Annotated in this window: 53 protein-coding genes (1 of these 53 only partly in view); 22 read left to right on the forward strand and 31 right to left on the reverse strand. The window is 61.0% G+C overall.

Annotated elements, in window-relative coordinates; translation table 11 throughout:
• Window positions 1-771 precede the first annotated feature (771 nt).
• The 13 genes from B5F27_RS01535 to B5F27_RS01595 form a co-directional block, all read right to left on the reverse strand.
• Entirely contained in the window at window positions 772-2133 is a 1362-nt protein-coding gene (locus B5F27_RS01535) for an MATE family efflux transporter (protein WP_087364181.1), read from the reverse strand.
• A complete protein-coding gene (locus B5F27_RS01540) occupies window positions 2126-2575 on the reverse strand; it encodes a MarR family transcriptional regulator (RefSeq protein WP_087247132.1) in 450 nt (149 codons plus the stop codon). The genes B5F27_RS01535 and B5F27_RS01540 overlap by 8 nt, the downstream gene beginning before the upstream one ends.
• A gap of 483 nt (window positions 2576-3058) precedes the next feature.
• The gene (locus B5F27_RS01545; protein WP_158098176.1) at window positions 3059-4561 is read right to left on the reverse strand and encodes a carboxypeptidase M32; all 1503 of its coding nucleotides are present in this window, start codon (window positions 4559-4561) and stop codon (window positions 3059-3061) included.
• A gap of 175 nt (window positions 4562-4736) precedes the next feature.
• On the reverse strand, window positions 4737-6125 hold the full coding sequence (yqeC, locus tag B5F27_RS01550; RefSeq protein WP_087364185.1) for a selenium cofactor biosynthesis protein YqeC: 1389 nt from the start codon (window positions 6123-6125) through the stop codon (window positions 4737-4739).
• On the reverse strand, window positions 6122-6937 hold the full coding sequence (gene yqeB / locus B5F27_RS01555) for a selenium-dependent molybdenum cofactor biosynthesis protein YqeB (protein ID WP_087364187.1): 816 nt from the start codon (window positions 6935-6937) through the stop codon (window positions 6122-6124). The genes yqeC and yqeB overlap by 4 nt, the downstream gene beginning before the upstream one ends.
• 3 nt (window positions 6938-6940) lie before the next feature.
• Window positions 6941-7978 carry a selenide, water dikinase SelD gene (gene selD, locus B5F27_RS01560; RefSeq protein ID WP_087364189.1) on the reverse strand — a complete coding sequence of 346 codons (1038 nt, stop codon included), beginning with the start codon at window positions 7976-7978 and terminating at the stop codon, window positions 6941-6943.
• 28 nt (window positions 7979-8006) lie between these two features.
• Window positions 8007-8180 (reverse strand): hypothetical protein, encoded by a 174-nt coding sequence (locus B5F27_RS01565; RefSeq protein ID WP_242956743.1) that lies wholly within the window; start codon window positions 8178-8180, stop codon window positions 8007-8009.
• Between the two features lie 37 nt (window positions 8181-8217).
• Window positions 8218-8829 (reverse strand): sulfurtransferase-like selenium metabolism protein YedF, encoded by a 612-nt coding sequence (yedF, locus tag B5F27_RS01570; RefSeq protein ID WP_206422980.1) that lies wholly within the window; start codon window positions 8827-8829, stop codon window positions 8218-8220.
• 3 nt (window positions 8830-8832) lie between these two features.
• On the reverse strand, window positions 8833-9972 hold the full coding sequence (locus tag B5F27_RS01575) for an aminotransferase class V-fold PLP-dependent enzyme (RefSeq protein ID WP_087364193.1): 1140 nt from the start codon (window positions 9970-9972) through the stop codon (window positions 8833-8835).
• A gap of 12 nt (window positions 9973-9984) precedes the next feature.
• Complete coding sequence (locus tag B5F27_RS01580; protein WP_087364195.1) at window positions 9985-10221, reverse strand: DUF3343 domain-containing protein; 237 nt, start codon at window positions 10219-10221, stop codon at window positions 9985-9987.
• Between the two features lie 221 nt (window positions 10222-10442).
• Entirely contained in the window at window positions 10443-11771 is a 1329-nt protein-coding gene (locus B5F27_RS01585; protein WP_087364197.1) for a C1 family peptidase, read from the reverse strand.
• A 231-nt stretch (window positions 11772-12002) separates the two neighbouring features.
• Entirely contained in the window at window positions 12003-12596 is a 594-nt protein-coding gene (locus tag B5F27_RS01590) for a hypothetical protein (protein WP_144066467.1), read from the reverse strand.
• 332 nt (window positions 12597-12928) lie between these two features.
• A complete protein-coding gene (locus B5F27_RS01595) occupies window positions 12929-13171 on the reverse strand; it encodes a helix-turn-helix transcriptional regulator (RefSeq protein WP_087247154.1) in 243 nt (80 codons plus the stop codon).
• 308 nt (window positions 13172-13479) lie between these two features.
• On the opposite strand from B5F27_RS01595, the gene B5F27_RS01600 reads away from it, so the two are divergent.
• The 4 genes from B5F27_RS01600 (at window position 13480) to B5F27_RS16740 (ending at window position 16367) form a co-directional block, all read left to right on the forward strand.
• Complete coding sequence (locus B5F27_RS01600) at window positions 13480-14196, forward strand: LytTR family DNA-binding domain-containing protein (protein ID WP_087364201.1); 717 nt, start codon at window positions 13480-13482, stop codon at window positions 14194-14196.
• Window positions 14193-15506 (forward strand): GHKL domain-containing protein, encoded by a 1314-nt coding sequence (locus B5F27_RS01605; RefSeq protein ID WP_087364203.1) that lies wholly within the window; start codon window positions 14193-14195, stop codon window positions 15504-15506. The genes B5F27_RS01600 and B5F27_RS01605 overlap by 4 nt, the downstream gene beginning before the upstream one ends.
• Before the next feature lie 110 nt (window positions 15507-15616).
• Entirely contained in the window at window positions 15617-16201 is a 585-nt protein-coding gene (locus tag B5F27_RS01610; protein WP_087364205.1) for an accessory gene regulator B family protein, read from the forward strand.
• A gap of 4 nt (window positions 16202-16205) precedes the next feature.
• Window positions 16206-16367 (forward strand): hypothetical protein, encoded by a 162-nt coding sequence (locus tag B5F27_RS16740; RefSeq protein WP_158098177.1) that lies wholly within the window; start codon window positions 16206-16208, stop codon window positions 16365-16367.
• A gap of 204 nt (window positions 16368-16571) precedes the next feature.
• Here B5F27_RS16740 and B5F27_RS01615 read toward each other — a convergent pair whose 3' ends face one another.
• Complete coding sequence (locus B5F27_RS01615; protein WP_087364207.1) at window positions 16572-16916, reverse strand: cupin domain-containing protein; 345 nt, start codon at window positions 16914-16916, stop codon at window positions 16572-16574.
• Window positions 16917-16932: 16 nt separating this feature from the next.
• The gene (locus B5F27_RS01620; RefSeq protein WP_087364209.1) at window positions 16933-17490 is read right to left on the reverse strand and encodes a hypothetical protein; all 558 of its coding nucleotides are present in this window, start codon (window positions 17488-17490) and stop codon (window positions 16933-16935) included.
• 143 nt (window positions 17491-17633) lie between these two features.
• On the opposite strand from B5F27_RS01620, the gene B5F27_RS01625 reads away from it, so the two are divergent.
• The 6 genes from B5F27_RS01625 to B5F27_RS01650 all read left to right on the forward strand — a co-directional run bounded on the left by B5F27_RS01625 (window position 17634) and on the right by B5F27_RS01650 (window position 24303).
• Window positions 17634-19154: a histidine kinase gene (locus B5F27_RS01625; RefSeq protein WP_087364211.1), complete on the forward strand. Its 1521-nt coding sequence runs from the start codon at window positions 17634-17636 to the stop codon at window positions 19152-19154.
• A complete protein-coding gene (locus tag B5F27_RS01630; RefSeq protein ID WP_087364213.1) occupies window positions 19147-19947 on the forward strand; it encodes a helix-turn-helix domain-containing protein in 801 nt (266 codons plus the stop codon). The genes B5F27_RS01625 and B5F27_RS01630 overlap by 8 nt, the downstream gene beginning before the upstream one ends.
• Window positions 19944-20969, forward strand: coding sequence for a TRAP transporter substrate-binding protein (locus tag B5F27_RS01635; protein WP_242962025.1), 1026 nt, complete (start codon window positions 19944-19946; stop codon window positions 20967-20969). Before B5F27_RS01630 ends, B5F27_RS01635 begins: the two co-directional genes overlap by 4 nt.
• A 306-nt stretch (window positions 20970-21275) precedes the next feature.
• On the forward strand, window positions 21276-22376 hold the full coding sequence (dctP, locus tag B5F27_RS01640) for a TRAP transporter substrate-binding protein DctP (RefSeq protein WP_087247170.1): 1101 nt from the start codon (window positions 21276-21278) through the stop codon (window positions 22374-22376).
• A gap of 81 nt (window positions 22377-22457) precedes the next feature.
• Complete coding sequence (locus tag B5F27_RS01645; RefSeq protein WP_087247172.1) at window positions 22458-22979, forward strand: TRAP transporter small permease; 522 nt, start codon at window positions 22458-22460, stop codon at window positions 22977-22979.
• Window position 22980: 1 nt separating this feature from the next.
• Window positions 22981-24303: a TRAP transporter large permease gene (locus B5F27_RS01650; protein WP_087247174.1), complete on the forward strand. Its 1323-nt coding sequence runs from the start codon at window positions 22981-22983 to the stop codon at window positions 24301-24303.
• Between the two features lie 159 nt (window positions 24304-24462).
• Here B5F27_RS01650 and B5F27_RS01655 read toward each other — a convergent pair whose 3' ends face one another.
• Window positions 24463-25167 (reverse strand): gamma-glutamyl-gamma-aminobutyrate hydrolase family protein, encoded by a 705-nt coding sequence (locus B5F27_RS01655; RefSeq protein WP_087364216.1) that lies wholly within the window; start codon window positions 25165-25167, stop codon window positions 24463-24465.
• Between the two features lie 454 nt (window positions 25168-25621).
• Here B5F27_RS01655 and B5F27_RS01660 point away from each other — a divergent pair, with 454 nt between their 5' ends.
• The 10 genes from B5F27_RS01660 to B5F27_RS01705 all read left to right on the forward strand — a co-directional run bounded on the left by B5F27_RS01660 (window position 25622) and on the right by B5F27_RS01705 (window position 36647).
• Window positions 25622-26638: a LacI family DNA-binding transcriptional regulator gene (locus tag B5F27_RS01660; RefSeq protein WP_164488767.1), complete on the forward strand. Its 1017-nt coding sequence runs from the start codon at window positions 25622-25624 to the stop codon at window positions 26636-26638.
• A gap of 76 nt (window positions 26639-26714) precedes the next feature.
• The gene (locus tag B5F27_RS01665) at window positions 26715-28052 is read left to right on the forward strand and encodes an ABC transporter substrate-binding protein (RefSeq protein ID WP_087364219.1); all 1338 of its coding nucleotides are present in this window, start codon (window positions 26715-26717) and stop codon (window positions 28050-28052) included.
• A 117-nt stretch (window positions 28053-28169) separates the two neighbouring features.
• A complete protein-coding gene (locus B5F27_RS01670; RefSeq protein WP_087364222.1) occupies window positions 28170-29021 on the forward strand; it encodes a sugar ABC transporter permease in 852 nt (283 codons plus the stop codon).
• A complete protein-coding gene (locus B5F27_RS01675) occupies window positions 29021-29863 on the forward strand; it encodes a carbohydrate ABC transporter permease (RefSeq protein ID WP_087364224.1) in 843 nt (280 codons plus the stop codon). Before B5F27_RS01670 ends, B5F27_RS01675 begins: the two co-directional genes overlap by 1 nt.
• 12 nt (window positions 29864-29875) lie before the next feature.
• Window positions 29876-31351 carry a 4-alpha-glucanotransferase gene (gene malQ / locus B5F27_RS01680; RefSeq protein ID WP_087364226.1) on the forward strand — a complete coding sequence of 492 codons (1476 nt, stop codon included), beginning with the start codon at window positions 29876-29878 and terminating at the stop codon, window positions 31349-31351.
• Between the two features lie 383 nt (window positions 31352-31734).
• Window positions 31735-32181: a hypothetical protein gene (locus B5F27_RS01685; RefSeq protein ID WP_143405375.1), complete on the forward strand. Its 447-nt coding sequence runs from the start codon at window positions 31735-31737 to the stop codon at window positions 32179-32181.
• 71 nt (window positions 32182-32252) lie between these two features.
• Window positions 32253-32513 carry a hypothetical protein gene (locus B5F27_RS01690; protein WP_087247191.1) on the forward strand — a complete coding sequence of 87 codons (261 nt, stop codon included), beginning with the start codon at window positions 32253-32255 and terminating at the stop codon, window positions 32511-32513.
• A gap of 504 nt (window positions 32514-33017) precedes the next feature.
• Window positions 33018-34301 carry a galactokinase family protein gene (locus B5F27_RS01695; RefSeq protein WP_087364228.1) on the forward strand — a complete coding sequence of 428 codons (1284 nt, stop codon included), beginning with the start codon at window positions 33018-33020 and terminating at the stop codon, window positions 34299-34301.
• The gene (gene galT, locus B5F27_RS01700; RefSeq protein WP_087364231.1) at window positions 34298-35797 is read left to right on the forward strand and encodes a UDP-glucose--hexose-1-phosphate uridylyltransferase; all 1500 of its coding nucleotides are present in this window, start codon (window positions 34298-34300) and stop codon (window positions 35795-35797) included. Before B5F27_RS01695 ends, galT begins: the two co-directional genes overlap by 4 nt.
• Before the next feature lie 85 nt (window positions 35798-35882).
• The gene (locus tag B5F27_RS01705) at window positions 35883-36647 is read left to right on the forward strand and encodes a copper homeostasis protein CutC (RefSeq protein WP_087364233.1); all 765 of its coding nucleotides are present in this window, start codon (window positions 35883-35885) and stop codon (window positions 36645-36647) included.
• Window positions 36648-36744: 97 nt separating this feature from the next.
• Here the strand turns inward: B5F27_RS01705 and B5F27_RS01710 are convergent, their stop codons facing one another.
• From B5F27_RS01710 to B5F27_RS01770, 13 genes are all read right to left on the reverse strand, one after another.
• Window positions 36745-37974: a U32 family peptidase gene (locus B5F27_RS01710; protein ID WP_087364235.1), complete on the reverse strand. Its 1230-nt coding sequence runs from the start codon at window positions 37972-37974 to the stop codon at window positions 36745-36747.
• A 29-nt stretch (window positions 37975-38003) separates the two neighbouring features.
• Complete coding sequence (mltG, locus tag B5F27_RS01715) at window positions 38004-39146, reverse strand: endolytic transglycosylase MltG (RefSeq protein ID WP_087364237.1); 1143 nt, start codon at window positions 39144-39146, stop codon at window positions 38004-38006.
• Window positions 39147-39208: 62 nt separating this feature from the next.
• A complete protein-coding gene (locus B5F27_RS01720; protein ID WP_087247203.1) occupies window positions 39209-40024 on the reverse strand; it encodes a hypothetical protein in 816 nt (271 codons plus the stop codon).
• 53 nt (window positions 40025-40077) lie between these two features.
• Entirely contained in the window at window positions 40078-40761 is a 684-nt protein-coding gene (locus B5F27_RS01725) for a deoxynucleoside kinase (protein ID WP_087364239.1), read from the reverse strand.
• Window positions 40758-41540, reverse strand: a complete 783-nt coding sequence (gene thyX, locus B5F27_RS01730; RefSeq protein ID WP_087247207.1) for an FAD-dependent thymidylate synthase — start codon at window positions 41538-41540, stop codon at window positions 40758-40760. Before thyX ends, B5F27_RS01725 begins: the two co-directional genes overlap by 4 nt.
• A gap of 6 nt (window positions 41541-41546) precedes the next feature.
• Window positions 41547-44063 (reverse strand): UvrD-helicase domain-containing protein, encoded by a 2517-nt coding sequence (locus tag B5F27_RS01735; protein WP_087247209.1) that lies wholly within the window; start codon window positions 44061-44063, stop codon window positions 41547-41549.
• A 141-nt stretch (window positions 44064-44204) separates the two neighbouring features.
• Window positions 44205-44519: a hypothetical protein gene (locus tag B5F27_RS01740; RefSeq protein ID WP_087364241.1), complete on the reverse strand. Its 315-nt coding sequence runs from the start codon at window positions 44517-44519 to the stop codon at window positions 44205-44207.
• A gap of 59 nt (window positions 44520-44578) precedes the next feature.
• Window positions 44579-45604 carry a rod shape-determining protein gene (locus B5F27_RS01745; protein WP_087247213.1) on the reverse strand — a complete coding sequence of 342 codons (1026 nt, stop codon included), beginning with the start codon at window positions 45602-45604 and terminating at the stop codon, window positions 44579-44581.
• Window positions 45605-45736: 132 nt separating this feature from the next.
• Window positions 45737-47980, reverse strand: coding sequence for an ATP-dependent RecD-like DNA helicase (locus B5F27_RS01750; RefSeq protein WP_087247215.1), 2244 nt, complete (start codon window positions 47978-47980; stop codon window positions 45737-45739).
• Window positions 47981-48111: 131 nt separating this feature from the next.
• Window positions 48112-49506 (reverse strand): MATE family efflux transporter, encoded by a 1395-nt coding sequence (locus B5F27_RS01755; RefSeq protein ID WP_087364243.1) that lies wholly within the window; start codon window positions 49504-49506, stop codon window positions 48112-48114.
• A 493-nt stretch (window positions 49507-49999) separates the two neighbouring features.
• Window positions 50000-51031 (reverse strand): hypothetical protein, encoded by a 1032-nt coding sequence (locus tag B5F27_RS01760; RefSeq protein ID WP_087364245.1) that lies wholly within the window; start codon window positions 51029-51031, stop codon window positions 50000-50002.
• A gap of 140 nt (window positions 51032-51171) precedes the next feature.
• Window positions 51172-52698, reverse strand: a complete 1527-nt coding sequence (cls, locus tag B5F27_RS01765; RefSeq protein ID WP_087364247.1) for a cardiolipin synthase — start codon at window positions 52696-52698, stop codon at window positions 51172-51174.
• Window positions 52699-52891: 193 nt separating this feature from the next.
• Window positions 52892-53740, reverse strand: coding sequence for a DegV family protein (locus tag B5F27_RS01770; protein ID WP_087364249.1), 849 nt, complete (start codon window positions 53738-53740; stop codon window positions 52892-52894).
• Window positions 53741-53939: 199 nt separating this feature from the next.
• On the opposite strand from B5F27_RS01770, the gene B5F27_RS01775 reads away from it, so the two are divergent.
• Entirely contained in the window at window positions 53940-54488 is a 549-nt protein-coding gene (locus B5F27_RS01775; protein WP_087247224.1) for a DUF1836 domain-containing protein, read from the forward strand.
• Between the two features lie 79 nt (window positions 54489-54567).
• Window positions 54568-54945, forward strand: a complete 378-nt coding sequence (locus B5F27_RS01780) for an SdpI family protein (protein ID WP_087364251.1) — start codon at window positions 54568-54570, stop codon at window positions 54943-54945.
• A gap of 197 nt (window positions 54946-55142) precedes the next feature.
• On the opposite strand, the gene B5F27_RS01785 is transcribed toward B5F27_RS01780, so the two are convergent.
• Entirely contained in the window at window positions 55143-56327 is a 1185-nt protein-coding gene (locus B5F27_RS01785) for an MBL fold metallo-hydrolase (RefSeq protein WP_087364253.1), read from the reverse strand.
• 169 nt (window positions 56328-56496) lie between these two features.
• A protein-coding gene (rmuC, locus tag B5F27_RS01790; protein ID WP_087247230.1) for a DNA recombination protein RmuC crosses the window boundary here: on the reverse strand, window positions 56497-57279 show its 3' portion. The gene runs 588 nt beyond the window's last position; 783 of the gene's 1371 nt are visible here — the last part of the coding sequence; the start codon falls outside the window, past its right edge; its stop codon occupies window positions 56497-56499.

Raw genomic sequence — 57279 nt, forward strand, 5'->3', positions numbered from 1 at the left:
TCCTGAATGTGGCTGTATTTTCTGGGCATAGCAAAGACCTCCTGTAGTAGTTTTATTCTACCACAGGAGGCCTTCTTTTTTCACTGTCTACTTTTACTGGAGCGGTTCAAAAACACCTGACTCTTTTTTAAACAGGTCCGTAAAAAGCAGACAATAGACAAAAACCTCCCCGTGTAGGATAATAGAACTACACGAGGAGGTTTTGTTATGTCCAGAAAATATATATTAAGATTTTTCATTGCATTATCGTATTTATCACATCTCCCAAGCATCGGTTTTGGGGGTGCGCACACGTACCGCTCGGGAGAGCGCTTGAATGGCATTCAAGAGGTCAGCGATTCGATCCCGCTTATCTCCACCAAACGCGGAAAGCCTTGAAAACACTACGTTTTCAAGGCTTTTCTTTTTTCACAGGCGGCGCAAAGCAACGGGCATTTTTTATCTGCGCCCGAGCCAGCTATATCCCCTTTCGATACTGATTTTGGCCAAAAGACCTGTGTTTTCGACTTGTTTTTACAAAATGTGAGCCCGCTTTGTGTATGCCATTCAGCCGCCTGTATTCGCACCCAAGATACCCCAACACCATAAAACACCCCATTCGCAGCACAAGTACTTTGACTTGTTTGTTGCCAATGGGGTGCCTCTTTATATTATTCCAAGTTCTTACGATTTGTTGCAATCATTTCCATAGCACGGACCAGCTTTACACCGTGGTTGGTTTGACCAGGATGCGGCTGGCGCAGGTGGCCATACGGTTTCGGTCCTTCCCTGTTATTCCAGTTTGGTTGCGTATTTGCCGCTGTTTTGTTCACGGACAAAATAAATGAAAAAGCCCACGTTCAAAAGGATTCCAACTGCGGTGGAGATCGGGGCGGAAAGGCCGATCCGGGTCAGGCTTGCGTTGGGCTGAATGCTCATGAAATACGCCATGGGAAGTCGAACAAGAAGGGTTTGAACCAATCCCTGAATCATGACCCAAAGCGTTCTCTGGTTTCCATTGAAGTAGCCCACCATACTAAACAGGATCGCGGTGGCGATGGTTTCCGGGGCAAATCCCTTTAAGTATTCAAAGCCCTTTTGGACGACCACTGCATCGGAGGAGAAGATGCCAGCCAGCACATCGCCCTTTAGCATGACCAGGGCAAAAACCACACAGCCAAAACCAAGTCCCACACCAATTCCGGTAAACATGGCTTGTTTTGCGCGCTTCGGGTTGCCTGCACCCACATTCTGCGACACAAAGGATGCCATCGACTGCATGACCGCACTGGGAACCAGCATGGCAAAGTTGACGATCTTGCTGGCTACGCCATACCCGGAAGAAGCCTCCAGGCCCAGGCGATTCACAAAAGCGCACAGCGCCAGGAAGGACAGCTGCGTCAAGCATTCCTGCAAAGCCAGAGGCAATCCAATGGCCAGGAATTTGCGGCACTGCAGATTCAGCCGGATTTCTTTCGGACTGAAAGAGAACGGAAGCTCCTTTTTGATCAGCAATATCACCGCACAGACCACACTGACCGCCTGTGCAAATACTGTAGCGAGAGCCGCTCCGGCGGCATCCATCTGGAGACCCGCCACCAGCAGCAGATCTCCCAGGATGTTGACCACGCAGGCCACCAGAACAAACAAAAGCGGAGAACGGCTGTCTCCCATTCCACGAAAGATGGCGGAGAGCACATTATAGGCAACGATAAAGAAAATACCGCTTCCGCAGATGCGCACATAGCTTACGGTCAGATCCAGAGACTCTGCCGGCGCCTGCATCAGCACAGAGATGGGTCTGGCAAAACCCACCAATACAACACACAATCCCACCGAGATCAGCGCAAAAACAAGAATTGCTCCTCCCAGGACGGACCCAACCTGCTGCGGCTTTTTTTCGCCCAGATACCGTGCGATCAAGACCGTGATGCCCATGGCAAGCTGCGTCACAACAAATGTGACCAGATTCAGGATTTGGCTTCCCGTGGAGACAGCCGACAGCCCCGATGTGGACCCGAACCGCCCTACAACCAGCAAATCCACTGCTCCATAGGCGGCCTGTAAAATCAGGGCTCCCAGAATGGGAACCATAAACCAGAGCAGTTTCTGGAGTATACTGCCCTGGGTAAAATCTGCACTTTTCTTATTCAACAGAAACGCCTCCTTCCGACATGACGCGATAGAATTTTTGAATCGTTTGAATGGTGCAGCCGGCCTCTTCTTCCGAAATGCCGCTCAAAAGCGGCGCCAAACGGGCGAAATACTGTTCATCGTAGATCCGGGACAGGTTCTTCCCCGCCTCCGTGACCGAAATGTAGGTAATCCGTCCATCCCGTGGAGAGGCGCTCTTATAGAGATAGCCTTTGGCCTCCATTTCCTTCACCGTCCGGGTCACACCCGGCCGAGGAAGATTCAGCGCATCGCTGATATCCGAGATTTTGACTTGCCGGCCCTGTTGCTGCAGCGTTTGGATTACATCCAGATATGTGATGTATGCCGGCGTCACGCCTTCCGGCAGCGCCGGAAGCAAATCCCGGCAGCGCTTGGCCAAATAACAGGCATCCAGCAGTGCTTTGATGGTTTTCGGTTCCATTTTTGCTCTCCTCATATAGTTACCATTGGTAATTATATAGAAAACACCGTTTTTGTCAACCCCCTTTTCACCTGTTTCCGTCGAAAAACCGTGCGGCCCACTGGTATCAGCGGACGGAGGCGGTCATATACCGATGCAAAGCGTCAAAGGCCATCTTTTAAAGCGGAGTAACAGCCATCCGCCTCGCCATGGCGGAATATTTCTTCGGCATCCTGAAAGATCGCATCTTCCAAGCACTGCTCGAGCGAGCGCTCCGATGGCATGCAAGCGGTCAGCGGTTCGATCCTGATTATCTCCACCAAACGAAATCCATTCCCGAAGCGAAGCGGATTTTTTGTTGTGTCCGGGCGGTTGCTCGGTTTTATTGGAGCCGGAATATTTTATCTCAACATTGCAAAGAAAGACCCGGAACCCAACGGTTCCGGGTCTTTTTGTGTACGTCCAGCCGGCCAAAACGTGCCGGCAGGCAGCTTCTCTTTCCGATTACAGGTTATAGAGCTGGGTGTACTTGCGGGTCAGGTAGTCCACGTAATACTGGGGATCGAAGGGGCCGCCGCAGAGGCTTTCCACCAGCCAGGAAGTCTCTTTCAGGTTGCCGTAGTGCCACAGGCGCCGGGCGAGGGCCTCCCGCAGGGGGGCCAGGTCGCCGGAGGCGTACATCCCGTCAAAGTCGATGGATCGTTCCAGGTCGGCCATGGCCTGGGCCGCATAGGCGCTGCCCAGAGCATAGCTGGGGAAGTAACCAAAGCTGCCGCCGGCCCAATGGATGTCCTGCAGCACGCCGTGGGCGTCGTCGGGCACATCCAGGCCCAGGTATTCCTTATATTTTGCATTCCAGGCGGCGGGCAGGTCGGCCACCGCCAGCTCCCCATGGATCAGGGCCTTTTCCAGCTCATAGCGGACCATGATGTGCAGGCAGTAGGTCAGCTCGTCCGCCTCGGTGCGGATGAGGCCGGGCTCGGCCCGGTTGGCGGCGCGGTACAGTTCTTCTTCGGTCACGCCGGCCAGCTGGCCGCCGAACTGCTCCTGCATGGCCGACCACAGCAGATGGATGCAGCCCCTGCTGCGGCCCACCATGTTCTCAAACAGGCGGCTCTGGCTCTCATGCAGGCTCATGGAAGCGCCGCCGGCCAGCACGGTGTAATCCAGTTTGGGGTCCACGTGCAGCTCATAGAGGGCGTGGCCGCCCTCATGGGCCACCGAATACAGGTTGGACAGCAGATCCCGGGGCATATAGTGGGTGGTGATCCGCACATCCCGGGTATTGAAGCCGTCGGTGAAGGGGTGCTCGCTCTCGGCCAGGACGCAGCGCTGCGGGTCCAGGCCCCACAGCTCCATCACCTTTTGGGAGAGGACACGCTGGCCGCTGACCGGCCATTCCTGATCCAGAAAATCGGTGCGGATGGCACTGCCCCGGGTCTGGATGGCCTCCAGCAGAGGCACAATGGCTCCCCGGACGGTGGCAAAGAACTGGTCGCACTTTTCGATGGTCAGGCCCTTTTCGTACTGGTCCAGCAGGGTTTCATAGGGGTCTTTGCCCGGGGCGATCTGCTGGGCCTGGCGGCGGCGGCCCGCCACCAGCTTTTCCAAATACGGGGCAAAAATCGAGAAGTCGCTGGCCTTTTTGGCCTTGGCCCAGGCGGCCGTCGCCTCCTGGGTCAGACGCTCAAAGGCGGCGTACTCCTCCGCCGGAATGGGCCGGATCTGTCTCAGGGTCCGGCGCAGTTCCCGCACCTCTGCGCGAACCTGTTCCCCGTCGGGGGCGGCGTCTGCGGCGGCGTCCGCCTGATCCAGCAGCTGATCCACCGACGGAGCCGTCAGCAAGTCAAACTGGGCGCGGCTCAGCACCTCGATGGCCTCAGCCCGGCCGGCGGCGCTGTCCGCCGGGGCGACGGTTTCGCCGTCAAAGTTGATGACGCTCTGTGCATAGCGGTAGGCGTAGTTCTGATGTTCCAGAACACGCAGTGCGGAGATGGCATCTTTCATAGACAATCCCTCTTTTCTCATGGGTTGAATGTAAGGCTATTATAGCACGCCGGGTTTCACCCGTCCATCCGGGGCCTGCAAACTTTCCCGCTGCATCCCGCCTCCGCAGAACAAAGGGCCTGCCGCCTGCAAGCAGCAGGCAGCAAGCCCTCTTGTTTCAGTGAGGAAAGCTTTTTTACACCGGCACAAACAGCACCTTCATGCTGCCGCCGCAGACCATATCCAGGCCGCCGGCTGCGCCGCCGTGGAGGGTGTAGGTCTGGACATCGTATCCCCCATGGGCCCGGGCGTGGCAGATGGCGCGGTACTCCCCTTCTCCGCCGCCGATGCTGCCCAGGGTCTGGTCCGGGGTCACCAACATCATGCTGCCCACCCCGCGGGGAACCGAGCCGTGTTTTTCCACCACGATGCACAGCACCCCCTGTTCCCGGGTTTCCAGCAGGCTCCGGTCCGCCGAAGCCATGTGGTTTTTGTTTTTCTGCTGGACGATCTGCGCCAGGATGCTGAGGGCGATTTCCGCCGGGGTCACCGCACCAATCTCCAGGCCGACGGGAGCAAAAATGGTGTCAATCCGCTCCCAGGAAAATCCCTTTTGGCGCAGCTGCTCCACGGTGGACTCCACCTTCCGCCGGCTGCCCATCATCCCAAGATAGGCATAGTCGGTGGGCAGGATGGTTTCCACGCACTGCAAATCCGCCTTGTGGTTGGGGGTGACCACCACATAGCAGGCCCCGGGGTCCAGATGCCGGGCCAGGTTGTCATAGGAATCGCAGATCAGCTCCTCCGCTGTGGGGAACCGCTCTCTGGTCAGCAGTTCGGGCCGCTCGTCGATCACCCGGGTGGTGAAGTCCAGCCGGGCGGCCAGAGCCGCCACTTCCCGGGACACATGGCCGCCGCCGCAGACGATCAGCCGGGGCTGGGGGCAGAACCACTCTTTTTGCAGGACCGACACATCCTGTTCCTGCACCAGCAGGCTGGCCACTGCCCGCTGGTATAACGAGCCGTCCGTCCGGGGCATCAGGGTGACCTTTTTGTCCGGGAAAGCCGCCCGCAAGGGGCGCAAATAGCCCTCGGTTACCAGTCGCTGCACATGGGCGGGGGTGATGACGGCATCCTCCGGAATCCCCAGGCAGGCGGTCACCCGTTCCAGCCGGTGGCACACCTCCCGGGCGGGGCGGCCCAGAGCGTTCAGGCCGCAGACCACCCGGATTTCCTCTGCATTGTCCGGGATCACCGGCTCCTGGTCCGAGGGATATTTCAGGGGCAGCCCCCGGGAGCCGTCCGCCTCCACCAGCACCTCATCGGCCCGGGCGCAGACCGCCGCATAGGTGGCCGGGGAAAGGGCCCGGATTTTCTCCCCTTCCGGAATCCCGGCCATGGCATAGCCGGTCTGTTCCAGCGCCCGGAGAATGGGTTCCGGGTCATCGGTCAGCAGGGTGTCCGGCTCGGCCCGCATATGGGTGGTGGTGGTCACAAACACCTTTTTCCCCTGGGCGCGGTATTCCTCCGCCAGCCGGTGGATCAGGGTGGTCTTTCCGCCGGAGCCTACTACTGCTTGAATCATTGTCCGCGCTCCCCTTTCAAACACATCACGGCCTCCACAACGCCCCCTGCAATGCAGCGGGCCTTGTCCGAGATGGTAAAGCAATTCTGATATTCCTCCGCCCGGGGGTCAATGTCGGCGATTTTGAACCCCTCCGTCACCGGGTAGCCGTCCCGGATCAGGCCCCGAAGCAATCCATCCAGAGTGGCCTTCACCGGCACCTCCCCCGCCGGGGTTTCCACCACCGCGATCACCTGATCCCGCCGGACGGTGTCGGTGATTTTGCAGACATTGCGGAGCACGCCCGCCGCCGGGCTGTGGATCACCCGTTCCCTGCCGTAGCCGGCAATGATGCCGGGGACGCCGGTGTTGGGGGCGGCAGCCCCCTGCCACAGCACCCGGCCCAGATTGTGGCCCCGCTGGGTTTCCACCACCGCGTCTACATCCACGCCGGCCGTAAAGCCGGGGCCAAGAGCCACCGTGATGGGGGCCATCCCCCGATGGGTGCCCAGATTCCGCTTGGCCAGAATGGCGTCCACCACCGCCAGGGGCTTCAGCTGCCGGATGGCGTCCCCCGCCGGGTCCACCAGCAACGCCAGCTGATTTTGTTCCACAAGCCGCCGGGCTTCCTCCACGGTGCCGGCCAGATAACAGGTCATATCCTCCACCTGCTGGCTGCCCTGGTACACCGCCTCGCAAAAGGCCACGTTCCGCCGGATGGCGGAGGGGGAAGCAATCTCCAGCACCAGCACCGGGAACCCGCATTTCCGCAGCTTATAAATCGTTCCGGTGGCCAGGTCTCCCCCGCCCCGTACAATCACCAAATCCTTCATCGTTTACTCCAACTTGATTGCACTCTCCTGCATTTCGGTCACACAGCCGATCCGGGCCGCCTGGGGAATCTTCTCCTGCAGCCGGGCCAGGCATTCCTCTGCCGCCCGGGCCGGCAGGGCGATCAGCAGCCCACCGCTGGTCTGGGGGTCATACAGGATATCCTGCACCGCCAGGGGAATTTCCCCGCACAGCTTCACCCCCGGCTGGGCGTACTCCCGGTTCCGGTAGGCCCCCGCCGGGATCAGGCCCATTTCGGCCATTTCCAGGGCCTCGGGGTGATAGGGCACCCGGCCTACCTCGATATGGAGGGTACAGCCGCTGCCCTGGGCCATCTCATAGCTGTGGCCCAGCAGGCCAAAGCCGGTGATGTCGGTGCAGCTGTGGACCGGATACTCCACCATGATATCCCGGGCGGTTTTGTTCAGGGTGGCCATCTGCTGATAAATGCGGTCCATCACCTCGCCCGGCACCATATCGGCCTTGGCGGCGGTGGTCAGGATGCCCACCCCCAGGGGCTTGGTCAAAAGCAGCACATCCCCCGGCCGGGCCCCCGAATTGGTCAGCACCTTGTCGGGGCGGACAAACCCCGACACCGCCAGCCCATAGATGGGCTCGGCCCCCTTGATGGTATGGCCGCCGGTGATGATGGCCCCCGCCTCATAGGCGGCATCGTAGCCGCCCCGCAGAATCTCTCGGATGGTCTCGTCCTTCATGCTCTCCGCCGCACACAGGATATTCAGGGCCAGTTTGGGCTCGCCGCCCATGGCGTAGACGTCGCTCAGGGCGTTGGTGGCGGCAATCCGGCCATAGAGGTAGGGATCGTCCACAATGGGCGGGAAAAAGTCGGTGGTCTGGATCAGAGCCTGTTCCTCGCTGAGGACATAGACGCTGGCGTCGTCGCTCTTGTCATACCCCACAATCAGACGGGGGTCGGCATGGGTTTTGAATCCGTCCAGCATTTTGGCCAGAGTCCCGGCCCCCATCTTGGCCCCGCAGCCGGCGCAGGCCGCCAGTTTGGTCAGTTTGACCTGTGTTTCCATAGGTTTATCTCTCCTTCCGCCCGGCCGCTCATCCTTCTCTGCTTCCAATCCAGTAGCAGCCCGCGCCGATCACGGCGGTCAGCACTTTCAGCGCTTCCAGGTACATATCGTAGCTGCGCCAGCGGATGAGGGCCCCGGACAAAACATACACGCCAACAAACACGACGCCCGAAACAACCGCGCGCTTTCTTTCATGGTTCATCTCTTTTTCCTCCGCCGGGCTTTCCATTCGGGGCGTGTCACGGCTTGACGATGTGGCCGGCGGATTCCATCCGCTCCACAATCTCGTACATATTGGTGACGCCGCCCACCGCCAGCTTGTCCCGGATGCCGTAGAAGTCCAGGCAGGTGCCGCAGGTCAGGACGGTGACCCCCTCCGACTCCAGCAGTTTCAGATCTTCCAGCACCTCCGAGCCCTCACAGCTCAGGTAGGCGCCGGTGTTGTAGCAGAGAACCGTCTCGGGCAGCTGGTCCTGTTTGGTCAGGGCGAACACAAAAGCCTTCATCAGGGCGGCGCCCAGCTTGGGGTCGCCGGTGCCCATGGTATTGCCCGACAGCACCACCAGCATCCCCTTTTGGCGGGTATCCCGATGGCAGTCCACCTCCTCCGGCTGCGGGGCCGCCCCCTCGCCGGTGATGGTCATGACCACGGCGTATTCCTTGTCGCCTTTCTTCTCCCCGGTGGAGACGTATCCCTTGTGGGAGGAGAAGCGCTGCAGGTTCTGCACCGCCACCTCGTTGTCCACCAGAACCGTCAGCCGGTCCCCGGCGGCAAGTTCCTCGGCGGCTTTTTTGGCGTTGACCACGGGCAGAGGGCAGACCATGCCCCGGCAGTCGATGATTTTTTCCATGATTTATTCCTCCTGTGCCAGTTCCCGCAGGGCGGAAACAGCGATTTCAATTTCTTCTTCGGTGTTGTAGTGGGAAAAGCTGAACCGGACGGCGCCCTGTTCCACGGTGCCCAGAGCCTGATGCATCCGGGGCGCGCAGTGGGCGCCGGGGCGGGTGGCGATGCCGTACTGCGACGAGAGGGCGTCGCTCACCTCACCGGAATCGTAGTTCCGGACATTGAGGGCCACAATGGGGCAGCGCATCCGCTGGGAAAAATCCCCGTACACCGTCACTCCCGGGATGGCCGACACCTGCCGGTAAAAACGTTCCATCAGGTCCAGTTCCCTCTCCCGGATGGCATCCAGGCCGGTGGCCTGGAGATACCGCACCGCGGCCAGCAGCCCGGCGATGCCGTGGGCGTTGAGGGTGCCGGCCTCCAGAGCGGTGGGCATCTGGGGCGGATGGCGGCGCAGATAGGTCTGTACCCCGCTGCCGCCGCTGAGCAATGGCCGGACCTCCACCCCTTCCCGCACATAGAGGCCGCCGGTCCCCTGGGGGCCCAGCAGGCTCTTGTGACCAGTGAAGCAGAGGATGTCGATCTGCATCTTCTGAACGTCGACGGGAAAGGCTCCCGCCGTCTGGGAGGCATCCGCCACCAGCAGCAGGCCATGACGCCGGGCAATCTGTCCCACCCGGCCGATATCCACCAGGTTTCCGGTGAGGTTAGAGCCGTGGGTGCAGACGATAGCCCGGGTATTTGCCCGGATGGCGGCCTCAAAATCCGCCTCCTTCAGCCGGCCCTGCCGGTCCGCCGGCAGGATGGTCAGCTCCACCCCCTTGTCCTCCATCTCATACAGAGGCCGCAATACCGAATTGTGTTCCAGGGCGGTGGTGATGACATGGTCGCCGGGGTTCAGGATGCCCTTGATGGCGATGTTGAGGGCCTCGGTGGCGTTGGCGGTGAAGGCGATCCGGTCGGGGCTCTCGGCCCCGAACAGTTCCGCCAGGGCCAGCCGCGCCTCAAACACAGTGCGGGAGGCGCTCAGCGCCCCGTCATGGGCGCTGCGGCCGGGGTTTCCCATGCTGCACAGGGCCCGGGTCACCGCCTCCACCACGCATTCGGGTTTGCGCAGGGTGGTGGCTGCGTTGTCCAGATAAATCATGCCGCGCCTCCTTTACACCAGGCAGCGGTACACCCCCTGGAACCGGATGCCTTCCGCTTCCATCAGGGCCCGCAGCGGTTTTTCGCTCTCGGGGGCCGCGCACCAGGCCAGGCCGCAGCCGGCGGTGATGCTGCGGGGTACCGGAATAATCCGCCCGTCCGCCTGCCGCTCTTTGCACAGATGTTCCATGGCCATGGCATCGGTGGTGGTGAAAAAGGTAATCACCAGCCGGTCCTGTTTTCGTATCAACCCATATCTCCTTCCCGGCGCGGCGGCCGGGCCGCACCGTTGTATTTTCAAAACTACATCGATATTATAGCACAAGGACTGTTTGGGTTCAATCGGGGCGGGTATTTGCTTAATTTGGGCTTCCAAACCGTCCTCTCTGTCCCGAAGGCGCAAAAAAGCGCCCCGGGCGGTCTGCGTCCGGGGCGCGCTGGATTTTCAGGACAGGTCAGGCTGATTCAGGGTTATGCCAGAGAGCCCATGGGGTCCCAGGGAGCCAGCTCGATGGGCTCGGCGTCCAGGGCCTGGCGCTGGGCGTCGGTGAGGAACCGGCGGTTCACCACGGCCTGATAGACAAATGCGTCAAACCAGGCGTCGCTGGCCACAAAGTAGCCCTTCCGGCCGGCGTCCTCGCCCCAGCTGTTCTCAATCTTCCAGCGGTTGGGCTTGCCGTCGGCGTCCAGGTTGACGCCGCAGAGGATCATGGCGTGGTTCATGGCGCTGTCGCGGTAGTCCAGGCGCTCTTCCTTGGTCATGTCCAGATCCATGCCGCCCAGGACGTCGCCGTAGATGAAACAGTTGGGGTCCCAGATGCCGCCGTCACGGTTGCCGAACTTGCTGCAGTCGCTGCCGAACCACACCGGTTCGCCGGCCTTCAGCTGGGCGATCACCAGCTCCTTCACTTCCTCCATGGGGAGGTTCAGGTGGCGGACCGAGCCCTCCACCACATTGCCCAGATACTTGACGGTATAAGTCTTGCCGAAGGGCTTGTCCTGGGTGGGAGCGTGGATGACGCTGACGTAGTCCTCCAGAGCCAGGCCGATGTACTTTTCATAGAAGGAAACCGGGGTCAGGCCGCGGTCCACATGGTACACGCCATTCTTGTCGGTGTACTCAAAGTCGAACTGATCCACCGGGCGGCCAAAGCAGATGCACAGTGCCTTGAACAGCTCGGCCAGCATCTCATCCTTGCGGGCGGCGGTGTCGCCGCCGGCAGCGGCCAGAGCACGCAGTTCCACGGCGTCCTTGCGCAGTTTGGTGTTCAGCAGCCGCATCAGCTCCATGGTGCCGCAGGACTGCTCGGTCTCGGGCATGACCGAAGCCGGCACAATGCCGTATTTCTTGATGATGCTGACCATCATGTCCCACTGGCCGCCGTCGTTGATGCCGTTCAGCACCCAGTCCAGGGTCCGGTCTGCCACCGGCAGGTCGGCGCAGTCCAGCACACTCTCCAGGAAGAAATTGATCTTCTCAAACTTGTCCCAGAAGCCCAGCCAGTTGCCGGACAGCTCGAACTTCTCCAGATTGCATTTTTCCGCCACGATTTCACGCATCACGTTCATGGATGCAAACAGCCAGCAGCGGCCGCTCTTTTTCTGTGCAGTGATGCCGCGGGTCTTCACCTCGATGGAGAAGCTGTTGTCCATCTTGGCGGCGGTCATCGGGTCGAGGGCCACCTTGCTCAGCGGATTGTGGGAAACCGCCGCAGTCAGCACACGGGCCGACTTGTCAGCGTCATAGCTCGCCTTAAAGGCGGCGATCATCTCCGATGTGATGGGTCTTGCGTTTTTCATGTCCTGTTACCTCCTGGATGTTTTACTTCCTCTGCCCGGGCAAAAGCCGGGTCCTTCTCTCCCCTTCGGGAACAATGAGGTCAACCAACCGTAATACTACTCTTGTCCGCCGCGGTTGTCAATCGTTCCGCCCCGGGCAGCTTTTCAAACCGACGGAGTACGGCCCTTTTACCCAAAAACGCCCCCGCCTCCCGGCCTCCAGGCCCGGCAAGCGGGGGCATCGATTCTCGTTCAGGACCTGCGCTTCCGGGTCCAGCGGAAGGACTGTGCCATCTCCAGGGCGATGGGTTCCATGCGTTCCGCGTCCTGCATGGAAAAGGCAATATTGCCCATCAGGAGCCGGTTTTCAGCCGACGCAAAAAACAGGACATTTCCGCGCGCTCCGCCGGCGGCGGGAGATGCAATGTACAAAACCGACACGCTGCCCTCCTCTTTGAGGAAGGTCTCTTCCCTGAGGACGATGCTTTCGGGGAAAATGCGGGGCACGAGGGGCCGGATCACCTTGGTGATGTCCGCGATATTCTCGTCGGAAATCCGGTTGAACGTCCAGCTCAGCGCCAGGGTGAAATGCAGACGGCTGCTGGAAAACAGATGCTGGGGCTGGGTGCCGGCCCAAAAGAGCGGGTTTCCTTCCTCCGGGGCGCGCTCTGCAAACTCTTTCGGCATGCGGATGACGGCGTCGTTTTGAAAGATGGCCCGCTCCTCAAACACCACCCGCCGTCCCCACAGAAAGACCGCGGAGGCACTTTTCTCACCCGTCCGCTTTCTCTGCGCCTTGTGCCACTGCTGTTTTGGATTGAGCAAACTGTTTTGAACCGGTTCCATGGCCGTACCACCCTATCTTGCGAATTCGCGACAAAAGAGGTCCTCTCTCATCGTGCTACCTATCATAACAGATTTCGGGGGATTTTTTGTTTCTTTGCCGCAAGAGGCGGTTTTCATGCAGTGAACCAACAATAGCGTCTCTGTCAAAACGGCTTTTCCTGCCCGGCAGCCGCCGGAGCGCAGAATAAACCGCCGCAAAAAACACCTGTTTTTTCCCAAAAACGACGGTGAAAAAACGGCCGTTCAGAATGCAGCAGAAGCTTCCCGTTTTCTTCCCTTTGCCGGTGAAGCAGATGCAAATCCTGTCGAATAAAATCGAATGGTTTTTTGGCTCATTCCATCCCCAAAAGCCACAGCGGAGAAACGTTGAGAGTCTTTGCAAAAGCCCGAAGTTCATAGTCGGAAACAAAGCGGGTTCCGATCTCGATCCGGCTGATGGAATCCCGCTCCAGCTCCACCCCTTCCAGCTTCAGACGCACCGCCAGATTGGTCTGGGAAAAACGGAGTTTTAAGCGCGCTTCCCGGATGCGCTCCCCGCAGATGTTCTTTTTCCCGTTGAAATCATATATTTTCATTCTGTCCACCTCACTTTGAGCGAATCATCAGAATTTTTCTTAACTTTAACGCGATTTCGGCGGCAATTTGCGTTAAAGATCAGCAGAATTGCAAAAATATTGACAAAATGAGGGTTTAAGCTGTATGTTAAATTGGGTTTTGAATTCCGTCGGGCCGACCAAACAGCCCGTTCTTTTTCGCACGGCCGCATAAGCAGAACCGTCCCCGCGTGCAGGGGGCCTGCCCGCCGCGAAAAAGCACATTTTTATTTCGCCGGCGCTTCAAAACCAGACCAGTCCAGAATCAAAACAGAAAGGAAAGATCCCCCATGAAAATCATAATTCTCGATGACGACGCCGTCTTTGCCGGAGAGCTGTATGACCAGATCAGCACAGGATGCGCCAGACGGGACTGGCCCCTCAGCTGCCGGATTTTCTCCTCTCCCCAAGTGGTGCTGAACGAGGATCTTTCCGACGTACAGGTGGCCTTTCTTGACATTGATATGCCCGAAATCAACGGCATTGAGGTGGCCTGCCAGCTCCGCCAGCGCTATCCCGACATCATCCTGGTTTTTGTCACCGCATACATCCAGTATGCGCCCACCGGCTACAAGGTCAATGCCTTCCGATACATCATGAAAAACCAATATGTCAAAGAAATCGATGCCTGTCTGGACGCCATTCAGGACAAGCTGTTTGAGGACACCGAGACCCTTCTGGTGGAGCTGAAAGACTCCACCACCGAAATTGCTCTGAAGGATATTCTCTATTTTGAGGGCACTTCCTACCGGCGGGTTCTGCTCCATCGGGTTTCGTCGCCGGGGCCCCATCTGGAGTGCCTCGGAAAGCTGGGCGACTATGAAAAGAAGCTGCAGGACAAAGGGTTTATCCGCCTGCACAAAAGCTTTTTGGTGAACATGTGCTACATCAGCCGGCTGGCCAATTATCAGGTCAAACTCCGCAACGGCGAAGTATTAAAAGTATCCGAAAGCAGCTACCGCGACATCTGCAGTCAATACCTCATGTGGAAGGGCAGTCGTCTATGAATGAACTGATCTACAATCTGCTGAATTTCTTTTTGATTTTCACCGAAGATATCTCGCTGGTTTTTCTGTGCGAGACCTTTTTCATCAAGAAGTTTCAGGGCCGTTCGTTTTTCTTTTCCGTTCTGTTTTTGGTGCTGTTCAACTGCATCGGCCTGGCCTTTTCGGACTGGAACTCCTTTCTGAAAGTATTTGTGCTGGTCTGCATCGACACCGCCTGGGTTTACAAGGTATTTTCCGCGCCGCTGGTCAAAAGCGCGGTGGTTTCCATCCTGTTTCTTTCCTTTATAACGGCGGCGGACAATCTGTTCTTCCTCGGCGCGGCTTTTGTTTCGGGGGTTCACTTGCAAACCCTGCTCCATGATCCGTATGGATATTATCTGTTCTGCTATTTCGCCAAAATGCTGGACCTGTTTGTGGTCATGGGGTTCCGGGTGTTCGTCCGGCGGCATTTTCAGTTTGACAACACCACCTGGCAAAACTGGCTGAAAATATTTATCTTCCCCGCCATGTCCCTGTCCATTGCCATTTTTCTGTGGCGCATTTACTGCACCGTTCCCTTTGTGGCCAAAGAACTGCTGCTGTGCACCGTCGGGCTTCTGGCCATGAATCTGTTCGCCGTGGCCTTCCTGAGTCACCTGAACCAGCAGGAACAGCTCCGTCAGGACAACATCATCTTACAGCACAACATCAAGGCCCAAAACGAAGTCATTGCGGCCTGGTCGGACGCATACCGGAGCCAGCGCAAGATGACCCATGACTTTCAGAATCAGCTGTCGGTGATCTGCGGCCTGGCGGAACACGAAGCCCCGGACAGTAAATTGCTGTCCTACGTCCAGTCCCTCCTGCAGACCAGCACCAAAAGCCCCTTGATCGTGAAAACCGGCCGGCAGGTGGCGGATGTTCTGTTCAGTCAGAAATACAGCCTGGCCCGGGAGAAGGACATCGAATTTTCCATGCAGCTGGACGACCTAACCTATTTTTCTCTGGACGACACCTATCTGGTGGTGCTCCTCTCCAATCTGATCGACAACGCCATCGAGGCCTGTGATAAAATCCCGGAGGGCCAGCCCCGGACCATCACCGTCAAGATGCAGGTCACCGAGGACGGCAGCTTCCTGTACATCGAAAATACCACCGCCGTTCCCGTCAAAATCCTGGACAACCAGGTGGTGATCTCCCCTTACCGCTCGAAGGAACACGGCTACGGCCTGCGGACGGTCATGAACATCCTGAACCAGTCGGGCGCGGTTTTCGCCTTTTCCTACCGGGAATCCGACCGGATGTTCTGCTTTTCCGCACAGATCCCCTGACTTTTCAGCCCCTTTTGCCTATTTCACCGCAAAAAACGCCTATCTCACCGCATAACTCACACCTCACGGAGAAAATGTGGTAAATTTGTAAAAAAGAAAGAGGGCACCTTATGCTGCATACGATTTCATCCCGCATTACAGCGTATTTTGTCGCCCGCAACTGGGTGGAAGAAAGCAATGCTCCCTGGTGTCTGTATGTAGTGGAAAAGAAGCTGCTTCAGATCTGTTTTCTTCTGATTCTTCTGGTTTGCTCTATTTTGTCCGGCCAGTTTGTGAACGTCTGGGTCTTTATGCTGCCCCTGTACCTGCTGCGCAGCCGCATCGGCGGATGGCATGCGCCCTATGCCTGGCTCTGTCTGTCCATGACCACAGCCATGACCCTGCTGGTTTTGTTTCTGCTGGGGCCCGCCCTGCTGCATGCGAGCCCATACGCCGCGTGGGGTTTGGATCTGGCGGTGCTGGCCATCGCGTTCCTGCTCCCTCCGATTTATCCCCCGCAGCTGCATTTTGAGGCGGAGGTGGTCCAGGCGAATATCCGGAAGAAAAACGAGATTCTTCTCGGCGTTTTGCTGGTGCAGGGCGTTACTTTCATTCTGGGAATACGGCAGGTCCTGGTTTTCAGCTTTTACAGCGTTTTAATCAGCGTGCTGCTTGTATGGATTGAACAACTCAAGCAAAAGATGTATGGAGGTTAAGTGTATGAATCACCTGGAAAATGCAGGCAAGAAATTGCTGTCCCAGTTCATCATTGAGGAGCGGTTTGGTTGGCCTCCCACCTGCGGCGGCATCGTCTATCAGCCCGAGCGTCCCGTCTGCGAGCATGCCGCAGAAGAAAAGCCCGTTGACAAGGACGAGCAGTAAAAACGACATCCTCTAAAGCTTCCAATATAGATTCTTTTGGTCTGTCCGAAAGGGCAGCAAGCAGGCGCTCTGCATCCGCACGGGCGCCTGTTTGCTTCCCTTTTTTCGCGTCATTCGGCCAAAAGCAGGACCCTTGCACGCAACGAGAGCCGCAGCGGCAGCCTCTGCGGCTCTCGGTTTTTTCATTCAGGCAAAGGTCCCAGGTCAGACAAAGTCCTCCCGCATGGGGGTGAAGATATCCAGCAGGATGCCCGGCTCCAGGCAGACGCAGCCGTGGCGCACCCCGTCCTGTTTCAGCATGGTGTCGCCGGGGCCCACCTCCCGGGTGGTATCCCCGATGGTGAACCGGAAGCGGCCCGACACCACATAGGTGATCTGGGTGTGGGGGTGGCTGTGGAGTGCCCCCACTGCGCCCTCGGCAAAGGTGTTCTCCACACACATCAGCTCGGGGCCGTAGGCCAGCACGCGGCGGGTGACCCCCTCCCCTGCGGGTTCGGGCAGGGTTTCACTGTGGGGAACCCACACCTGGTTTTGATGCTGTTTTTCCATGGCAAAAGCCTCCTTTTCAGCGGGTTACGTGCAATTTTTCTGCGGGCAGATGTTCACCCAGCAGGGTCCAGGCCGCGTCCGCTCCGCCGGGGATTTCCTCCGCCGGCAGCAGATAGGCCCGGGTGGCGTTGATGTAAAGATAGACGGCCTGGGCGGTGCGCCAGGCGCCGTACACGCTCTCCCAGTCGTGGGAGGCAGCGGGCTGGGCCTTGTCCTGCTGGCCCGCCGGCCACATGCCGACGCCGTCGGGGCCCAATTCCACACGGTACACCGACTTGGGGGTGGACAGGCCCATCTTTTTGGCCTGCAGGCTCACCGAGCGGAAAAACATCCCAAAATACACCAGCGGCAGGCCCAGAGCCACCGCCGTGAGGACGCCGCCCAGCAGGGCCGCGCCTTCCCGCACGCCCACCTGACTGAAGCAGATGGCCGCAAAAGCCAGCATAAGCACTGCAAAAAGCAGGGGCCGCTTCCACCGTTTCTGGCGCTGGAGCACATCGAACAAGGCGAAATCACGAAACATGCCCGTATCCAGCTGGACCGGGACCGACAGGACGGTATTTTTGCCAGACATAGGGTTACCTCCGGGGTCTTTGTTTTCCTTTATGATACCATTTCACCGGCCCAGCTGCAAGGCAGACCGGGCATTTTGATTGGGCTTGCAGATTTTTTGACGGTATTGTATAATAAAACATCATTTAACAAAGGAGGCGCCCCATGCACTGGTTCCAGCGGCACATCTCCCTGAAAGGGCGAATCCTGCTGTTCTTCACGGCATTTTTCGCAGCACTGCTGGTGCAGCTCTATGTCAATCACTACCAGTCCAACGTGATTCTGGATCAGCTGGACCGTCAGACCGGCAACTTCCATTCCATCAGCCAGTTTTCCAGCGGCATCGAGAGCCAGCTCACGGCGCTGGAGAGTTTCCGCTGGGAAAACGGCGACCTCACCGCCCTGTCCCAGACACTCCAGAGCGGCTCCACCACGGCGGACGCCTGGCTGCGGCACATCGACGGCGATCTGGCCGAGGTGGGCGAGGAACAATACCTTCTGGCCCAAGCGGTACGCACCACCTACGCCAACTACGATGTCCTGATGGACCGGATGGCCGCCCTGCTCAAGACCGGCGACGCCATCGCGGCGGCCAGCTTATATTACACCGAAATTGCAGTTTGCGGTCACTATCTGCAGCAGTACACCGGCCAGCTGCTCCAGACCGCCATCAGCGAGGGCCAGAGCACCTACACCCTTCTCTCGGCCCAAAACGAACAGATCAAGGCCATGCAGACGGTGGCTTCCCTGCTCTGCCTGGCCTTTGGCGCGCTGGTGGTGTATTCGGTGCTGCGGCTGCTGGACCCGGTCCAGCAGATGATTGTGGCCTCCCGGGCCATCGGCCAGGGCGACTTTGACACCCCCGACGTGGTGGTGGCCCAGGCGGGCGACGAGATCGGCCAGCTGGCCGGCGCGTTCAACTGGATGAAGCACTCCATGGACCGGCAGGTCAAGACCCTGCAGGAGAAAAACGAGATTGAGCGCCAGCTCCACCGCCGGGAAACCGAGGCCCTGGAGCTGCAGAACACGGTGGAACGGGCCCGGCTGCAGCATCTGCGCAGCCAGATCGACCCACATTTCCTGTTCAATACCCTGGGGGTCATTCTGCGGGTTTCGGACGAAGAAAAGGCCCCCCGCACCCGTACCCTGATCACTGCCCTGTCCCAGCTGCTGCGGTACAGTCTGGCCAGCAATGATTTGCAGGTTCCCCTCTCCCGCGAGGTGCGCATCATCGAGGAATTTTTCGCCATCTACCATGTGCGGTTCGGGGACCGGGTGCATCTGACCTGGCACATAGCCGACGACATCGACCTGACCGAAACCATGGTCCCGTCCTTCATTGTCCAGCCGCTGGTGGAAAACGCCTTCAAACACGGCATCATCCCGCGGGAAACCGGCGGCACGGTGCAAATCGTGATCCGGCGGCTGCCCCGGTACCGTCTGCTGTACATTGCGGTGCGGGACGACGGCGTGGGAATGGACCGCGCCGCCCTGCAGAAAGTGCGGGGCCGGCTGCACGAAGTGCCCGAGACGGGCGAGCACATCGGGTTGAGCAACGTGGCCGCCCGGCTGCGGCTGCTGGACCCGCCGGGCCGCCTGTACCTGCACACATCCCCCAGCCACGGCACCCGGGCGGTGCTGTTTTTGCCCTTGATCGAACCGGAGGAGGAGTGCGACGATGTATAAAATCCTGATCGCCGACGACGAGGAGATGGAGCGGGAAGTCCTGGCCGACCTGGTATCCCGCCGCTTTGAGCACGAGGTAGAAATCCACACCGCCGACAACGGCCGCCGGGCAGTGGACACAGCCCTGCTTCTGGGGGCTGAACTGATCCTGATGGACATTGAAATGCCGGGAGTCAACGGACTGGATGCGGCCCGGACCATTCTGGCCCGGCTGCCCGGGTGCAAAATCATTTTTGTGACGGCCTACGGCCTGTTCCAGTACGCCTACGAGGCCATGCGGCTGGGGGCCTGCGGCTACATCCTCAAGCCGGTGGTGCCCGACGAGGCCGAGGCCGCCATCCGGCGGGCTCTGTCCCAGATTGAGGTGGAGCGGCGGCTGACGGATCTGGCGCCGGCGGCGGTGGAACAGACCCCCGAGGACGAGGACAGCGACGTCCAAAACACCCAGATGGGCCAGCTGATGGCCCAGGTGAAGAAATACCTGCGGGAGAACTACATGTACGAACTATCTCTGGACAGCGTGGCCGACATCCTGTCCATCAGCCCGGCCTATCTGTCCACTCAGTTCAAAAAGTATCAGCACATCGGCTTTCTGGATTACCTCACCGAGGTGCGCATCCAGGCAGCCTGTGAGCTGCTGACCGACCCGCTGCGCCCCACCGCCGAGGTGGCCGGCATGGTGGGCTACGAGGACGCCAGCTATTTTGCCCGGGCTTTCAAGAAAAAGACCGGCCTGACCCCCACCCAGTACCGGCGGGAGGCAGCCCGCCGCCACAAGGAGCAGGCTCCATGATGCGGCGGTGGCATTTGGCGCTGCTGGCCATTGCGGCAGTCCTTCTCTTTGGCCTGGTACTGGCCATCACCGCGCCGGACCCTGCCGCCGACGCCAAGGACATGCCTGATCTGATCCTGCGCTACGCCGAAAACCAGCCCGAGGGCTACCCCACCACCGAGGCCGCCTACGCCTTTGCCGATCTGGTGGAGGAGAAAACCGGCGGCCGGGTCCAGATCCGGGTCTACAGCAACGGCGTTCTGGGCAGCGAGGACAGCGTGGTGGAGCAGATGGAATATGGCGGCATCGACTTTTCCCGCATTTCGGTCATGTCCCTGGGCGAATTCATGCCGGAACTGTACGTCCTGCAGCTCCCCTTCCTCTATAAAGACAGCGACCACATGTGGCGGGTGCTGGACGGCCCCATCGGGGAGACCTTTCTGGCCTCCATTCAGGACTCCATCGGCCTGACCGCCCTGACCTGGTTTGACGCGGGCGTCCGGCATTTTTACACCAACGAGCCGGTGACCAGTCTGGACGACCTGAAGGGCCTGTACATCCGGGTGGCGGAGTCCAGCCTGATGGAGGAGATCATCCAGGATCTGGGGGCGGTTCCGGTGCGTCTGGCCTACGACGACGTCTACAGCGCCCTGGCCAAGGAGGACATCGACGGGGCCGAAAACAACTGGCCCAGCTACGACTATACCGGCCACTACGAGGTGGCCAAGTATATGTTGCTGGACGGCCACACCCGCATTCCCGAACTGATGCTGGCCAGCGCCGAGGCCATGAAGAAGCTGGCCGACCTGGACCCCTCCTACCCTTCCATCGTGGAGGACTGCGCCCGCCAGGCGGGGCTGCTGGAGCGGGAACTGTGGAAACAGGCCGAGGCCGAGTCGGAGGCCAAGATGCGGGAGGCCGGCGTGACGGTGACCTCCCTGTCCGACGCCGAACTGCGCCGCTTCCGGGAGGCGGTGGCCCCCATCTACGAGGAATACGCCGACCAGGAGAAGATCATCCGCAAGATTCAGGAGGCCGCCTGAGCGGTTCTTCCCGGATCGAAAAGCTGAAAAAGATTGTACCAGCCGGGTTGCCCAAGGGCAGCCCGGTTTTCCTGTTTTGTACAAAAAGTTGAGCCAAAAAACAGAAAACAAGCACAAAAAGTATTCGTAATTCCTTTCAAAAACCAGTATATTTTTTCAAACCCCTTGCAGATTCATGAAAAAAATATTAAATTGAAGTCACTGACCGGATTGGCCGCCGCGTGCATCTGCGCGGTGATGGGAGCCGGCAAAACCTGTAAATGCCGTTCCCATCCTGAGAAGGAAACATAAAGGGAGGAAACAACTATGAAATCCAATTTTGAGCATCGTGCCATCAGCCGCCGCTCCTTTCTGAAGGGTGCAGGCATCGTGGGCGCCGCCAGCGTTCTGGCTGCCTGCGGTTCTTCCAGCAGCTCCACCGCTGCATCCCAGGCCACCAGCACTGCTTCCTCGGCAGCTGCCGGCGACGCTGCTGCAGCCGCCAGCGATCCCGCTGTCACCCTGGTTTACGCTGAGGTCAACCCTCTGGACACCATCGTCGGCCAGACTGCTACCGCTTTCAAGGAGAAGGTTGAGGAGCTGTCCGGCGGGTCCATCACCATCGACCTGCAGGCTTCGGGCGTTCTGGGCTCTGAGAACGACGTCCTGGACAACATCCTGGCCGGCGGCGACACCATCGACCTGTCCCGTATCTCGGCTTTCGCGCTGACCAGCTACGGCTGCCAGAAGTCGATGCTGCTCAGCCTGCCTTATACCTTTGTCTCCCGCGAGCACTGGTGGAACTTCGCCAACTCCGACCTCGCCCCCGACTTCCTGAACGAGCCCCAGGAGCTGGGCCTGCCCGTCCGCGGCATCTTCTACGGCGAGGAGGGCTTCCGCCACTTCTTCACCGTCGATCCGGTGGCCGGCATCGCCGACCTGGCCGGCATGAAGCTGCGCGTCTCCAATGACCCCGTCATGAACGGCCTGGTCGAGGGTCTGGGCGCCACCCCCACCGTCGTCTCCTTCAACGAGCTGTACTCCGCGCTGCAGACCGGCGTTGTGGACGGCGCCGAGCAGCCCATCGCCAACTACAAGTCCAACGCCTTCCCCGAGGTTGCCAACAACCTGATCCTGGACGGCCACACCCTGGGCGCTGTGCAGGTTGTCATCACCGATAACGCATGGGCCAAGCTGACCGCCAACCAGCAGGCCTGCATCATGGAGGCCGGCAAGTACGCTCAGGAGTTCAACGCCAGCCTGTCCGAGGACGAGGAGAACCGCGTCCTGGAAGAGCTGAAAGCCGAGGGCTGCAACGTGGTCGACGTCCCCGACAAGACCGAGTGGCAGGAAGCCTGCGCCCAGGTCATCACCGACAACACCAAGGGCCTGGAGGACCTGTATCAGCAGCTGGTCGACATGGCCTGACCGGAGCCTGCGCCCAAATGATGCGGGCGGGGCGGCCCGTTCAATGCCGCCCCGCGTATTTTGAGCAAAGGGGGAATCCTGATGAAAGCATTCTTTGCAGCCATGGATAAGCTGCGCCCGATCTACGACGTGACCGACAAGATCGTCATGACCATCTGCAAGCTGCTGCTGATCGCGGATATCATCATCACCGGCTATTCGGTGCTGGGCCGCTATATCCCGTTTATCACCTCGCCGTCCTGGACCGAAGAGGTCGTCCTGACCCTGATGAGCTACATGGCCGTTCTGTCGGCGGCCATCGCCATCCGCCATAAAGAGCACATCCGGATGGATGCGTTCGACCGCTATATTCCCAAGCCGATGCTCCACTTCCTGAACATCCTGGCCGACGTGGCCGTTCTGGTCCTGGGCATTGTCATGCTGGTGGTCGGCCTGCAGTACGCCACCACCATCGGCGCCCGCGGCACCTATGTCTCGATGCCCAACGTTTCCCGTTTCTGGATGTACTTCCCGGTGCCCCTGGCCGGCATCGCCATGATCGTCTTTGAGCTGGAGTGCATCTATGAGGAGATCCGCGGCATCTGCCTGAAGGAGGAAGTGTGATATGGCAGTTAACGTACCCGCTATTGCGATCCTACTGGTCTCGTTCCTGGTCATGATCCTGCTGCGCTTCCCGATCGCCTATTCGGTGGCGCTGTCCTCGATCTTCTGCCTGATGTATCAGGGCCTGAGCCTGGCCACCGTCTGCCAGCAGATGGTCAAGGGCATCAGCTCTTACAGCCTGATGGCCGTCCCCTTCTTTATCACCATGGGTATGCTGATGGGGTCGGGCGGCCTGTCCGATAAACTGGTCGCGCTGGCCAACGCCTGCGTCGGCTGGATGCGCGGCGGCCTGGGCATGGTCAACGTTCTGGACTCCTACTTCTTCGGCGGCATTTCGGGCTCGGCCGCGGCCGACACCGCCTCCCTCGGCGCCATCCTCATCCCCATGATGGTGGACCAGGGCTATGACGCCGACTTCTCCACCGCCATCACCATCACCTCGTCGGTCGAGGGCATTCTGGTGCCCCCGAGCCACAACATGGTCATCTACGCCACCACCGCCGGCGGCATCTCGGTCGGCAGCCTCTTCCTGGCCGGCTACCTTCCCGGCGGCGTCCTGGCCGTCAGCCTGATGGTGGGCGTCTACATCCTGTCCGTCAAAAACAACTATCCCCGCGGCGACAAGTTCAGCATCAAGAACCTGATCCGCCAGCTGGGCCAGTCCATCTGGGCGGCCGGCGCCATCATCATCGTCGTGGTCGGCGTGGCCGCCGGCTGGTTCACCGCCACCGAGTCCGCCGCCATCGCCGTCTTCTACTCCCTGTTCGTCGCCCTCTTTGTCTACAAGGGCCTCGACCTCAAGGGCGTCTGGAAAGAGCTGGACAGCGCCGTCCACACCCTGTCCATCGTCCTGATCCTGATCGCCACCTCCAACGTGTTCGGCTACTGCATGACCACCCTGCACGTGCCTGATCTGGCGGCCAACGCCATCACCAGCGTGACCGATAACCCGATCCTGCTGGCCCTGCTCATCAACCTGATCCTGCTGTTCCTGGGCTGCATCATGGATATGGCCCCCATCATCCTGATCGCCACCCCCATCCTGCTGCCCATCGCCACCTCCATCGGCATCGACCCCATCCAGTTCGGCATCATCGTCATGCTCAACTGCGGCATTGGCCTGCTGACCCCGCCGGTCGGCTCGGTCCTGTTCATCGGTTCGGCGGTGGCCAAGCGCCCCATGGGCGCCGTCGTCAAGGCCACCCTGCCCTTCTATCTGTGCATGATCGTGGCCCTGCTGCTCATCACCTTCATCCCCGACATCAGCCTGTTCATTCCCAAGCTGTGCGGCTATGTTCCCACTGTGACTCCGGCCTGGTTCTGATGTTCCCGGCCGAACCCCATTGTTCTCAACTCTAAGCCAAAAGCCGAAGAGCGGTCCTTTCCAGGGCCGCCCTTCGGCTTTTCCTTTTGTTGTTCTGCGGGGTTATTCCTGCGGGGGATTCCAGGTCATCCGATAAAAATCCCCTTCCATACCTTCTCCTTATCTGCACTGCTCCACAAAGGCGGCGAACAGCTTCTGGCTCTCCGGGCTGGTGGAGAAAATGCTCTCAGGGTGCCACTGAACGCCCCAGACAAACCGTTTGCCCGGCATCCAGACCGCTTCCACCAGGCCGTCCGGCGAAGCGGCCATGGCCCGCAGGGGCCCCGCCAGCTCCTTGATGGCCTGATGATGGCGGCTGGTGACGGCGATCTCCCCTTCTCCCAGAAGGGCCGCCAGCGGGGTATCTGCCAGCACTGTCACGGCATGGCAGGGCTGGTCATAGGGTTCCGGCTGGCTGTGGCCGATGGTCTCGCCGTACTGGCTGGGCAGGTCCTGCCAGAGGGTGCCGCCCAGAGTCACATTGAGGACCTGAATTCCCCGGCAGATGCCCAGCACCGGCTTGTCCGCCGCCAGCGCCGCCTGAAGCAGGGCATCCTCCATCGCGTCCCGCTCGGGGACAATCGTGCCGCAGGCGGGCAGCGTCTCCTCGCCATAGCGGGCAGGGTGGATATCCGGCCCGCCGGTGAACAGAATGCCATCGCACAGCTCCACCAGCCGGGCCAGGTCGTCCGAATCCGCCGTCAGCGGCAGCATCAGGGGCAGGCCCCCTGCCCCCTCCACCGCTTTGCAATAGGCCGGCGTCATCCCGTAGCGGTTCTGCGCCGGGTCCACAATGGGCACAAGGCCAATGACAGGCTTTTTCATACCAGAACACCTTCCCTTTCCAATCAAAAAAGACAGCGCGCCGCAGGGGCCACGCTGTCCGCTGGGGACAGTATACCACCAAGCCTTTGGTCAGGCAAGCCCCTGCCCCGGACCGGCCTTTTTGCCGGTTCCGGGAAGGGCGCCGGAGGCCCGGGGAGAGCGCTCCGGTGCGTTCTCAAAATTTCACATAGTATCGTTGTGTACAAGACGTGCAGCTGGCGCGAACTGAAATTTTCACATAATTACCGGGAATTTTCGCAATTTCCGGGCTTCCTGCGTTTACGTCATTTCAAACTGCACAAAAATTATCTGCGCCATGGAATGATATTCACAAACTTTTCAGTGTGTTCTTGCATTTTTTGGACATGTGTGCCATAATAAGCTTGTCGGTAACGTTTCCGTAAACGATCCCGCAAACAAAACCAACGCCGACCGGAGGAAGGAGCTGCTGCACATGACGATCAAGGACATCGCCCGGATCAGCGGCTGCTCGGTCAGCACCATTTCCCGGGTCATCAACGACCGCCCCGACGTCCGCCCCGAAACCAAGGAGCACGTGCTGCGGATCATGCGGGAGGTGGGCTTTGTGCCCAACACCAACGCCCGCCAGCTGAAAATCCAGCAGTCCCGCAGCGTGGTCTTTGTGGTCAAGGGCACCCAGAACATGTTTTTTGCCGACTTTCTGGTCCACCTGCAGCAGGTGGTGGGGCTGTACGGCTACAGCGGCATCGTTTCCTATCTGGATGAAAACGCCAACGAGATGGAGGCCGCCGAGAAAATCCTCCGGGAAATCAAGCCCAAGGGTATGATTTTCCTGGGCGGCAACGTGGATAATTTCCGCCAGAGTTTTGACTCCATCACCATCCCGGCTGTTCTGGCCACGGTGGTGTCGGATGAGCTGAACTTCCCCAACCTGTCTATGGTGGGTGTGGACGACCAGGCGGCTGCCTATCAGGCCGTCACCTACCTCATCGCCCAGGGGCACCGGAAAATCTGCGTCATCGGCGGACCGGTTTCCAGCCATCCCAGCAAGATGCGCCGACTGGGCGCACAGCAGGCCATGGAGGACAACGGCCTCACCCTGGACCCCCGGCTGTACGGCCTGTCCAACTACAGCTTTGAGTCGGCCTACAACACCATGAACGGGTTGCTGGCCCGCCGGGCCCAGTTCACCGCCGTCTTTGCCATGAGCGATGTCATCGCCATCGGTGTCATCCGCGCTCTGGCCAGCGCCGGGTACAAGGTGCCCGACGACATCTCGGTGATCGGCTTCGACGGCATCTCCATGTCCCGGTACTGCGTGCCGGCTCTGGCCTCCATGGTGCAGCCCACCGGCGAGCTGGCGCTGCGGTGCGTGGAGCTGCTGATCCGTCAGATCGAGCACGGCACCCCGGCCCAGACCGTGATTCTGGCCCCCACCATCCAGGAGGGCGAAAGCGTTCGCCCGCCCCGCGGCGGTTCCGCCGTATGATTTCGACTCTTTTCTGCCCGGGTTGGGCAGAACGGACATACACACCTTTCACACGATATGACGAAGGAGAAGAACTATGAAAAAGATGATTTCCCGCCGCAACTTTCTGAAGGCCGCCGGCGCTGTATCCGCTGCCGGTGTTCTGGCCGCCTGCGGTTCTTCCAGCAGTTCCACCGCCGCTTCCACCGGTTCCAGCACCGCTGGTTCCACCGCTCCTGCTGCCAGCGGCAAGGTCTACTATCTGAACTTCAAGCCCGAGCAGGATGAGGCCTGGCAGAACCTGGCCGCCAAGTACACCGAGTCCACCGGCGTGCCCGTCACCGTCGTGACCGCCGCCGCCAACCAGTACGAGACCACCCTGATGAGCGAGATGGAGAAGAGCGAGGCTCCCACCCTGTTCCAGGTCAACGGCCCCGTGGGTCTGGCCAACTGGAAGGACTACTGCTACGATCTGTCCGGCTCGGCTCTGTACAGCGAGCTGACCAGCGATTCCTTCGCCCTGAAGGACGGCGACGCCGTGGCCGGCATCGCCTACGTCATCGAGACCTACGGCATCATCTACAACAAAGAGCTGCTGACCGCCGCCGGCTATACCCAGGACGACATCACCAGCTTTGACACCCTGAAGGCTGTGGCCGACGACATCCAGGCCCGCAAGGACGAGCTGGGCATCCAGGGCGCTTTCACCTCCGCCGGCATGGACGCTTCCTCCGACTGGCGCTACAAGACCCACCTGGCCAACCTGCCCATCTATTATGAGTACAAGGCCGACGGCATCTCCTCCACCGACGCCATCAAGGGCACCTATCTGGACAACTACAAGCAGATTTTCGATCTGTACATCACCGACTCCACCTGTGACCCCACCGTCCTGGCCAGCAAGACCGGCAACGACGCTGTGGCTGAGTTCGTCAACAAGCAGGCTGTCTTCTATCAGAACGGCACCTGGGCCTACACCGACATCAAGGATCTGGGCGACGACAACCTGGGCATGATCCCCATTTACATCGGCGCCGACGGCGAGGAGAACCAGGGCCTGTGCACCGGTTCGGAGAACTTCTGGTGCGTCAACAACAATTCCTCTGAGGAAGACATCCAGGCTACTCTGGACTTCATCCACTGGTGTGTCTCCAGCGAGGAAGGCACCGCCGCCATGGCCGACGACATGGGCTTTGTCATCCCCTTCAAGAGCGCAAAGGCTCCCACCAACCCCCTGAACGTCATCTCGGACGAATACGTCGCCTCTGGCAAGACCCCCGTTGACTGGTGCTTCTCCACCATGCCTTCCGAGGAGTGGAAGAACATGCTGGGCAGCGCTCTGACTGCTTACGCAGCCGGTACCGGCACCTGGGACGACGTGGTCAGCGCCTTCGTGGACAACTGGGCCACCGAGTATCAGCTGGCCAACGGCTGATCCTTCTCCGGCTGCCCGCTGTGACAGCAAGGACCATCGGCAGGGGCGGGCAGCAGCAGGCCCGCCCCTGCTTTTTGCGTCCCTGCACCCTTTCATCTGTATCAGGAGGTATCATCCATGCAGAAAACCATCAGCAAATACTGGCCGGTTTTTGTCCTGCCCACCCTGCTGGCCTTTATCATCGGCTTTATCTGGCCGTTCATCTGGGGCATTTACCTTTCCTTCCAGCGGTTCACCACCGTGTCCAAGACCACCTTCGTGGGCTTCGACAACTACATCCAGGTCTTTAAGGACTCCACTTTCATCCACGCCTTCTGGTTCACCGCAGCTTTCACTGTGGTGTCCACCGTCCTCATCAACGTCTTTGCTTTCGCCATCGCTCTGGTCCTGACCCGGGGCATCCGCGGCACCAACCTGTTCCGCACCGTCTACTTCATGCCCAACCTGATCGGCGGCATCCTGCTGGGCTACATCTGGCAGATTCTGCTCAACGGCATCCTGGCCAACCTGGGCAAGCCCCTGCTGGCTCTGGACGAACACTACGGCTTCATCGGCCTGGTGATCCTGATGTGCTGGCAGCAGATCGGCTATATGATGATCATTTACATTGCCGGCCTCCAGAGCGTGCCCAACGACCTGATCGAGGCCGCCAAGATCGACGGCGCCACCGGCCGGGAAATCCTCTTTAAGATCAAGGTTCCCCTGGTGATGCCCAGCATCACCATCTGCACCTTCCTGACCCTCACCAACAGCTTCAAGCTGTTCGACCAGAACGTGGCATTGACCGGCGGCGAGCCCTCCAACCTGAGCGAGATGCTGGCCCTGAACATCTACTCCACCTTCTACGGCCGCAGCGGCGCCCAGTGGAAGGGCATCGGCCAGGCCAAGGCCGTGGTCTTCTTCCTGATCGTGGTGGCCATCTCCCTGATTCAGCTCCGCTTTACCCGTTCGAAGGAGGTGCAGTCCTGATGTCCAAGACCAAACGCCTGTCCAACAACATCCTGACGGCCATCATGGTGATCCTCTGCCTGCTGTGGGTCTATCCCATCGTCCTGATCTTCATCAACAGCCTGAAGGTGGAGGGCACCTTCACCACATCCACCGTCTTTGCCCTGCCCACCGCTGAGAACTTCGCCGGTCTGAGCAACTACATCTACGGCATCGTCAAGATGAACTTCCTGTCCAGCTTCCTGTACAGCCTGGTCATCACCGTCACCAGCGTCTTTCTGATCCTGCTGTGCTGCTCCATGTGCGGCTGGTATCTGACCCGCGTTCACAACGCCCTGTCCAAGGGCATGAACCTGCTGATCGTCTTTTCGATGGTGGTTCCCTTCCAGATGGTCATGTTCACCCTGTCCAAGACCGCCGACACCCTCAAGCTCAACACCCCCTGGAACATCTGCATCATCTATCTGGGCTTCGGCGCCGGCCTGGCGGTCTTTATGTTCACCGGCTTTATGAAGAGCGTTCCCATCGAGATCGAGGAATCGGCCATGATCGACGGCTGCAACCCCATCCAGCTGTTCTTCAAGATTGTGTTCCCCATCCTCAAGCCCACCATGATCTCCACCGCCATTCTGGAAACCATGTGGGTCTGGAACGACTACCTGCTGCCCACCCTGGTGCTGGACATCAAGAAATACCGCACCATCCCCATGGCCATCCAGTACTTCCGCGGCGGCTACGGCCGCGTGGAGCTGGCTCCCATGATGGCCTGCATCATCATCGCCATTGTCCCCATCATCATCCTGTATGTGGCCTGCCAGAAATACATCATCGAGGGCGTCATCGCCGGCGCCGTCAAGGGTTAAGGAGGAGTTTTCATGCGTGCAAGCGGCATCCTGATGCCGGTATTCAGTCTGCCCGGTCCCTATGGCATCGGCACGCTGGGCCATGAGGCTTACCGGTTCGTGGATTTCCTCGCCGAGGCAAAACAGACCTTTTGGCAGATTCTCCCCATCGGCCCCACCGGCTACGGGGACAGCCCGTACCAAAGTTTTTCCGCCTTTGCCGGGAACCCCTACTTCATCGACTTCGGCCTGCTGGCCCAGCAGGGGCTTCTGACCGCGGAAGAGCTGCCCCCCGCCGAGGAGGTGGGGCCCATCCAGTACGGGGCCCTGTACAACCAGCGTCCTCTCATTCTGGCCCGGGCCGCCCAGCGGCTGCTGGCTGCCCCCTCCCCTGCATACCAGCGTTTCTGTGAGGAACAGGCCTCCTGGCTGGAGGATTATGCCCTGTTCATGGCCATCAAAGAGGAACAGGGTCAGGCCGGTCTGGCCGACTGGCCCGATGATTTGCGGTGCCGCCAGCCCGACGCCATCGCCGCGGCCCAGGCCCGGCTGGCCGATCGCTGCGACTACTACAAGGCGGTTCAGTTCTTCTTCTACCACCAGTGGGGCGCCCTCAAGGCCTACGCCAACCGCAAGGGCATCCGGCTCATCGGAGATATCCCCATCTACGTCAGCCCCGATTCCAGTGACCTGTGGACCCGGCCCGAGCTGTTCCAGACCGACGGTCAGGTTCATCTGACCCGTGTGGCCGGCTGTCCCCCCGATTCCTTTGCGGCCGACGGCCAGCTGTGGGGCAATCCCCTCTACGACTGGCCCCGCCACGCCGCCGAGGACTTCGCCTGGTGGAAGCGCCGGATGCGCCACGCCACCTCCATCTACGACCTGGTGCGGATCGACCACTTCCGCGGGTTTGAGAGCTACTTCTCCATTCCGGCGGGCAACACCACCGCCCACGGCGGCGAATGGGTCAAGGGCCCGGGCCTGGCTTTCATCGACGCCATGCACCAGGCCGTGGGCCGGGACGCCGTCATTGCCGAGGACCTGGGTTATCTGACCGACGAGGTGAAAGCCCTGCTGGCCGCCAGCGGCTGCCCCGGCATGAAGATCATGCAGTTCGCCTTTGACAGCCGGGAGCCGGGCAACTACCTCCCCTACACCTACACCGCCAACAGCGTGGTCTACACCGGCACCCACGACAACATCACCACCCAGGGCTGGCAGCAGTCCGCCAGCCCCGAGGACATCGACTACGCCTGCCGGTATCTGCGCTGCACCCCCGATGGCCTCACCGACGCCATGATCTGCGCCTGTCTGTCCAGCGTGTCGGCGCTGGCGGTCATCCCCATGGCCGACTGGCTCCATCTGGGCCCCGAGGCCCGCATCAACACCCCCAGCACCCAGGGCGGGAACTGGCAGTGGCGGCTGGATGCCGCCGCCCTGACCCAGGATCTGGCCCACACCATCGCCGGGCTCACCAGCCTGTATGACCGGGCCCCGGCTGCAACCTAACCTCCCCTGATTTCTTCTATTTCTTTCTCCTTATTTTGCGCATGTGAAACCGCCGCACGGTTCCTCCGGGAGCTGTGCGGCGGTTTCCGCATGCAAAGGCAAAAATTGGTCTCGACCGCCAAAAAGCGCGTCCGGGCTGGCTCTTTTCTTTTTGTGCAAAAAGATTGCAAAGGAACATTTTTTCGCGGGTTGTTTTGGGCATGTTTTGCAGTTGATGTTCGCAGGAACGTTGTTTTTGGCTTGTGTTTTTCACAACAACCTCACAAAGCCTGTCCAAACCAAGCTCTGCGATGCCTTGTTGTTTTTTGATGAATATGCTATAATTCAGGTAACTCAGTTCCCGCGAACCGCTGCGGGGGCCAACCTTGAAAGGAGCCCTACTTATGGAATATACAACTTCATCGGGTGTGATCGCCATGCCCGCCCACTATGCGCTTGTCCCGCAGGAAGAGATGGTCTATCTGGACGGTGGTGCACTCTTTAACATCACCCAGGAACAGCTGATTCAGTTCGGCGTCAATGTGCTGGTCAACGGCCTGATGTTCATCGGCGGCTCGTTCTTTACCGCCGGTGTCTCGATGGTGGCCAATGCCTTCGTCGGCACCACAACTACCACCGGCAACAAGCTCATGAAGGACTTCTTCTCCTCCCTGAATGGCTCTCAGTGGGCTTTTCTGGGCGTGGCCAGCCTGCTGGGCGGTATCTATGGTCTGAGCATGGCATCCTATTATTACACTGCTCTGATCGATCCCCTCATCAAGGCCTTCCAGGATGCGTTCTTTACTCCTGCCACCGCTGAGAGTCAGGGTGCTCTGCCCGCCGCAGCGTAATAACTGCCTCTAACCTTTAACCCATGGCAGGCGGTGCCTGCCACCCCATTCTAACAGAAAGGAGCTTTCCTATGCAGAATCTTCGCATGCCCGCACACTATGCAGAGATCACTCCGTCCGAGCAGCGTACGATCCAAGGCGGCGGCCCGGTTCGAGATGCACTTGTCGACTTCCTTGACAGCCTGCATCTGACCGACTTTTACCGTGGATCCTCGGTCTTTGCGATCTCCTTTACCTTTGTGCCCGCCCTGCTGTTCACCGCAGTGCGCGCTGTCTTCAATCTGAGCCAGGAACTGGTCGGCGGTATGTTCGATCTCTTCGAGCAGCTGTAACGCCCGTTCGTTTTGCGCTTGGACAAGCATTCCTTCCCTGGACAGTGAGTTTTTTCGCTGCCCCTGGTTGTGTATGCCTTTGTGCTGTATTTTCCTTTGCGCTCCCGGCCCTTCGTGCGGCCCGGAGCGAAGCTGATTCTTTTCCCAATCCTTAAAACGGTTTGCTCCGCCGCGGCGCCCTGTGCGCTGCGGCGGATTTTTTATTCCGCCGCTTTTCTCCATATAAAATATATCACCGTCCGGTCCCGGCCGCAGGGCTGTATCCAACACAGGGCCGTCCTGCCGCCGGCCGCATTTGACAAAGGCGCTAAAAGCTTTTTTTAGGTCAGAATTTTTTTGTGAAAACCTTCTCGAATGCCAGGACATGGTTTTTCTGCAACTTTTCATCAAAACGCAACAATAATACATGTTATTTTGCATCCAAATTCTTTATTATTAAATTGTACGAAAACCGCCGGGGCCGCGGACAACAGGCCCCCTGCACTGTATAAGGAGGAAACGAGAATGAAGGATGTCCGTATTTGGAAGCAGGAGCTGGCGGACGGTGTCCATGCCGCCCGGCTGGCCTCCCTCTACTGCTGCGCGCCCAGTGAGACCGCGCCCCAGGCTGCCCGCTATGCCGCCGCCCTGGACGGCCTGGAGGCAGCGTTTGGTCCCCACAGCGCCGCAGCGCTGTTCAGTGCGCCGGGCCGCACCGAGATCGGCGGCAACCACACCGACCACCAGCACGGCCGTGTTCTGGCGGGCAGCGTCAACATCGACATGATCGCCGCCGCCGGCCCCAACGACCGGGGCGAACTGCGGGTCCAGAGCGAGGGCTATCCTCTGTGCACCATCGCCCTGAACGACCTGGAAGCCCGCAAGGAAGAGGAGAACACCAGCGCCGCCATCCTGCGGGGCGAGTGCGCTGCCTTTGCCCAGCGGGGCGCCAAGCTGTCGGGCCTGGACGTGTATGTCACCTCCAACGTGCCCAAGGGCAGCGGCGTTTCCTCCAGTGCCGCCTTTGAAGTGCTGATCGGCACCATCCTGAACGAGCTGTTCATGGAGGAGAAGGTCTCCCCCATCGCCATCGCCCAGATCGGCCAGTGGGCTGAGAACGTCTACTTCGGCAAGCCCTGCGGCCTGATGGACCAGATGGCTTCCAGCGTGGGCAACATCATCACCATCGACTTTGCCGATCCCGCCAACCCGATGGTGGAGCCGGTGGACGTGGACTTCTCCAAGGCCGGCCTGGCTCTGTGCATCCTGGATTCGGGCGCCGACCACGCCGACCTGACCGACGAGTACGCCGCCATCCCCGCCGACTGCCGCGGCGTGGCCAAGGTCTGCGGCGGCGAAGTGCTGCGGGACGTCCCCTTTGAGACCTTCCTGGCCAACATTCCCGCCTGCCGCGCTGCCTGCGGCGACCGCGCCGTCCTGCGTGCCTTCCACATCTACGCTGACAACGACCGCGTGGCCCGCCAGGTGGCCGCCCTCCGGTCCGGCGACTTTGAGACCTTCCTGAGCCTGGTGAACGAGTCGGGCCGCAGCAGCTGGGAGTACCTGCAGAACGTCATCCCCGCAGGCTACACCGCCCACCAGGAGGTGGCCGTCACCATCGCCGCCGCCAAGCATCTGCTGGCCGGCGAGGGCGCTGTCCGTGTCCACGGCGGCGGATTCGCAGGCACCGTCCAGGCCTTTGTCCCCCTGGACAAACTGGACACCTTCAAAGCCGGCATCGAGGCCATCATCGGCCAGGGCCGCTGCCACGTTCTTTCCATCCGTCCTGAAGGAGGCGCTGTACTGTGATTTACAATGCAATTCAGCAGCTCGTCAATTACGGGCTGGACACCGGGCTGATCCTGCCCGACGACGAAATCTACATCCGCAACCAGCTCCTGATGACCATGCAGCTGGACAACTTTGAGGAGCCCGAGGGCGACTGCTACTACATCGACCTAGAGTCCATCCTCACCGCCCTGGTGGATGACGCGGTGGCCCGCGGCATCTGCGAGGACAACTCGGTGGCACGGGATCTGTTCGACACCAAGCTGATGGGCGTTCTGACCCCGCGGCCCAGCATCGTCCGGGCCAACTTCTGGGAGAAGTACGAGGAAGAAAGCCCCAAGGCTGCCACCGACTGGTTCTACGCCTTCAGCCAGGACACCGACTACATCCGCCGCTACCGCATCAAGAAGGACATGAAGTGGGTCACCAAGACCCCCTATGGCGACCTGGACATCACCATCAACCTGTCCAAGCCCGAAAAGGACCCCAAGGCCATCGCCGCCGCCAAGCTGGCCCCCCAGAGCGCCTACCCCAAGTGCCAGCTCTGCCGTGAAAACGAGGGTTATGCCGGCCGGATGAACCATCCCGCCCGTGAAAATCACCGCATCATCCCCATCACCATCAACGACAGCGACTGGAACCTGCAGTACAGCCCCTACGTCTACTACAACGAGCACTGCATCGTCTTCAACAGCGAGCACACCCCCATGAAGATCGAGCGGGCCACCTTCCGCAAGCTGCTGGACTTTGTGGCCCAGTTCCCCCACTACTTCGTGGGCAGCAACGCCGACCTGCCCATCGTGGGCGGCAGCATCCTGAGCCACGACCACTTCCAGGGCGGCTGCTATGAGTTCGCCATGGCCAAGGCTCCCATCGAAAAGACCTGGACCTTCCCCGGCTATGAGGACGTGGAGGCAGGCATTGTCCGCTGGCCCATGAGCTGCATCCGTCTGACCTGCGCCGACGACGAGAAGCTGGTGGACCTGGCCGACAAGATTCTGGCGGCATGGCGCGGCTACTCGGACGAGAGCTGCTTCATCTTTGCCGAGACCGACGGCGAGCCCCACAACACCATCACCCCCATCGCCCGGATGCGGGACGGCAAGTTCCAGCTGGATCTGGTGCTGCGCAACAACATCACCACCCCCGAGCATCCTCTGGGTGTGTTCCATCCCCACGCCAAGCTCCACCACATCAAGAAGGAAAACATCGGCCTGATCGAGGTCATGGGCCTGGCCGTTCTGCCCAGCCGTCTGAAGGGCGAAATCGCCGAGCTGGAGACCGCTCTGGTCAACCGTACCCCGGTGGACCAGTACGGCGAAGCCATCCAGAAGCACGCCGAGTGGGCCGGTGAACTGCTGGCCAAGCACCCCGACCTGAACGCCGACAACGTCCACGCCATTGTGGAGGAGGAGATCGGCCATGTGTTCGCCGAGGTTCTGGCCGACGCCGGCGTCTACAAGCGGGATGAGGCTGGCCAGGCCGGCTTCGTGCGCTTCCTGGAGAGCGTCCGCTGAGTTTTCTGCCCCCTGAACAAGATTTGGCCCCGCCGGCTGCATATTCGGGCCGGCGGGCGCCTATCCTATCCCAAGGAGGACCCATATGTCCCGTAAAGTTCTGGAAATCTGTGTGGACAGCACCGCCAGCGCCCGGGCCGCCCGGGAGGGCGGAGCCGACCGCCTGGAACTCTGCGCCGACCTGTCCATCGGCGGCACCACCCCCAGTCTGGCCCTGGTGCGCCAGGTCAAGGCCGAGACCGGCCTGCCGGTGCGGGCCCTGCTGCGGCCCCGGGCCGGGGATTTCTGCTACGACGACTGGGAGCTGGCCCAGATGGAAGAGCTGGCCGCCGAGCTGGTTCAGGCCGGGGCGGACGGCATCGTCACCGGGGTGCTGACCCCCGAGGGCGCGCTGAATGTCCCCGCCATGGAGCGGATCTGCGCCGCCGCCCGCCGGGCCGCCGAGGGCCAGCCGGTGGCTCTGGCCCTGCACCGGGCCTTTGACGTCTGTCAGGACGCTTCGGCCTGCCTGGAAGCAGCCTGCGCCCTGGGTCTGGACACCATCCTCACCAGCGGCCAGGCCGCCGATGCCTATACCGGCCGGGCGCTTCTGGCCCGGATGCAGCAGCAGGCTGCCGGACGGATTGAGATTCTGGCCGGGTCGGGCGTCCATGCCGACAACATTCCCCTGCTGGCCCGGGAAACCGGCATCCTGTCCTACCATCTGTCGGGCAAAAAGACCATTCCCAGCCGGATGATCTTCCGGCGGCCAGGCGTGCCCATGGGCCTGCCGGGCTTTGAGGAATTTGAGCTGTGGCAGACCGACCCTGAAGCGGTCCGCCGCGCCCGTCAGGCTCTGGACAGCCTCTAAAACGTCATTTTCTTTCTCCTTATACAGCGAGCTGCCCCGCCCTTCCGGACTGGTTCCGGGAGAGCGGGGCAGCTTGTTTTTTCATGTATTGGAATCGTTAACCCTCGGCGGTGTGCCGGCGCAGCAGGCTCATGGGAGGCAGCTCGGGGGTGGGGATGGTGTACTTTTCCATGGCGTGGGGGGTGGAGGTGACCTCCTCCCCTGCCTCGTTGTGAATCCAGGCGGGGGTCAGGGGGATGCTGGAACCGTCGGGCGTCAGGGCCTCGATGGTGTCACCCAGAGACCACTTGCCCCGCTGCTGGCAGGAGGCGACGCCGTTTTCCCAGCCGTCCACCGTGCCCACAAACTCCCATTCCCGGATGTAGGCGGCGCTGGACGTGTTCTGATGAGCCTTGTCGGCGCCAAAATAGAAGCCGGGAGAATAGGGCCGGTGACTGGTGCGGGTCAGCTCGGTGAACACCTCCGGGGCCAGGTCGAAGTCCTCGGCGAAGGGGTCGGCCAGGTACTGGTCCAGCGCCCGCCGGTAGGCCGCCGTCACGCTGGCCACGTAGTAGAAGGTCTTGGCCCGGCCCTCAATCTTGAGGCTGTCCACGCCGGCCTTGCAGATCAGATCCAGGAAGGGGGCGGTGCACAGGTCGTTGGCGTTCAGGATATAGCTGCCGCCCTCCCCTTCCCCGATTTCGTAGAGCTGGCCGGGGCGGGTTTCTTCGGTGAGGTAGTATTTCCAGCGGCAGGGCTGGGCGCACTGGCCCCGGTTGGCATCCCGGCCGGTGAGGTAATTGGACAGCAGGCACCGGCCCGACACGCTCATGCACATGGCGCCGTGGACAAAGGCTTCCAGCTCCAGCTCGGGCGGGGTCTTGTCCCGGATGACGGCGATATCGGTGAGGCTCAGCTCCCGGGCCAGCACCACCCGCTTGGCTCCCATCTTATGGCAGGCAATGGCCGAGGCATAGTTGGTGATGCCGGTCTGGGTGGACATATGGACGTCGATGTCGGGGGCGTAGGTCTTGCAGGCGTCCAGCACCCCCAGGTCCGCCACAATAAAAGCGTCCACACCGGCGGCGGCCGCCTGACGGATGGCGTCGGGGAGTCGGTCAGCCTCCTCATTGGTGGGCAGGGTATTCAGGGTCAGATAGACCTTGCGGCCCCGGGCGTGGGCGTAAATCACGCCGTCGGCCAGCTCCTCGGGGGTAAAGTTGGCGGGTGCAGACCGCATCCCGAATTCGGGCAGGGCGCAGTACACGGCGTCTGCTCCATAGCAGACCGCATAGCGCAGCCGCTCCAGGTCCCCCGCAGGGGCCAGCAGCTCAGGAATCTCAAGCATAAAACGGTTCCTCTCTGATTTGTTCCATCTCACAGGCCGGCGTTGACTTGGCGCGCGGTCTTGACGTTGGCCTGGTGTTCGGCCAGGGTTTTGGCGTAATAATAGTGACCGGTCAGGTCGGTGACAAAGAAATAGGCGTCTTTGGCCTCCTCATCCGGCTGGGGGTTCAGGGCAGCCCGGATGGCTTCCAGGCCGGGGTTGGACACCGGGCCCGCCGGCAGTCCGCTGCGGCTGTAGGTGTCGTAGGCGTCGATGATCTCCTGGGGAATGGCGTCCCAGCCCCCATACCAGGGGGCCACCCAGTTCCAGAGGTAGTTGTTGTCCTCGTCGCTCTGGATATAGCTGGAGACATTGCTCTCCAGCCGCGGATAGGGCGAGCCCTCCGCCAGGCGGTTGCGGAACACCTGGGCCACGTTGCTGTCCTGGTCGTTGCCAGCCTCCTCCTGAACGAAGGACGCCAGAGTGATGAGCTGATGCAGGGTCATCCCCTGCTCCTCCAGGCTGGCGTAGATCTCGTCGGTGATCATCTGGTCAAACCGGGCATAGAAGGTGGCCACATAGTCGTGGACCGTGCCGTCGTTGAGGAACTCATAGGTGTCGGGGAACAAATAGCCCTCGCACTTCATGAACCGGCCGGGGGCCTCCTCATCGCTGGGGACGTACTGCCAGAAGCGGTACTCACTGAAATCACCCTCGTTGGCCTCGGTGAGGAATTCCTCCGCGGTGCACAGGCCCGTCTTTTCCATCTGCTGTGCGATGGCGATGGCGGTGGTGCCCTCGGGGAAGGTCAGACGGGTGGACTCGGCGGCCGCGTACACCGACAGGGCCTGAATGAGTTCGTCGTAGGACGCGCCCTGTTCCAGCTCAAAGGTGCCGTACTGCAGTTTGGAGGCAGCGCCCTGCCGGCCCACATACCAGCGGAACAGCCGCGGGAAGCGGATGACGCCGGCCTGCTTCAGGTTGCGGGCAATGGCGGCCACACCGCTGCCCTGATCCACCGTGACGGTGACGGTCTGGCCGGAGGCTCCGCCGCCGGTGATCTCCCGGCGGAACAGCAGGGCCACCGCCCCCGCCGCCAGCACCAGAACCAGCAGCAGGGCCAGAATCACCCGGCGCAGGGTGTGCTTTTTGGGGTGCGGGGCAGAATGCTTGCTCGTTTTCGCGTCCTTCATACAACGTTTTCCTTCCTTGTGCAGGTCCGGCCAGGCCGGAACCGGGCCCGAAGGGGCCCGCCTTACTTTTCCATCATCAGCCGCATATAGCTGCCGCTCACGTCAAAGGGGGCGCAGGCAAACCGGATCATGCCGTATTCCTGCCGCGTGCCCTCCCCCAGAAACAGGGGCTGGGCGGCGCCCACGGTAATCACCGCTTTTTCCACCACCACTTCCTTCTGGCGGGCGGCTTCCATCAGCACTTCGGCGGCGCGGTCATCGTCGGCCATCAGCTCCACAAAAAAGAGGGTGTCCTCCCTGCGGAAATACAGGCCATAGCCGTGGTCATTGGAGACGATGGTGATGCCGCGGGCATACAGTTCTCCCAGCACCACCGTCATCCGGGCGGGGTCCACCTCCACGCTGTCGGGGCAGTACTGCCGGCGCAGCTCACAGAGCTTTTTGGCCGTGACGGCGTCAAAATCCGCCTGGCTCCACAGATTGCGGCGGACCTCCCGGGTGAGGCAGCGCAGGCCAAAGGCCCAGCTGAAACCGCGGGCGGCATAAAAGGCCGAACGCTGGGGGCCCGAGGGCACCGTCACCACAAAGTCGGCGCCCTGCCGGCTTTTCTGGCTGAACACATAGTCCACCAGGCCGGCGGCGTCGTTGTCATCCCGGCTGCACAGGCCATAGAGGTAGCAGCCCCGCCGCCCCTGCAAAGTGACCGGGACTGCCAGAACCAGCGCCTGCAGCACACCGTTCTCCTCTGCCAGGTAGGTGTTCTCTTCCCCGGCAAACTGCCGGACTGCCTTTTCGGCCTGGTCGGCGGGCTCATCCCACTGGGCAGCCCAAAGCTCTTTCACAGCCGCCCAATCCGACGGCTCCATCAGCCGAAACATCTTTAAGATACCCCCTTTTTCTTGATTTTATTGCAAATTCTTCGGTTTTTCGTTTATTCCAGCACAGCCTCCGCCAGGGCCAGAACCTGCCGGCCGATGTCCTCCACCGTCCGCATCCGGCCCGCCTCGGTGCACTCCACCGTCTGCCAGCCCAGCTTTTGGGCGCAGTATTCGGCGGCGCGGCGGCTCCGCTCCAGATATTCCAGGTCCCGTTCCTGAATGTCCTTTTTGCTCTCGTCGCCGTGGTAGCGGCTGGTCATCAGCTGCTGGCTGACCGCAGGGTCCACCCGCAGGTAAATCACCGCATCCGGCGCAGGCAGGCCCAGAAGTTTGTATTCGTATGTAAACAGCCAGTCCAGATAGGCGTCCCAGGACTCGGGGGGCAGCTTGGAGCACTGATGGGCCCCATTGGAGGTGGTATAGCGGTCGGCAATGACGATGCCGCCCTCCCGATAAAACGTGCCCCAGTCGGTCTTATAGCTGGCATAGCGGTCCACGGCGAAAAAGCTGGAAGCGGCATAGGCGTTGACGTCGTCGGGCTTGTCCCCGAACTGTCCCGCCAGGTACATCCGCACCAGGGCCGAGGAATCGCTGGCATAGTTGGGGAAACTGATCTGGCGTACCTGCCGTCCCTGGGCGGTCAGATGCTGGGCCAGCAGCCGGGCCTGAGTGGCCTTGCCGCTGCCGTCCAGGCCGTCAATCACCAGCAGGCGGCCCCGGGTTCCCTCTGTCGTCATACCTCTGCACCGCCTTCGCGCAGGGCCTGGTATTTATCCCGCACTGCGGCGGGATGGCCGCAGCACATCTTGCCCTCGGGGCAGGGGCCTTCCAGGCAGCCGGGGCCGGCGGTACGGAACAGATGGGGTGCCACCGGGTAGACCAGGCGCAGCATCTCATCGGCCAGCTGCCGGATTTCCCACTGGGCCCGCTCACAGCACCGCAGCCGGAAGAAATTCAGCAGGCTGCGGGCGTTCATGGTGACCACCATCTTGGTCTCACAGGCGTTGGGCAGCACAAAGCGGGCGTCCTCGTTGGCCATCTTTTCGGCCTTGCGGCGGGCCTCCTTTTCGGGCACACCCTCGGCCATCAGGCGGGCCGCGTGGCCCTCCTCCAGCTTATGGGCCAGGTCCAGGTAGCGGCGGGCGTCCTCCTCCATGCTGGCCAGGAAAGCCTCCTTGGCCTCGGGCACCGCCTCAATGGCGGGGGGCACCACATAGCGGAAGTCATCCAGCCGGACATACCGCTGGCTCTGGACGCTGAACGAAGCGATCCGGTGGCGGGTAATCTGGGCCAGCAGAGACCGGCTGACCCCCTCGATGCCAAAGGTAAAGCTGGCGTGCTCGATGGGGCTGGCGTGGCCCAGGTCGCTGAGCATATTCAGGAAGCGGGCGGTTTTTTCGTCGTCCAGGCCGTCCAGCAGGTCGGTGATGTGGCTGTCGGAATAGCACAGCTTGGCCGCCGCGGCCACCACCTTCTCGGGCTCCGGGGTATGGGCAATCAGTCGAACTGTCATCATGGGCGTTTAATCCTCCGTTCCTTTGGTCAGCGGGGCCAGGTTTGCCATCATCTTTTTGGTGCCGACCTTCTCAAAGCGAATCTCCACAATGCTGTCCCCTGCCGCCGGGGTCACGCGGGTGACCATGCCGCGGCCAAAGACCTTGTGGAACACCGTCTCTCCCGGCTCATAGTGCTTGGAGGGGGTGGACGGACGGGGCGCCGCCGGGCGGGAAATGCCTGCCGCCGGCGCGCCCGGGAAGGCCACCTTGGCACGGCCTGCGCCTGCATTGTACTCCCGGTTGAGGTAGCCGCTGCTGCGGCTGCCGGAGGCGGTGCGGCCCCATCCGGACGGCCCGGAGTAACCCGAAGCGCCGCCGGGCACCCCATCCCCCATGCTGCCCCAGCTGCGTGCGGGGCGGTCCAGGGACGGGCTGCGGGTGGTTTCCAGGTATTCGGGCTCGATCTCGTTGAGGAAGCGGCTGGGCTCGTTGCGGCAGGTGCGGCCGTAGAGCATCCGGGTGACGCTGTGGGAGATATACAGCTCCTTTTTGGCCCGGGTGATGCCCACGTAGGCCAGACGGCGCTCCTCCTCCAGATCCTCCGGGGAATAGCGGCTCATCTCGCTGGGGAACACGCTCTCCTCCATGCCCACCAGGAACACATAGGGGAACTCCAGGCCCTTGGCCGAGTGAATGGTCATCAGGACTACCTGGTCGGCGTCCTCGTTGTAGCTGTCAATGTCGCTGATGAGGGCGATTTCTTCCAGATAGCCCTCCAGGCTGGCATCCACCCCGCGGGTGTCGCAGTAAGCCTTGACGTTGTTGACCAGCTGGCCCAGGTTCTGCAGCCGGTCCTGGGCATCCTCATGGCCCTGGGCCGCCTGCTGTTCCAGCATCTGGCCGTAGCCGGTCAGGTCGATGACCTTCTGGGCGAACAGGTCCAGGGGGCAGGTGTCCAGCGCGTCCTGCAGCTGGCGGTAAATCTGCCAGAACTTGAACAGGGGCGCCACCGACCGGGACAGCTTGGCGTACTGGTCGGCGCGGCTGATGATATCCAGCATGCTGACCCCTTCCAGACCGGCCAGCTCGGCGATGGCATCCACCGTGGACGCGCCGATTTTCCGGGCCGGCTCGTTGATGATCCGGCGCAGGCGGACGTCGTCCTTGGGGTTGGCCACAATGGACATATAAGAGTGGATGTCCTTGATTTCCTTGCGGTCATTGAACCGCTGGCCGCCCACAATCTTGTGGGGAATGCCGGCCCGGGTGAAATAGTTTTCGATGGGGTTGGACTGGGCGTTCATCCGGTAGAGGATGGCGTGGTCGGACAGATGGCCCCCGGCCCGCAGGTGCTGGCCGATGATCTCGGCGATGTGGCTGGCCTCGTCTCGCTCGTCCTCCGCCTGGTAGACATGAACCGGCGCGCCCTCGCTGTTTTTGGTCCAGAGGGTCTTGCCCTTGCGCTCGGTGTTGTGGCTGATGACGCAGTTGGCGGCGTTCAGAATGTTGGAGGTGGAGCGGTAGTTTTCCTCCAGCCGGATGACCTTTGCCCCGGGGTAATACCGCTCAAAGTTCAGGATATTCTCAATGGTGGCGCCGCGGAACCGGTAGATGCTCTGGTCGTCGTCGCCCACCACACAGATGTTCTTTTCGGGGCCGGTCAGCAGGCTCACCAGGCGGAACTGGGCCACGCTGGTGTCCTGATACTCGTCCACCAGCAGGTACTGGTACTTGGTCTGGTAGTAATCCCGGACCTCGGCGTTCTCCTGCAGCAGGCGGACGGTGTAATAGATCAGGCCGTCAAAGTCAAAGGCGCCGGCCTCATGGAGGCGCTTTTCGTAGATGCCGTACAGCTTGGCGGCCAGTTCCAGCTTGGTCTTGCCCACGCTCTCCTTGGCGGCCTCGGCGGGGTCGATGAGCTGGTCTTTCCAGCGGCCGATCTGGTTCAGGGCCGCCTTGACCTGGAAGAACTTGTCATCCACGCTCTGTTCCTTGTAGATGGCCTTCATAACCCGCTGGGCATCGTCGGTGTCGTAGATGGTGAAGCTGCGGGGCCAGCCGATTTCCTCGGCGTACCGGCGCAGAATCCGCACACAGGCCGAGTGGAAGGTGGAGGCAAAGACCTCTTTGCCCTCCTCGTCCCCCAGCATGGAGCACAGACGGTCTTTCAGCTCTCCGGCGGCCTTGTTGGTGAAGGTGATGGCCATAATGTTCCAGCTGCGGGTGGGGTTATAGCGCATCATATCGTCCAGCCAGGCCGGCACGTCGGTGCCGGTCATGATGGCGGTGCGCAGGGCCCGCAGATCCTCATCCACCGCGGGACGGGGGGTCCAGCGGCTGCCATGGGCGCTGCCGAACCGGATCAGGTTGGCGATCCGGTTGACCAGGACGGTGGTCTTGCCGCTGCCGGCGCCGGCCAGAATCAGCAGCGGGCCGCTGGTGGTAAACACCGCCCGCCGCTGCATCTCGTTCAGGCGGCCAAACTGCTTTTCAATGTAAGTGTCCCGAAGGGAGCAAAATTCTGTCTGTAAATCGGTTGCCATTCCGTACTACTTCTCCTTGTATCGTAATATCCGCCCGTTTCTGCGGCCTCTATGCCGTCCTCCGGCGCGAATCAGAAGAAGCCCGCTCCGGGCCAAAGTCTCTGGAGCGGGCGCTGTTGGTGCTGATTTCTTTCAGAAGGTTCAAAAGGGTGCGGTGACATCCACTGCGCCCGCACGGGCCCAAGTGGCCCGGCTGGCCCGGCGCACAGCCCGAAGGGTATACTGGCCGCCGCTCATGGCGCAGACCGAAGCGGCGATGACGGCCACCACCTCAGGCGGGATGTCCGGCTCAATGCTGGGAGCCGGAGCCGCAGCGGGCTGGGCTTTCGGGGGCGCCGGCCGGGACGGCTTGGAAGAGATTTCAGGCGAGGGAATCTGGTTTTTGCCCCGCAGCAGCACATAGGCCAGAACCACGGCTCCCAAAACCACCACAAACATAATCAGACTGGAATCCATCCTTCATCCTCCTTTACTTGGTCCGGCGGACCGTTTGTTTTTTTGCAGGCCGGGGACGCTCAGCGCCGGCCGATGCGGGGGGTTGCATCGGTAAAGCCCACTTCCAGCTTGTCGCCGATGCTCAGGCTCATGGCGGTGCCCAGAGCCACGCAGTTGACCGGATCGGGCGAGACGTAGACGTCCACCTTCAGCTCCTGGCTCAGGTATTCGGGCAGACCGTGGAGCTGGGCGCCGCCGCCGGTCAGCATGACGCCGTTCTTGTAGATATCGCCGGCCAGCTCGGGCGGGGTCTTCTCCAGCACCTGATGGGCGGCGGTGCCGATCTGTTCGCTCAGCATCATGACCGGCTCATACAGGTCGCTGGTGGACACATTGACACGGACCGGCAGGCCGGTCAGCAGGCTGCGGCCCTTGATCTCCATGGTCTCGTCAAAATCGGTTTTCTGGGGGCAGCAGGCCACCCGCTTTTTCAGTTCCTCGGCGGTGCGCTGGCCGATGGCGATGTTAAACTTGGCCCGCACATGCTTGAGGATTTCGTCGTCGTAGTGGTTGCCTGCCACCCGGACGCTGGTGGCCTTGACCTTGCCGCCCAGGGACAGGACGGCGATATCGGTGGTGCCGCCGCCGATGTCAATGATCATCCGGCCGTCGGGCACCGTGATATCGATGCCCGAGCCCAGGGCCGCGGCGATGGGCTCGTCGATCAGGTAGACCTGACGGGCGCCGGCCGCCACCACGGCCTCCACCACGGCGTCGCTCTCGATGCCGGTGATGGCCGCCGGCACGCAGACCGCCACGCGGGGCTTGACCATGTGGGAGCTGTAGACCTGATTCACAAAGCGGCAGATCAGCTCACGGGTCATGGTGTGGTCGCTGATGACGCCATCCTTCAGGGGGAAGGTGGCCGAAATGTAGTTGGGGGTGCGGCCCACCATGGCCAGGGCCTTGTCGCCCACCTCCAGGACGGTATTTTTGCGGGTATCGATGGCCACAATGCTGGGCTGGTTCAGGACCACGCCCTTGCCCTCCTGTGCGATGATGATGGTGGTTGTACCAAGATCGATCCCGATATCATTCTGTGCCATAATCCAAACGTTCCTTTCTCTATCCACAAAACAGCCTATCTTGATGAAAGCTCAGGTTGAGCTGTAAAAATCCAGCTTTCAGTATACCATACTCAGGGCCAAAAGTATAGCAATTTCTCACCGGGGCACAGCTCACGCCCCAGTTTTTGGCCCTGTTTCCAGCGCCTGCTGCTCGGGGGGCAGGGCCTCCCGCAGAAGGGCGGCCAGGCCCGAATACCGCAGGTTCTGGCGGACATTGGCCATCATGGCGGCCACTGTGTCCCGCCGGCCCGCCGTCACGCAGAGTTTGCGGGCGCGGGTCACCCCGGTATAAAACAGGTTCCGGTAGCACAGCCGGGGCGGCACCTGGGCCGCCGGCAGCACCACCGCCGCAAACTCACTGCCCTGGCTCTTGTGAATGGTGATGGCGTAGGCGGTTTCCAGCTCGCTGAGGTTCTCGGCAGGGTAGATCAGGCGGCGGTCATCCATCCGCACCACCATGGAGCGGTCCCGGGTATTGATGGACTCTACAATGCCGATGTCGCCGTTGTAGGCCCCTACCCCCTGTTCGCCGCCATCCCGGTGCCAGATGATCTCGTAGTTGTTGCGGACCTGCATCACCTTGTCCCCCACCCGGAACACCCGGGAGGCGCTTTGCAGCTGGGGTTTGCCCGGAGCGGGCGGATTCAGCATATCCTGCAGCAGGCTGTTCAGGGCCTGGGTGCCGCAGGGGCCCATTTTGGTGGGACAAAGGACCTGGATGTCCCGCACCGGGTCAAAACCATAGCTGCGGGGCAGACGGGTGGTCACCAGGTCACAGACCAGCTTCTGGCAGACCTCGCCGTCCGCTTCCAGAAAGAAGAAATCGTCCTCCTTGCCGCCCTTCTGCAGGGGGCGGCCGCTGACGATGTTGTGGGCGTTCTCCACAATCAGGCTGCGCTTGGCCTGGCGGAAAATCCGCTTCAGGCAGACGGTAGGCACTACCCCCGACCGGATGGCCTCACTGAGGATATTGCCGGGGCCCACGCTGGGCAGCTGGTCGGCGTCTCCCACCATAATGATCCGGCAGTTGGGCCGCAGGGCTGCCAGCAGGCTCTGGAACAGCTGGACATCCACCATACTCATCTCGTCCAGAATCACCACGTCGCACTTGAGCAGGTTCTTTTCGTTGTGGATAAAGCTGACCACGCCCCCCGAATAATCCACCTCCAGCAGGCGGTGGATGGTGGAGGCCTTGCGGCCGGTGAGCTCGCTCAGACGCTTGGCGGCCCGGCCGGTGGGGGCGCAGAGGGCCACCCGCTCGGCCTGGCTCTCCAGAATGTTCAGGATGGCGTTGACGGTGGTGGTCTTGCCGGTGCCGGGGCCGCCGGTCAGCACCAGACAGTTCTCGGTGACGGCCCGGCAGATGGCCTCCTTTTGTTCCGGGGCATAGGCAAAGCCCTGGGACAGTTCCAGCACCTGGATGTCCCGCTCGATGTGGTGGGCCTTTTGGGGTTCCCGGCGGACCAGGGACGCCAGCCGGTCGGCGATGGCCTCCTCCGCAGCCAGCAGGTCGGGCAGGCAGATGTATTCCCCGCCGTTCCAGGTGCGGGAGGCCAGTTCCCCGCTGACCAGACAGCTTTCCAGAGCGTCGGTCAGCTTTTCGGGGGGCTGATGAATAAAGGAAGAGGCGGTGGCCACCAGGCGCTCCCGGGGCAGGCAGGTGTGTCCGTTGCCGGCGTTGTGGCGCAGGGTCCGCAGCAGGGCGGCTTCCAGGCGCTGGGCGCAGTCCCCTTCCATCTGATAGTACTGGGCGATGCTGTCGGCGTGGCGAAAATCCAGCTGCAGCGGCTCGCCGCACAGCAGATAGGGATTGGCCGCGATGGCCTGAGCCGCCCCCGGCCCAAAGGTGCGGAACACCTCCATGGCCCGCCGGGGCCCGATCTCAAACTGGGCCAGGTAGGCAATCAGTTCCCGCATGCCGAACATCCGCTTGAATTCCTGCTGGATGCGGTCGGCCTTGTCGGCCGAAATGCCCTTGATTTCGGTGAGGCGGGCCGGCTCGTTGGCGATGACATCCAGAGAGGCGGCGCCGAACTTCTCGATGATCTTCTGGGCGGTGGCGGGGCCCACATAGGGCAGGGACCGGCTGGCCAGGAACGCATAGACGGCGTCCAGGTCCTTGGGCATATCGGTGATGCACTCGACGGCGTGGAACTGGCGGCCATAGGTGGCGTGGGTCTCGTACTTGCCGCGGCACACCACGCTTTGGCCCACGTGCAGTTCCCCCAGCGTGCCGCAGACCACCGTCAGGGTGCCCCCGCCCGACAGCTCAAACACCACATATCCGCTGTCACTGTTCTCAAAAATAATGTCCTCAATGGTTCCTTCCAGCTGTTCCAGCTGCTGGTCTTCCATGGGCAGACGCCCCCTTCCCCTGATAAGCTCATAATAAATAAGTATACCCTTTCGGGCGGATTTTGTAAATTGGGACCGGCACAAAAAATCCGCCCCGGCACCAGCCGGAGCGGACGGACTCTGTATCAATTTCAGGCCTTGCGCAGGCGAACGCCGGCATGCCCGGCAGCGGACTGGCTGCCGCCGCGGTTTTTGTCCAGGCGGCGGATCACCACCTGATAGGCCGGGATCAGGAAGAAGCAGGCCGCAAACCAGGCCACCGGGCTGGCGATGCAGCCGGCCCAATAGCCGAACACCGGCACCATCCAGAAGCCCACCAGCGCCCGGGCGAACATCTCAAACACGCCGGCAAACATGGCCAGGCCAGAATAGCCCAAACCCTGGATGGAATAGCGGTAGATAATCAGGACCGCCAGAGGGATATAGAATACGCTGTTCCAGAACAGGAACTCCTGAGCGTTGGACATGATGGTCCCGCCGGCGTCCTGGGCGCTGTCCAGGAACAGGCCGATCAGCAGGGTATCCGAGAAATGCAGGATGACAAAGGAGGCGATGCTGTAGAGAATGCTGATGCCCAGCGCCGTCCGCACCCCCTGCTTGACCCGGGGCAGGCTGCCTGCGCCCAGGTTCTGGCTGGTGTAGGTGGTCATGGCGGTGCCGATGCTCTCCAGGGGCACCGACAGAATCTGTCCCGCCTTGCTGCCGGCAGTCATGGCGGCCACAATCGAGCTGCCCAGACCATTGACGGCCGTCTGCAGGACGATATTGCCCACCGCCGTGATGCTGCACTGGAGACCCATGGGCAGGCCCATCATGCACAGCTTGGCGCAGTGGCCGGTGCTGAAGCGGCCTTCCTCCCGGGACCAGCCCAGCATCCGGAAGTTTTTGACCATGTACGCCAGGCTCCACAGACCCGCCACCGCCTGGCTGATGACGGTGGCCAGGGCGGCGCCAAAGACCCCTGCGTGGAAGAACAGAACAAAGACGATGTCCAGCACAATGTTCAGGGCGCTGGCCACCAGCAGGAAGTACAGGGGGCGGCGGCTGTCTCCCAGCGCCCGCATGAAGGCGCTGGTGACGTTGTACAGCAGGGTGAAGGGAATCCCGGCGAAGATGGTGCGGATATACACATCCGCCAGGTCAATGATGTCGGCGGGGGTGTTGGTGAGGACTAGAATGGGGCGGGTCAGAGCCACCGTCACCACCGTCAGCACAGCGGCAAAAATCAGGGACAGCCAAACGGAATTGGCGGTGTAGCGGCGCATTTCGGTGTCGTCCTTGGCGCCAAAGCAGCGGGCCAGCGGGATGGCAAAGCCGCAGGCGATGCCGTTCACAAAGCCCAGCACCAGATAGCTCAGGCCGCCGACGCTGCCCACGGCGGCCAGGGCATCCACGCTCACAAACCGCCCCACAATGATGGTATCGGCCATGTTGTAGAACTGCTGGAACAGGCTGCCCAGCATCATGGGCACCGCAAACAGCAGGATCAGCCGCAGGGGCTGGCCCTGGGTCATGTCTTTTGTCATAGATACGTCCTCCTTAGCCCTTCCGCCGTCGCGGAAGGCCCCGCCCCTTTGGCGGGTGCATCCAATCGTTTTTTCCAAAAAATCCCCACGAAAAGCGCCCTGCTCCAAAATGGGGGCAGGACGTTTCATGCCACAGAAAAACCCAGACCGGACGACATGTGCGTACGGTCTGGATACCGCCAGGGAAATTTTGAGCCAAATTGTGTGCGTAGCCGAAGGCCTAGTGCGCGATTTGGCTCGAAATTTTGTCCCCAGGGGGATACCAGGGGGAAGGAATTTCTGACCTGCGTATGCAGGCAGAAATGGGTTCCCCCTGGAGCGTGTCTCTGACACGCTGAAGCGCCCTGCTCCAAGATGGGGCAGGACGCTGTGTGATTGGTTGCTATTATAGTGCAGGATGCTAAAATTAGCAAGCGTCTTTTTGGACAATCTGCGCGTTTATTTCGGGCGGAAAAATATCTATTTTTACCTCCCCGCCGGGGCCGCTGTCCGGTCAGCTCCGCAGGGTGTCCATGGCCCGCAGCGCGGCCTTCTGCAGGTCGGTGATATCGATGGTGCACATGGACGCCAGGTCCGCATCGCTGCCGTCGTCGGGGATCTTCTCGATCTCCTCGGCGGTCTTGCCCTTCAGGTAGCCGGCAAAGCCGTCGCTGTGTTCATACCACTCTTTGCCCAGGGCCGAGGCCTTGCGCATACCGTAGTCATCTCCCAGCACGTGCTTGCTCTTGACCTCGCCGTCTCCCGACACCATGCCCTTGGCATCCACCTTCAAAGAAGGCTCCGCCATATCGCAGACGGCGCTGGTGACCCGGCCCGAGCCGTTGACGGTGAGGGCGGCAGCGGTCACATCCAGCTGAGGCATGGCGTTTTTGTCCGAAGTGGCCTGGAGGGTGGTGCTGGCGTCGGTGGTCTCAATGCCCAGCGCCAGGCTGTCTCCCTCGGCGGCGCCCATGGCCTGAGCCTGGGCGCAGGCTGCCTCCACCGCCTCGCGGTAGCCGTCCACCTTGATGGTGCAGCTCGACAGCAGGTCTGCATCCTTGGCGTAGCCGTCCGCATCGGTGGACAGGCGACTGACTTCATCGGCGGTCATCCCCATCAGGTATTCCCCAAAGGCGTCCGCCTGTTCGGCCCAGCTCTTGCCGATGGAGGACACCGCCGACAGGGGGTAATCCTCATCCCCCTTCTGGCGCTTGGTCCGCAGGTCCTCGGCCACCGTCACGGCGCCGGCCTCGGTGGTGCTGATTTTGCCTTCCAGCTCGTCCAGCACCACCTGGACAATCCGTCCATCTTCATCCAGCAGAACCCCCGCCGCAATGGAGTGGATTTTGCCTGATTTATCTCCCGCCTCGGTCTCGGTCCGGATGGCCAGACCGGTTTTCCATGCGTCATCCTTCTGCCCGGAGGCCGACCCGCTGCCCGGCTTGCTTCCCGATGAACTGCTGGACGAGCTGTCGTCCATTTTTCCGCAGGCGGTCAGCAGCAGGGCCGCCGCGGCCAGCGCTGCCAGATATTGATTTGCTCTCATTCTTTCGCTCCCTTTGCTGATTGCTGACGCCCCGGCTGGGGCTCTTTTGCGGGTAGTCTGCCCGGCCGGCGCCGGTTTTATACACACCCGCCACGCAAAAAGCGCCCTTTCCAAAGAAAGGGCGCAGGGAACAAACCTTTTTACATCATGGGGCTGACGAGCCGGAGCACATCGTCCAGCAGGGTGCCCATGAGGCTGGTGCGGCAGTCGTCCATGGTGATCCGGCGGCTCTGGGCAAAGGTCTTTTCGGCGTCGGCCCGCACCGCCGCCACCTGGCTGTTGTTTATCAGCAGGGTGCCGCACTCAAAGTGCAGATACAGGCTGCGGTAGTCCATATTGATGCTGCCCACCACCGCCACCCGGTCGTCGCTGACATAGCATTTCGAGTGGATGAAACCAGGGGTAAACTCATAGATCTTGACCCCCGCCCGCAGCAGCGGCAGATAATAGGACCGGCTGAGCCGGAAAACAATCTTTTTGTCTGGGATGGCCGGCAGCACCAGCCGCACATCCACCCCGCGCTTGGCGGCCAGCTTGAGGGAGTTCATCAAATCCTCTCCGATGGCCAGGTAGGGAGTGAAAATATAGACATAGTCCCGGGACTGGTCGATGATGTCCCGATAGACGCTCTCGGCCAGGCGCTCCTCGTCCAGAGGGCTGTCCGCATAGGGCTGGATCACGCCGTCGGGCCGGGCCTGTACGGTGGGCCGGAAGGCGCTGTAGTCCTCCTCCATGGGGCGGAAGGAGTTCCAGAAGTTCAGGAACATGAGGGTGAAGTTCCAGACGGCGCTGCCCTCCAGCCGGACGGCGGCGTCCTTCCAGTAACCGAACCTCTCCTCGGCGTTGATATACTCGTCGGCAAAGTTGGTGCCGCCGTTGTAGGCGACGTTGCCGTCGATGGAGACGATTTTGCGGTGATCCCGGTGGTTCATCACCAAAGACACCAGAGGCACCACCGGGTTAAAGGGGATGCAGCGGATATGGGCCCGTTCCAGCCGGACCACAAAGCCGGAAGGCACAGTGGTCAGGCAGCCCATGTCGTCGTAAATCACCCGGACGTCCACGCCGGCGGCGGCTTTTTCCTTCAGGATGTCCTCCACGGCGTTCCACATGACCCCCGGGCGGATGATGAAGGTCTCCAGGAAAATGAACTTTTTAGCGTTTCTCAGGTCCTCCAGCAGGTGGGGGAACATCTCCTCACCGCTGGAAAAATAGCGGGCCGAGGTGCCTTTCCATCCCGGCCAGGGGCCGTATTTGGCAATGTAGCCGCTCAGCTCCCGCATCCGCGGGTCCAGCTCCCCCACCTGGTCCGGGTGCTGGGCCACCAGGCCCCGATGGCGGCGGTCCACCGCCTCCATCCGGCGCCGCATCCGGCGGGAGGGCCGTTTGTTGCCCCAGAACAGGTACATCAACCCGCCAAACACCGGCATAATGCCGATCAGCGCCATCCAGGCGATGGTATAGGCCGGGTTTTCATCCTTGCGCACCAGGAACAGAATAATCAGCACGCTGATCACCACCATGACGCTGTTCAGCCAGGCGGCGTACTCGGTGAGGCGGAGGTACAGCGAGGCAATCCACGCCACCTGAACCAGAATCAGCAGCAGCGTAATGGTGATCCGGTTGATAAACCGGCTGAAAAATTTTACGATGGGCAGTCGAAACATAGCTTTCCCCCTCTCTGACGGCAGGCCTGTGCCTCCGGGCCCGCACAGGCTGTGTTGAGAACATCGTATTCCCTGTCAGTATACCGCCCCGGGTCGCTTTTTGCAAGCCGGAGGCAAAAAAAGAGGCAAAACCGCCCCCGCCGGGGGGCAGCTTTGCCTCTGGGATTCCTCGTTTTACTCGACCGGTGCCGGATCAGATGGCCGGAGCCTCTGCATCCTCATAGCCCACCAGCAGGCCGCCCAGCTCTGCATAGAAGCTGCACAGCGCGCCGCAGCACACCAGCTCCACCTTGGCGGCGGGCCAGATGGCCTCGATCATCAGCTTGAGGCGGCGGGCCGCCTTCTCATTGTCGCAGTGGGCGATCTCCACCGGGCCGCCTGCAAAGCCCTTGTCCCGCATTTCCAGGACCAGGCGCTCCAGGGCGCCGTGCTCGCCGCGGGTCTTGCAGATGATGCCCAGGTCGCCCTGAGGGCTGGCCTGACCCACCACCCGGATGCCCAGGGCGCGGGCCACCATGGCCGCCGTCAGCTTGACGCGGCCGTTCCGGGCCAGGTTGTTCAGCGACTCCAGCGAGAACAGCAGGTGGGTGTGATGGCTGTACTCCTCCACCGCCGCGCAGATCTCCTCAAAGGTGGCGTCGGTCTGGGCCAGGGCGGCCATCCGCGCTGCGATCAGAGACATTTCGGGGCCGGTGGACAGACTGTCCAGCACATAAACTTTGGTGCCGGGGTTGATGTCCTGATATTCTTCGGCCGCCATCCGGGCTGCATTGTTGCAGCCGGACAGAGTGCCGGTGATGGTCACAACAAAAATTTCGTCCGCACCCTGATACGCCGCCAGGAAGTCCCCCACGTTGGGACAGGAGGTCGAGCTCTTCCCCTTGTAGCTGCGCATGGCCGAGGCCATGGCGAACGCGTCAATGTCGGGGGTATCCACATACTCCTGCTCATCGGTGATGATCTTCAGCGGCACACAGGCAAAATCAACCCCCGGCAGCTGGCATAGATTCGATGACGAATCCACAACGATTTTCCGTTTCATACAATACATCTCTCCATTCCTGCAGCCGGCAAGCGCCAACCGTAGCTTTCAGCACTCGTTCGTGGTTGAACAAGTTGTGCTTTCTGCACCCATCATATCAGTTTTCAGATAACTTGTCAACAATATCTAAGAATCTTAATAAAAGGTTTTTATTTTCAATTTCTGTTGACTTTTCAATGAATCGCTGTATACTAAAAATATGAACACTGAAACGAAACGCCGCATTGCGGCTTCGGCTGCGGGCTTTGCCCTGCCCCGGTACGATGAACTTCCCGGCATGGGGCTGTACCTGGACCAGACCGTTCAATATGTCAATCTCCATTTCCGCACGTTTCCGGGGATTGAGCTGACGGGCTCGATGGTCAGCAACTATGTCAAAAAAGGGCTTATCCCCCATCCGGTGCGCAAAAAATACACCCGGGATCAGATTGGCTATCTGATGTACATTATCGCGGTCAAGAACGTGCTTTCCATGGAGAACATCCAGCTTTTGTTCTCCATCCAGCAGGAATACTGCACCCCCGCGACCGCCTACAACACCTTCTGCGCCGAGCTGGAGGCCGCCGTAGGATCTGTGTTCGGGCTGCGCAGCTTTGACCGCCCTGCGGACAACGAACTGAACGACGAGCAGTTCCTGCTCCGGCGCACCATCATCCCGGCCGCCCACAAGCTGTATCTGGACTGCTGCTTCGACGCACTGCGCCAGGAAAAGGCCCTCTGGCCCGACATCCTGGACGACCTGAAATAACCCCAAAACCGCCGCAGGCAGCAGAATTTTTCTGCTGCCGGTTTTTGTATCCGGGCCCGCCCGGCGAAAGGAGACGCTGATGGGATACTGGTTTTTCATGCTGGCCAGCGACCTGCTGATCCCAGCCATCATGATCGGCTTCGGGTATCTGTTCCTCAAACGGCCTCCCAAAACCGTCAATCCGATCTTCGGCTACCGCACCACACGGTCCATGAAAAACCAGGACACCTGGCTTTTTGCCCACCAGTACTGCGGCCGGCTGTGGTTTCGCTGGGGTCTGGTTCTGCTGCCGCTGACGCTGATTCCCCTGCTGGCAGTCATGGGCCAGCCGGCGGGCACCGTGGGCTCTGTGGGGACGGTGCTCTGTCTGCTCCAGATGATCCCGCTGGTGGGGTGCATCTTCCCCACCGAGGCCGCTCTCAAGCGCACCTTTGATCAAAACGGCAGCCGGCGCTGACCGCCGCCGATTTCACGGTCCGAGGAGCGGAAAAGTGAATCTCCCCTGCTGTGCTGCAAGCCCTTCCGGCCGCCAGGCCAGAGGGCTTTTCTTATTTTGCCCGAAACAAAAAGAAAAATCCGCGCGCTCCAAACCTGCACAGGTCTGAAACGGCGGATTTTTATTTTACCCGGCCCGGACAGGGCGAAGGGCAGAATTTACTTTGCGATGATTTCGCTGACCAGGGTGTCCATCTGGGCTTCCTCGGCGGCATGGGCAGCGCCGCGGACGGTGACCACCTGCTCGCAGAGGGTCATCCCCTTCATGGCGGTCAGGGAGACGGTCATCAGCTTGGCGGCCATGGGAGCCCACATGCCGTTCTCCATCAGGCCGACGGTGCGGTTCTGGAAGTTCTTGGACTTCAGGTGAGCCAGGAAAGCCTCCATGGCGGGGAACAGGGCGGCGTCGTAGGTGGCGCAGGCCAGCACCATCTTGCCGCAGCGGAAGGCCTCAGCCACCGCATAGGAAACATCGGTGCGGGTCAGGTCCATTTCGGTGACCTTTGCGCCGGCAGCACGCAGCTTCTCGGCCATGGTGTGGGCGGCTGTGCGGGTGTTGCCGTGGATGGAAGCCGAAGCCACCAGAATCTCATCGGCAGCCTCGGGCAGGTACTTGGACCAGGTGTCGTACAGGCTCAGGTAGGGAGCCAGGTCGCCATTCAGGACGGGACCGTGCAGGGGGCAGATCTGGGCGATCTCCAGGCCGGCGGCTTTCTTGAGCAGGGCCTGCACCTGAGCGCCATACTTGCCCACGATGTTCAGGAAGTAGCGGCGGGAATCCTCCACCCAGTTGGCGAAGCTGTCGCCGTCGGCCACCACGCCGAACCGGCCAAAGCCGTCGGCCGAGAACAGCAGCTTTTCGCTGGACTCATAGCTGACCATGACCTCGGGCCAGTGGACCATGGGGGCAAAGACAAAGGTCAGGGTGTGAGCGCCCAGGCTCAGCTGGTCGCCGTCCTTCACCACCACCTGACGGTCTGCCGGAATGGCGCCGGGGAAGAAGTTGGCCAGGAAGGCAAAGGTCTTGGCGTTGCCCACCACCTTCATCTCGGGGTACTTGGCAGCCAGGCGGGCCACATTGGCCGAGTGGTCGGGCTCCACGTGGGACACCACCAGGTAATCGGGAGCGGTGCCGGCCAGCTCGGCCTCCAGGGTCTCCATCCACAGGTCGGTGGCGCGGGCGTCCACCGTATCCATGACGGCGGTCTTCTCATCCCGGATCAGGTAGCAGTTGTAGCTCACACCGCCCGGCACAGGGTACTGGCTCTCGAACAGGTCCAGGGTGGTATCATTGAGGCTGATGCCCAGGACAGAATCGGTAATCTTTGTCTTATGTACGTTCATCGCAAGTCGTCCTTTCCGTTGTTTTTAAGCCCATTTTAAAAGGGAGACCAGCTTTTGGCTGCCGCCCCGTATTCGTTTCACAAGCCCGGGTTTCCACCGGGCCGACTTATCATACCATACTTGTAGGGAAAAAGCAATGGCTGATCTTCTCATTGGCTGAAAAATTTGCTCATGCATCGTCGCCATCGGTCAGGCTGGCCCGGGGCGGCTGACCCGGGGCGGCGTCCAGTTCCAGCAGGACGGCGGCGCTGGCGTCGTCCAGAGACTGGACCGAGCGCAGTTTCCGGTTGATGGCACGGGTGCGGGTGCCGATCAGGTCGTCCAGCTCCCGGTCGGACTGGCGCAGCCGCTCCTGCAGCTTGGACAGGCCCTTGTCGAACTTTTCAAACTCGGTCTTGACGGCGCCCAGCACCTGCCAGACCTCATTGGAACGCTTCTGGATGGCCAGCGTCTTGAAGCCCATCTGCAGGCTGTTCAGCAGGGCGGCCATGGTGCTGGGGCCGGCCACGTTGACCTGGTAGTCCCGCTGGAGGCTCTCCACCATGCCCTGGTTCACCACCTCGGCATACAGGCCCTCAAAGGGCAGGAACAGGATGCCGAAATTGGTGGTATAGGGGGGCTCCACGTACTTGGTGCGGATGTCCTTGGCCTCGGCCCGGATCACCTGTTCCAGAGCGCGGCGGGCCGCCTCCACGGCCTGGGGATCTCCGGCGGCATAGGCGTCCTGCAGGTGGGCGTAGGTGTCGCCGGGGAACTTGGAGTCAATGGGCAGCCAGACATTCTGGCCGTCGGCGCCGGGCAGCTTGACCGCAAATTCCACCCGCTGGGTGGAACCCGGGATGGTGGCCACGTTGGTGGCGTACTGCTCGGGGGCCAGAATCTCCTCCAGAATGGCCCCCAGCTGGATCTCGCCCAGGATGCCGCGGGTCTTGACGCCCGACAGCACCTGTTT

The organism is Faecalibacterium sp. An192 (assembly GCF_002160175.1).
Taxonomy (GTDB): Bacteria; Bacillota; Clostridia; order Oscillospirales; family Ruminococcaceae; genus Faecalibacterium.

Coding starts and splice junctions, on each gene's coding strand:
- B5F27_RS01650 (WP_087247174.1), top strand. CDS start 22,981: ATGGCAGTTAACGTACCCGCTATTGCGATCCTACTGGTCTCGTTCCTG.
- selD (WP_087364189.1), bottom strand. CDS start 7,978: ATGGAAACACAGGTCAAACTGACCAAACTGGCGGCCTGCGCCGGCTGC.
- B5F27_RS01545 (WP_158098176.1), bottom strand. CDS start 4,561: ATGAAAGATGCCATCTCCGCACTGCGTGTTCTGGAACATCAGAACTAC.
- B5F27_RS01605 (WP_087364203.1), top strand. CDS start 14,193: ATGAATGAACTGATCTACAATCTGCTGAATTTCTTTTTGATTTTCACC.
- malQ (WP_087364226.1), top strand. CDS start 29,876: ATGCGTGCAAGCGGCATCCTGATGCCGGTATTCAGTCTGCCCGGTCCC.
- B5F27_RS01575 (WP_087364193.1), bottom strand. CDS start 9,972: ATGATTTATCTGGACAACGCAGCCACCACCCTGCGCAAACCCGAATGC.
- B5F27_RS01710 (WP_087364235.1), bottom strand. CDS start 37,974: ATGCTTGAGATTCCTGAGCTGCTGGCCCCTGCGGGGGACCTGGAGCGG.
- B5F27_RS01590 (WP_144066467.1), bottom strand. CDS start 12,596: ATGGAACCGGTTCAAAACAGTTTGCTCAATCCAAAACAGCAGTGGCAC.
- B5F27_RS01760 (WP_087364245.1), bottom strand. CDS start 51,031: ATGAGAGCAAATCAATATCTGGCAGCGCTGGCCGCGGCGGCCCTGCTG.
- B5F27_RS01630 (WP_087364213.1), top strand. CDS start 19,147: ATGTATAAAATCCTGATCGCCGACGACGAGGAGATGGAGCGGGAAGTC.
- B5F27_RS01675 (WP_087364224.1), top strand. CDS start 29,021: ATGTCCAAGACCAAACGCCTGTCCAACAACATCCTGACGGCCATCATG.
- B5F27_RS01595 (WP_087247154.1), bottom strand. CDS start 13,171: ATGAAAATATATGATTTCAACGGGAAAAAGAACATCTGCGGGGAGCGC.
- B5F27_RS01775 (WP_087247224.1), top strand. CDS start 53,940: ATGAACACTGAAACGAAACGCCGCATTGCGGCTTCGGCTGCGGGCTTT.
- B5F27_RS01585 (WP_087364197.1), bottom strand. CDS start 11,771: ATGAAAAACGCAAGACCCATCACATCGGAGATGATCGCCGCCTTTAAG.
- B5F27_RS01660 (WP_164488767.1), top strand. CDS start 25,622: ATGACGATCAAGGACATCGCCCGGATCAGCGGCTGCTCGGTCAGCACC.
- B5F27_RS01720 (WP_087247203.1), bottom strand. CDS start 40,024: ATGTTTCGGCTGATGGAGCCGTCGGATTGGGCGGCTGTGAAAGAGCTT.
- B5F27_RS01685 (WP_143405375.1), top strand. CDS start 31,735: ATGGAATATACAACTTCATCGGGTGTGATCGCCATGCCCGCCCACTAT.
- B5F27_RS01645 (WP_087247172.1), top strand. CDS start 22,458: ATGAAAGCATTCTTTGCAGCCATGGATAAGCTGCGCCCGATCTACGAC.
- B5F27_RS01740 (WP_087364241.1), bottom strand. CDS start 44,519: ATGGATTCCAGTCTGATTATGTTTGTGGTGGTTTTGGGAGCCGTGGTT.
- B5F27_RS16740 (WP_158098177.1), top strand. CDS start 16,206: ATGAATCACCTGGAAAATGCAGGCAAGAAATTGCTGTCCCAGTTCATC.
- B5F27_RS01780 (WP_087364251.1), top strand. CDS start 54,568: ATGGGATACTGGTTTTTCATGCTGGCCAGCGACCTGCTGATCCCAGCC.
- B5F27_RS01725 (WP_087364239.1), bottom strand. CDS start 40,761: ATGACGACAGAGGGAACCCGGGGCCGCCTGCTGGTGATTGACGGCCTG.
- thyX (WP_087247207.1), bottom strand. CDS start 41,540: ATGATGACAGTTCGACTGATTGCCCATACCCCGGAGCCCGAGAAGGTG.
- B5F27_RS01610 (WP_087364205.1), top strand. CDS start 15,617: ATGCTGCATACGATTTCATCCCGCATTACAGCGTATTTTGTCGCCCGC.
- cls (WP_087364247.1), bottom strand. CDS start 52,698: ATGTTTCGACTGCCCATCGTAAAATTTTTCAGCCGGTTTATCAACCGG.
- B5F27_RS01785 (WP_087364253.1), bottom strand. CDS start 56,327: ATGAACGTACATAAGACAAAGATTACCGATTCTGTCCTGGGCATCAGC.
- B5F27_RS01750 (WP_087247215.1), bottom strand. CDS start 47,980: ATGGAAGACCAGCAGCTGGAACAGCTGGAAGGAACCATTGAGGACATT.
- B5F27_RS01540 (WP_087247132.1), bottom strand. CDS start 2,575: ATGGAACCGAAAACCATCAAAGCACTGCTGGATGCCTGTTATTTGGCC.
- B5F27_RS01620 (WP_087364209.1), bottom strand. CDS start 17,490: ATGTCTGGCAAAAATACCGTCCTGTCGGTCCCGGTCCAGCTGGATACG.
- B5F27_RS01770 (WP_087364249.1), bottom strand. CDS start 53,740: ATGAAACGGAAAATCGTTGTGGATTCGTCATCGAATCTATGCCAGCTG.
- B5F27_RS01600 (WP_087364201.1), top strand. CDS start 13,480: ATGAAAATCATAATTCTCGATGACGACGCCGTCTTTGCCGGAGAGCTG.
- B5F27_RS01655 (WP_087364216.1), bottom strand. CDS start 25,167: ATGAAAAAGCCTGTCATTGGCCTTGTGCCCATTGTGGACCCGGCGCAG.
- B5F27_RS01690 (WP_087247191.1), top strand. CDS start 32,253: ATGCAGAATCTTCGCATGCCCGCACACTATGCAGAGATCACTCCGTCC.
- yedF (WP_206422980.1), bottom strand. CDS start 8,829: ATGGAAAAAATCATCGACTGCCGGGGCATGGTCTGCCCTCTGCCCGTG.
- dctP (WP_087247170.1), top strand. CDS start 21,276: ATGAAATCCAATTTTGAGCATCGTGCCATCAGCCGCCGCTCCTTTCTG.
- B5F27_RS01565 (WP_242956743.1), bottom strand. CDS start 8,180: ATGAACCATGAAAGAAAGCGCGCGGTTGTTTCGGGCGTCGTGTTTGTT.
- B5F27_RS01755 (WP_087364243.1), bottom strand. CDS start 49,506: ATGACAAAAGACATGACCCAGGGCCAGCCCCTGCGGCTGATCCTGCTG.
- yqeB (WP_087364187.1), bottom strand. CDS start 6,937: ATGAAGGATTTGGTGATTGTACGGGGCGGGGGAGACCTGGCCACCGGA.
- B5F27_RS01635 (WP_242962025.1), top strand. CDS start 19,944: ATGATGCGGCGGTGGCATTTGGCGCTGCTGGCCATTGCGGCAGTCCTT.
- B5F27_RS01735 (WP_087247209.1), bottom strand. CDS start 44,063: ATGGCAACCGATTTACAGACAGAATTTTGCTCCCTTCGGGACACTTAC.
- B5F27_RS01615 (WP_087364207.1), bottom strand. CDS start 16,916: ATGGAAAAACAGCATCAAAACCAGGTGTGGGTTCCCCACAGTGAAACC.
- B5F27_RS01695 (WP_087364228.1), top strand. CDS start 33,018: ATGAAGGATGTCCGTATTTGGAAGCAGGAGCTGGCGGACGGTGTCCAT.
- B5F27_RS01745 (WP_087247213.1), bottom strand. CDS start 45,604: ATGGCACAGAATGATATCGGGATCGATCTTGGTACAACCACCATCATC.
- mltG (WP_087364237.1), bottom strand. CDS start 39,146: ATGAAGGACGCGAAAACGAGCAAGCATTCTGCCCCGCACCCCAAAAAG.
- B5F27_RS01665 (WP_087364219.1), top strand. CDS start 26,715: ATGAAAAAGATGATTTCCCGCCGCAACTTTCTGAAGGCCGCCGGCGCT.
- B5F27_RS01705 (WP_087364233.1), top strand. CDS start 35,883: ATGTCCCGTAAAGTTCTGGAAATCTGTGTGGACAGCACCGCCAGCGCC.
- yqeC (WP_087364185.1), bottom strand. CDS start 6,125: ATGATTCAAGCAGTAGTAGGCTCCGGCGGAAAGACCACCCTGATCCAC.
- B5F27_RS01625 (WP_087364211.1), top strand. CDS start 17,634: ATGCACTGGTTCCAGCGGCACATCTCCCTGAAAGGGCGAATCCTGCTG.
- B5F27_RS01670 (WP_087364222.1), top strand. CDS start 28,170: ATGCAGAAAACCATCAGCAAATACTGGCCGGTTTTTGTCCTGCCCACC.